This window comes from Desulfobulbaceae bacterium DB1, assembly GCA_001914235.1.
Lineage (GTDB): Bacteria > Desulfobacterota > Desulfobulbia > Desulfobulbales > SURF-16 > DB1.
In genome coordinates this window covers 115,343-166,646 of sequence record MQUF01000026.1, presented here as the reverse complement: position 1 = coordinate 166,646, position 51,304 = coordinate 115,343, and the positions used below count along the sequence as shown (strand labels likewise).

The window sequence follows — 51,304 nt, the reverse complement described above, 5'->3', positions numbered from 1 at the left end:
AGAATCCCTGACATCCTGTCCGTCGAGCAGACGGGGCAACTATTTGCCGCAACCAAAACCTTGAGCTACAAGGTCTTCTTTTTTACCTGCTACAGCATGGGCCTGCGCCTTGGCGAAGGCATTCGACTCACAGTCGGCGACATCGACGCAGGCAACATGCGGGTCCATATTCGTGATGCCAAGGGTAACAAGGACCGGCTGGTGCCGCTGCCAGACAAGACCTTGCGGGTGCTGCGGGAGTTCTGGGCCATGCACAAGCATCCCCGGTTCCTCTTCCCCAGCAGGAAAAGAGGTCTGAAAAATGCCCACCTGGTTGATTTGCCCCTGGACAGGGGCGGCATTCAAACCACCATGCAGACCGTTGTCCGGCAACTCGGCATAAAAAAAAATCTCATGCCACTCCCTGCGTCACAGCTATGCCACCCACATGCTGGAGGCCGGGGTTGATCTGCTTGAGCTGCAGCAGATCCTTGGCCATGTCAGCATCCTGACCACCGCCAGATACACCCACCTGACCTCCACCACGGCCAACAATGCGAGACTGGCCGTCAATTCCCTGGTCAACTCCCTGGACATCAGATGGGGAGGGCGTAAATAATGCTGCTCTCCACGATCATCAACAAGTTCAGGGACAGCTTCTTCCGCACCTACAACAAAAATCTCCTGTCAGGCCACATCAAGGCTCTGGAGTCCATGGCCCGATGCAGATACGAGCATGGACCGCACATGCTGGCCCGTTGTTCGGACCACCGGTGCGGCGAACGGATCTATATTCCCCATTCCTGCGGCCACAGAAACTGCCCCCATTGCCAGAACCATGAGAGCCGGCAGTGGCTGGAAAGCCAGCTTGACAAACGACTGCCGTGTCAATACTACCTGATCACCTTCACGCTGCCCGGGCAGATGCGGGATCTGGCGTGGAAACACCAGAAAACCGTTTACGCCCTGATGTTCAGGGCAGTACAGGACCTCCTGAAATCCTTCACCAATAACGACAAAAAACTCGGCGGATCAGCGGGATTCACCGCCATCCTCCACACCCATTCCAGAACCCTGGACTATCATCCGCACATCCACGTTGTCATGCCCGGAGCAAGCATCAACCCGCAAACCGGGCTGTGGAAGGAAAAATCCGGGAAATATCTCTTCAGCCACAAGGCCATGGCCAAGGTCTTTCGGGCGAAGCTGCTCCAGACCCTGGTCGAAAACAAGCTGCCGGTTCCCCATGATTGCCCCGATCAGTGGGTGGTTGACTGCAAGGACGCGGGCAACGGCGAGAAGGCCCTTATCTATCTTGGCCGTTATCTGTACCGGGGTGTTATCCGGGAAAAAGACATCCTGCACTGCCGGGACGGCATGGTCACCTTCCGGTATCGCCATGCCAAAAGCGGAGAAGACCGGACCCGAACCGTCAAGGGCGAGTACTTCCTCTACCTGCTTATGCTCCATGTGCTGCCCCGAGGGTTTCGACGGGCAAGGTCGTATGGTTTTCTCCATGCATGCAGCAAAAAGCTGCTCCGCTTCCTGCAGCTGGTGCTGCGGGTCGCGCCATGGCGCGCCCTTGTCCGCAACCTGAAGCAACGGCCGGCTATCATCTGCCCGGCCTGCGGGGCCGCCATGGTGATCGCCGCGACAATGATCGCCCGGCCACCGGCCATGGCCGCTCCGTTACGGCAATAGACGAGCCGGAGGCATCGGGTATGTAAACGAAAGCCGTGAACTTGCCGAGGACACAAGCCGGATTGCACCGGGACGGGACTCCTGCGCCCGAAAAACGCCGGAAATCAGCGTAAAGCAGCATGATACAGCACCAAAATCCTTTTCAAAGAACATTGCGGGGGCCACTCCCGTCTTCCTTCGCCTGATCCGATCCCTCCGGAACCCAAAAGCTCTTTTCTATATACGTCCACCGGGCTTGTCCAACCACCGGTTCAGATTGTGGCGCGCTACGCTTGCACAATCTAACCTTGTTCGTTATCCAACGCACGGAGCAACTCAAGGAGGCGCGGTCAACCATCAAGACCCTCACGGGCTTTCTTCCCATTTGCGCCAACTGCAAAAATATCCGCAATGACAACGGCTACTGGCAGCAGATTGAAAGTTACATCAAGGAACATTCCGAAGCGGATTTCAGCCATGGCATATGTCCGTCGTGCGCCAAAAAACTCTATCCGGGTCTGGACTTCTCTTCCGTGAAAGAACCAGGCGCTAAAACATGACCTGATGCGTCTCCGGCACCTCGTCAATGCAGGTGATACAGACATCAAGATCGCGTAATATGCCGTTTTCAATGCTGTAAATCCAGCCATGCACCACCAGTTCGCGGCCCGACCTCCAGGCATTCTGGACAATGGTCGTATGGCAGACGTTGGTCACCTGCTCGAGAACATTGAGCTCGCATAAAAGATCACATTTGGCCTTCTCGTCCGCCAAGGCATCGATCTTATCCTGATGATAGCGATAGACGTCGCGGATATGGCCGAGCCAGTTATCGATCAGCCCATGGTCCCTGTTTTTCTGCAGTGCCGCTTTGACCCCGCCGCAGCCATAATGTCCGCAGACAATAATATGTTTCACCCGTAGAACATCAACGGCATACTGCATGACCGACAGACAGTTGAGGTCGGTGTGAATGACGAGATTGGCGATATTGCGATGAACGAAAATTTCCCCGGGCAGCATGTCGACGATCTGATTGGCCGGCACCCGGCTGTCGGAGCAGCCAATCCATAACAGTTCGGGATTCTGCTGCCGGGACAGCTTGGTAAAGAAATCAGGATCCGCTTCCTTCACCTTGGCCGCCCATTTTTGATTGCTGTCAAAAAAATGCTTTAAAACGCGCATCTCACCATCTCCTGTTTTTCTCTTTTTCCCCTCGTGGTCAACACCTCACGAACATGAAAAAACAAAAAGGCCGTCCCGCATTTTTTAATCGGGGACAGCCTTTTGTATACGTGAACCACATTTTTTATCACGTCATCAACCAAAACCGCAAAACCGGCCCTCGTCATCTGCCGCGGTTCGCATTACGCAACAAAAAGGGGCGCTCGCAGACGGGGAATTAATCCTCATCCATCAACGTTGGATCGAAATCAGGATCTTCGTCATCCTCTTCAAGCTCATCCTCGTCGTCGACAACTTCGTCATCATCCTCCAGCAGCTCCTCCTCCTCTTCTTCATCAGAGGAAGCAACGGAAACATCTTCATCCTCATACTCCTCCTCATCGTCTTCCTTGAGGGGCTTGATCATTTTGGAGGGAGGGAGAACAATTTCCGTGATTTTTTTTACCTCGGAGCGAACATCGGGATCAGCAAGACATGTCGAGCATCCCAACAGGTGTTTTTCCATGAACTCAACCATTCTGGCTGGAGCCAAGGCTTCTTCCTGTACTTGCACATACCATGATCGCACAAGCCTGTTTAAGCGCTCGCATTCCATTTTGTATCTCCAGAAATCCTTTAAATAAATAAAATGTGCCCGGCAGATTCACCGAAACACCGATAACCTAATTTTCCGATTTACACGGTCCAACCGCACTTAAACTCCGCTTTATAAAAAAAGTTGCCGTATTGAGCAAGAACAATTAGTATTGATTGACATTATTTTTCGTGTCATCTACTGTAGCAGTTCTTCACGATTCGCGGATGGAAGTGGAAAGGGCGCTGGTGGCTCTCCCGGACTTCAAATCCGGTGCACCGGGTTAACAGCCTGGTGGGTGGGTTCGATTCCCATGCACTTCCGCCAATTCCTCATCAGCCACGCCCCCCTTGCCGGGCCGACAGCAGTTGTTCCGTTCTATTTTCCTACTATGCCGAATGTTTGCTATGCAAGATTTTTTTTTCGCCTCCCACCCAAAAGCCCCCCTTACCGCCCGAAACCATGCCAAATAATCATCCGCCCCAATTAGCCCGGAAAGGGTCTATTGTACCGCGTTCACAAAAAACAACCCGGAAGTGCCGGGGAAACTTCCCGCCGCAACGCCCCTCCACCATGCGCCCCTAACGCAGACGATAGCCCCTCTGCGTTGCAGATTGCAACCCGCGGTTGCGTGTTTCCTCTTTCCGTCGATATTTTCTCTTGACACTTCCCCCTTGGGAGAATTAAGGATAACCAGTATTTTTTTCTGTGCCGGTGGGAAAAACACCTGCAAACAAAGGGGTTATAACCGCCTCGTGGGAGAGGGGGGCACAAGAAATTTTGTTTTCAACGGGACCAGCGACTATCGTAACTATGGTCTCAAAAACCGTTTTACTCTTAGGGAGATAGAGGAGGATTTACTATGTTGAAGAGTTGGGGTGTGAAGTGTGGGGCGCATTTTGCGTCCCTGATGTGCATGTTACTGATGAGTCCGGCCTGGGCCCTGGCCAGTGAAGTTATGGCAACCGCCGAAACGGCGATGCCGACCATGCAGGATCCGAACTGGTGGAAATGGCCGGTGATTCTGCTGGTCGTTACTTTTTTCATGGGCATTGTTGCCGTGCTTGGCGGGGTTGGCGGCGGTGTTCTTTTCGTGCCGATCATCGGCGGGTTTTTCCCGTTTCACCTTGACTTTGTCCGCGGCACCGGTCTGCTGGTCGCGCTGTGCGGCGCCCTGGCCGCCGGTCCCGGTTTGCTCAAAGCCAACCTGGCCAGTCTGCGTCTGGCCCTGCCGGTGGCGCTGATTGCCGCCACCATGGCCATCGTCGGCGCCATGGTCGGCCTGGCACTGCCCACCCACATCGTGCAGCTCGCCCTGGGCGGCACCATTCTCGGTATCGTGGCCATCATGCTCTCCGCCAAGAAGTCAACCATTCCGGATGTCCCCAAGGCCGATGCCCTTTCGTCCGCCCTGCGCATCTGCGGCATCTACCATGAGCCGAGCATGAAGCAGGACATCAACTGGAAGATCCACCGCACCCCGGCCGGTCTTGCCACCTTTGTCATCATCGGCTTCATGGCGGGCATGTTCGGCCTCGGCGCCGGCTGGGCCAATGTTCCGGTTCTTAATCTGATGATGGGCGCGCCGCTGAAGATTTCCGTCGCCACCTCGAAATTCCTGCTGTCCATCACCGATACCTCCGCCGCCTGGATCTACGTCAACAATGGCTGCGTCATCCCCATGATCGTTGTGCCGTCGCTGATCGGTATCATGTTCGGCTCCTTTGTCGGCGTCCGTCTGCTGAAGGTGGCCAAACCGACCTTCATCCGCTGGATGGTTATCGCTATTCTTCTTTTCGCCGGACTGAAGGCCTTGCACAAAGGCCTGAGCTCCATGGGCGTCCTTTAATTCAAGCAGACCATGAGGAGGAATAATCATGAGTGAAATAGTAACAAAAAATGCAAGCGCGGAACAGATTTTCTACGCAGCCATCCTGGAAAAAGGCATGTATTTCGGCCTGGGGCTGATGTTCATCACCTTTGCCCTCTATGTGTTCGGCATCCTGGAGCCGGTGGTGCCGGTTGACCAGGTTGCCAACTACTGGTCCATGCCGGTGCACGATTACCTGGTCGCCATCAACCAGAACTTTCTTCACTGGGAGCATGCCCCCACCGGCTGGGCCTGGATGAAGCTGATCGGCAAGGGTGATTTTCTCAACTTCCTGCCGATTGTCATCCTGTCCGGCGTGACGATTGTCTGCTATTTCGTCATCGTGCCCGGCATGTTTGCCCGTAATGACAAAGCCATGGCATTCATCGCCCTGGCCACCGCCGTTATCCTGACTCTTGCCGCAAGCGGTGTCTTAAAAACAGGCGGGCATTAATAGGGAGTCAGGAGTCAGGAGTCAGAATACGGCTTCTGCTGATCTTTCGACACGAAAAAAGCCATTCCGCTTGCATGCGGGATGGCTTTTTTTATTGTTTCCTGAAAAAATGGATGAAAAGGATTTCCGTCCTCCCCAAGCAATTGAAATCCGCGGGCCGGCATTGCATGCCGACAACAACGCCTTATTTCCCCTCAACCGCCGCGCATTTCAATTCCGCCACCTTCCTGGCAATGTTTCTGATGCGGCCGATATAACGGGTGCGCTCGGCAACGCTGATCGCCTTGCGGGCATCAAGCAGGTTAAAGGTGTGGGAACATTTGAGGCAGTAGTCATAGGCCGGCAGCATCAGGTTCTTGTCAAGCAGCCGCAGCGCCTCAGCCTCGCAGGAACTGAAGTACTCAACCAGAAAGGGAACATTGGCATGTTCGAAATTAAATGCTGAAAATTCCACCTCCGCCTGATGGAAAATCCGGCCGTATTTCACCTCGTTGTTCCAGGCGATATCATAGACACTGTTAACCCCCTGCAGGTACATGGCAATGCGCTCCAGTCCATAGGTGATCTCCACCGTGACGGGATGCAGCTCCTGGCTGCCGGCCTGCTGAAAATAGGTGAACTGGGTGATCTCCATGCCGTCGAGCCACACCTCCCAGCCCAGCCCGCTGGCGCCCAGGGTGGGGGATTCCCAGTCATCCTCGACAAAGCGGATATCGTGCTGCAGCAGATCCAGGTTGAACCGTTTCAGGCTGTCGAGATACAGCTCCTGGGAGTTGGAAGGCGAAGGTTTCAGCACAACCTGGAACTGGTAGTAATGTTGCAGGCGGTTGGGATTTTCCCCATAGCGTCCGTCAGTGGGCCGCCTGGAAGGCTGGACATAGGCCGCCTTCCAGGGGTCCGGTCCAAGGGCGCGCAACAGCGTCGCCGGATGAAAGGTCCCGGCCCCCACTTCCATGTCATAGGGCTGCTGAATGACGCAGCCCTGCTCCGCCCAGTAACGGCTTAATTCAAAAATGATATCCTGAAAATACATGAAGCTTTCCTTCCGCAAAAGATGACGAAATCATAAAAAGTCTTTTTTTACCACTGAGAGCGCAGAGGGCACAGAGAAAATATTTTGAATTACAGTCAGTTATCTCCGTGTGCTCCGTGGTTGATTTTTAGTTTTTACGAGACCAGCAAAGATGAATGAGTGGGCCAAACAAGTAAAGTAAAACAATGATACAGAGCAGGCAAGTTAAATATTTGCCATTCCCCATCCGGCCGGCCTATCCGGAGAAATCGCGGCCTTCCTTGTTTCTCATTTTATCGGCAGGGGAATGCCGACCTGCTTGCCTATATGGGCATATCGACCCATCCCCCATTGTCCCGGCATGGGTACCCCGACCCACGGGTTTTGGGCAGGCGCCTCCATGCCGGGCGCCAAAGTGCCCTCTTGCCCCGCAGTCCGCATATTTCTAGTTGACATTCGCCATTCATCGCGATAGAGATTAAATATTATCGAGTGGCCTTTTTGCCAGGAACTACTGATGTTGACTGGAAATTTCGGCAATACAGACCACTTTTGGGGGGCGGACATCACGTCCGCGAAAAATTTATTTCTTATGGAGGGAGATATGTTTAAAAAAATCTCAACACTTGCTCTTGCGAGCCTCATTGCCCTGCCCGCGATTGCCGGCGCAGGCAGCACCAACGCCGCCGACGATCTGGCCGCTCAGGTTGACCGGCTCACCAGGGAACTGAACAACCTGAAGGCCCAGATGGCGGCCATGAAAGAAGGCCAGGGCCAGGGCCAGGGCGCTGATCCTCGTGAACTCGCTGATCTGAAAGAGCAGATGAAGGCCCTGCAGGACAACCAGGAAGCCGCCTTTGACGATCTGGACGAAAGAAGCGCCGCCTGGGATCTGGCGTCCCGCTTCCAGCTTTTCGGCGATTTCCGGGCGCGGTATGACTGGTATAAAGGAGACCTGGTGACGACTCCAGCCGACATGCAGTCATGGCAACATGATGCCGTTTTTGTTCGAGGTCGCAATCCTTATGATCGTAATGAAATGATGACTGATTTGCTGACCCAGTTTGGCGGTGGGACTTTGCCCATGATGTCTAATGATGAGGTGGAAAACACCAGCCTGTTCACCAACCGCTTCCGCCTCAACATGCGGGTCAAGGCCACCGAGAACGTCGAGTTCAAGGGCCGCCTGGCCATGTACAAGGCCTGGGGCACCAACAACATTCCTGATAATTTGACCACCTTTGGCTACCCGTCTTTTGACGGCACCTCCAGCCGCGAACCGCGCGACTCCACCCTGCGGGTCGACCGGGCATTCGTCAACTGGAACAATATCGGCGGCCAGCCCTTCTGGTTCTCCGTCGGCCGCCGCCCCACCACCGACGGCCCTGCCGCGGAGATGCGCATGGGCCTGGATGAAAGGGTGGCAACGCCCACTGCCTACATGGACTGGCCCTTTGACGGTGTTTCCGTGGGCTATGCCTATGCCAACCTGTTCGGCATGCAGGATACTCCCGGCCGGATTCGCGTCTGCTACGGCCGCGGCTTTGAAAACAGCCTGATGTATGATGACGGCTCCAACATCGACGACACCGATTTCGCCGGAGTAAGCTGGGATATCTACAACAAGGACAAACGTTTCCTTTATCTCCAGTCCTTCATGGTTTTCAACGCTTTCAACTATCCTGAGTTTGAAGACGATAACACCAATGATTTTTACGATTTCTTTTTGGGCGATCGCCAAAACGTCGGCAACCTGCTGCATACCTCGGCGGTGTACGAGGACAAATGGCAGAACCTGAACTACTTTGTGTCCGCCGGCTGGAGCCGCACCATGCCGGATGACGATACCGGCATGTTCAATGATATGCTTACTCAGATGATGAATCCCGGCGCATATAGCCCCAATGACGACTCTGAAAACGGCTACAACATCTGGGTCGGCGCCCGCTATGACATGGACGACCTGGGCCTGAAACTGGGACTTGAGTACAACCACGGCTCCGAGTACTGGATCGGCATGGCTCCCGGCCATGACGACATTTACAGCGGCAAACTGGCCACCCGCGGTGATGTGTACGAGGCCTATATGATCTGGGATCTGCCCACCGGCGAGGCGATCTCCAAGTTCGCCAAGACCTTCATGCGCATCGGCTACCAGCACTACGACTATGACTACACCGGCGGTTCCGACTGGAACATCCAGCCCTACGACATGGATGATATCCAAGCTACACAGTGGGGAACCTTGATGCCCACCCTGGAAGATGCCGATCAGGTGTATGTAACCTTTGAAGCTTACTTCTAAGCCGTTGTTTGATTTGTAGTTTCGTCTTCTCAAGGGGAACAGCTTGACAAAGCTGTTCCCCTTTTTTTCTGTCTTGGCGGCAAATGATTGCCGCCCTACCGGGTATTCTATCAAGAGACACTGGAGGTCGGCATTCCCATGCCGACTTTGTCGGCGGCAAACCTTTGCCGCCCTACGAAAGCTCACGCCCCTTAATAAATTATGATTTCCCCCTTTCTTTTCCATGAGCTCTTTGCCGGGCAAACCATTTTTCATGGGGTCTTTCCCCGCCATGGCGGGACAAGTCACTCGCCCTTCGCCTCGCTCAATATCAGCTTCGGGGTCGGTGACGATCCTGAAAAGGTGACCACGAACCGAAATCTGATCAAAAACAGCCTCAACGCCGATATCCTTGTCTCCGGCCGCCAGGTGCATGGCAGCGCTTTCCATATCATCGACCGGAAACCGGATCAAGACCATGAAGTTGCCGGGTGCGACGCCTTTATCTCCAATGTGCCGGGGGTTGGCCTCATGGTCCAGCAGGCCGACTGCCAGGCAATCATGCTGCATGATCCACGACAAAAGATAGTGGCCAACATCCATAACGGCTGGCGCGGCAGTGTGGCCAACACCATTGCCGCGACCATCAGTGCCATGGAAAAGCATTTCGACTGCAATCCGGCTGATCTGCTGGCCGCGGTCAGCCCGTCGCTTGGCCCCTGCTGCGCCGAATTTGTCAATTTCAAGGAAGAACTGCCGGAAATGTTTCATGCTTTCCAGCCAAAACCCCTGTATTTTGACTTCTGGGCAATCAGCCGCATGCAGCTTCTGGAAACAGGCGTGCGGCAGGAAAATATCCGCTGCGCTGCCCTGTGCACCGTCTGCGACCCGAACTGGTTCTCTTATCGCCGGGAAAAACAAACCGGCCGTTTTTGCTCAGTCATAGGATTGAAGGGATAGTCCGACTGGTCGGACTGGTCGGACCATTAAGACTAGTCAGACCAATAAGACCAATAAGACCGAGACAATGAAAACAAACCCACGCGCTTTATCCATCAAAATCCTCTGCCGCAGGCAGGAAACCGGCCACCCCGTTGATCAGGTGATGGAACAGCTGCTGACTGCCGAACCGTGCTCACCCCAAGACCGGCAGCTTGTCATGGCCATTGTTTTTGGTGTACTGCGCCGACAGCGCTATCTTGATTTCATCCTGGCCGGGGTTTCCCGCCATCCTTTGGCAAAAATGAAAAACCTGACCCTGCAGGCCCTGCGCGTGGGGCTCTATCAACTTGCCTTCATGGACCGCATTCCGCCGTCCGCCGCGGTCAATGAAACGGTTGCGGCCCTGCGTGCCGCCCGTCAGCCGAAATGGCTTACCGGCTTTGTCAACGGCCTGTTACGCACGCTTGCCCGCAAGGATGGCCTCCTCGCTCAACCAGGGGAAATTGCGGGAATTCCCCCGGCCGTGGCCCACAGCCATCCGGACTGGCTTTTTGACCGCTGGCAACAAAGATTCGGGCGTGAGAAAGCGGTGGCGATATGTGCCCATAACAACAGCCGGCCCGGGCTTTGTCTTTGCGTGAACAGCCGACGCATTTCCCGATCGGATTACCTTGATATGGCTGCCCGGGCAGGTATTGCCGCCCAGGCCGGAGAGTATTCCCCTGACGCAGTTCTCCTGGAGGATTTCAAGGGTCCGGTCAGCGGACTGCCCGGTTATGAACAGGGTTTTTTCATTATTCAGGATGAAGGCGCGCAACTTATAACCGGCATGCTTTTTCCACTCCGCCTTGGAAAATATCTTGACGCCTGCGCAGGCCTTGGCGGCAAAACCATTCAGCTTGCCCATATGGCGCCCGAGGGCTCACATGTTACGGCGATTGAACCGAACATTCACCGTTTTGACCTGCTCAGAGAAAATATCGCCCGCCTTGGCCTTGATTCCATTGTCACCTGTTGCAATTGTTCCCTGGCTGATTTTGCATCTTCAACCGAGGAACGGTTTGACGCCGTGCTGGTGGATGCTCCCTGCTCAGGTCTCGGCGTCATCCGCCGCCAACCTGACATTCGCTGGAATCGATGCCCTGACGACCTCCGACGCTATCACGAAGAACAGCTACATCTGCTTGACACGGCAGTGGGACTCATCGCCCCTGATGGCTCATTTGTCTATGCCACCTGCAGCACAGAGCCTGAGGAAAATGACGGTGTAGCTGGAAAATTTTTGCAAAAACATGCTGATTTTTCCCCGGCAAAAACGGAAGAGCTTGCAGAATATCTCAGAATTTTTATAAATGAACAAGGCTTTCTACAATTTCTGCCCGAAGAAGGACATGACGGCTTTTTCGCGGCACGGTTTACAAAAAAAGGAGACAGGAGACAGAAGTCAGGAGACAGAATAACTGCTCAGAATCAAAACATTCTGACTTCTGACTCCTGACTTCTGGCTTCTCAAAAAATATGGAACCGACTCACATCCGCATCCGGGGCGCCCGGATGCACAACCTGAAAAACATTGATGTCGATCTGCCCCGCAACCGGCTTATCGTTTTCACCGGCCTTTCCGGTTCCGGCAAATCAAGCCTGGCGTTTGATACGCTTTATGCGGAAGGACAGCGGCGCTATGTCGAATCTCTTTCCACCTATGCCCGGCAATTCCTCGGCCAGATGGATAAACCGGATGTGGATTCCCTGGAAGGCTTGTCGCCGGCGGTCTCCATCGAGCAGCGGACCACGAGCCGCAATCCCCGTTCCACCGTGGGCACCATCACCGAAATTTATGATCATCTCAGGCTGCTTTATGCTCGGACCGGCCGCCAGTACTGCCCGGACTGCGGCGAGGAAATCCGTCCCCAGTCCCTGGAAAATATGGTGACAAGCCTGCTGTCCCTGCCCCAGGGCACGAAATGCATCCTGCTTGCCCCGCTGGTTGACCGGCGCAAAGGCGAACATGCCGAAATTTTCAACAAACTGCGCAAGGAAGGCTTTGTCCGGGTGCAGATCGACGGAGAGCAGCACAGCCTTGACGAAAAAATCGAGCTTGCCAGAACAAAACACCATACCATCGAGGCGGTTATCGACCGGATCGTCATCAAGCCGGATGCCCGCCAACGTCTCTCCCAGTCAATTGCCACTGCCCTTCGCCTGACTGATGGGTTTCTCCTTGTTTCCTTTCCCGAGACCAAGACGACGAAACTTTTCAGTGAACGTTCCGCCTGTATCCAGTGCGGCACCAGCCTGCTTGATCTTTCTCCCCAGCTTTTTTCCTTCAACAATCCCAAGGGTGCCTGCGAGGAGTGCGGCGGCCTGGGAATCAAGCAATTTTTCGACCCCCAGCTGGTGGTGCCGGAACCGAATATGACCCTGCGTCAAGGCGCCATTGCCCCCTGGCGGACGCGATCATCCTCCGCCTATTCCACCCAGCTGCTGGAAGCCCTGGCAAAGCATTACTCCTTCAATCTGGAGACGCCCTTTGCCAAGCTTCCGGAAAAGGCAAAAAAAGTCATCCTGTATGGAACGGGCCGGGAAGCTGTTTCCTTTCTTTATGTCCGCGGCAGCCGGACCCTGACCGCCGAGGAACCTTTTGAGGGAATTCTGCCGCAGCTGGCCCGGCGCTACCTGGAAACCAGCTCCAGTGCGGCTCGGGAGGAACTGGCCCTGTTCATGAACGAACAGACCTGCCCGGCCTGCAGGGGAGCCCGGCTGAAACCGGCGGCCCTTGCCGTTCGTGTCGGCCCCTGGGCGATTCACGAACTGACCGGCATGAGCATCGTCCAGCTTGCCGGGGAACTGCCGAAAATCGCTTTCACCCCTCAGGAACGGATCATTGCCGCCCCTGTTATCAAGGAAATCGGCAATCGGCTCACCTTTCTGCTGGATGTGGGCCTGGGCTATCTTTCCCTGAGCCGCACCGCCGGTACCCTTTCCGGGGGCGAAGCCCAGCGCATCCGGCTGGCCTCCCAGATAGGCTCACGCCTGGCCGGGGTCCTCTATATCCTTGATGAACCAAGCATCGGCCTGCATCAACGCGACAATGAACGGCTTATCCGCACTTTGACCAGCCTGCGTGATATCGGCAATACCGTTATCGTTGTCGAGCATGACAGCGAAACCATCGCCGCGGCTGATCACGTGCTTGACATCGGCCCCGGGGCGGGCATCCATGGTGGAGAGGTGATTTACAACGGCCCGCTGGCAGGCCTCATGGCAGAAGAAAAATCGTTGACCGGCGGTTATCTGTCCGGTCGACTGGAAATACCCATGCCCGCCGGTCGACGCAACCCGGCCTCGAAGGATGCCTGGATCAAAGTGCTCGACGCCTCTGTCAACAACCTGAAAAAAGTTGCCGCCTCCTTTCCCCTCGGCACTCTGACCTGCGTAACCGGGGTTTCCGGATCAGGAAAAAGTTCTCTTGTCATGCAATGTCTTTTCAAGGGGGCAAAAGAGGGCTTGGGCAAAACGCGGCACAGCGGCAAGGATCTTTTCGCCTCGATAAAGGGGCTTGACCGGATCGATTCCGTCATCGATATCGACCAGAGTCCCATTGGTCGAACTCCCCGCTCCAACCCGGCGACCTATACCGGCGTGCTCACGCCGATCAGGGAACTGCTGGCCCGACTGCCGGAGTCACGTGCGCGAGGCTATCAGGCGGGCCGCTTCAGTTTCAACCTCAAGGGCGGCCGTTGCGAGGCCTGTGAAGGTGACGGCGTGATCAAGATCGCCATGCATTTTCTGCCGGATATCTACGTCACCTGCGAGAACTGCAACGGCAAACGATATAACCGGGAAACCCTGGAAATTACCTATCGCGGCAAAAATATTCATGACATCCTGGCCATGAACGTGGAAGAGGCGCTGCAATTTTTCACCAATGTGCCGGCAATCAAAAACCGGTTGCAGACCATGGCCGATGTGGGGCTTTCCTATCTTTCGCTGGGACAGTCCTCCGTAACCCTTTCCGGCGGCGAGGCCCAGCGGATCAAACTGGCTCGGGAGCTGCGCAAACGCAGCACCGGCAAAACCCTGTACATCCTCGATGAACCAACCACCGGACTGCATCCGGCCGACATCAGAAATCTTCTTGGCGTCCTTTCCCGCCTGGTTGACAGCGGCAATACCGCCGTCATCATCGAGCACAATCTTGACGTGATTAAAACAGCGGACCATATCATTGATCTGGGGCCGGAGGGTGGAGATCAGGGCGGCGAAATCATTGCCGCCGGCACGCCGGAGCAAATCGCCCGAACTCCCGGTTCCTATACGGGCATGTTTCTGAAGCAGATACTCAGTTGAAGGTGGACGGGTTGACGGGTAGACTGGTAAATGATATGGTACTTTCTAATCAGAGAGCACCTTTCACTTGAAGCACTTTAATGTGCAGGTAGACAGGCTAAAGGCTGCAGGCTGAAGGAAAGGCGCAACATATACTTAATGCTGTACAATCAGCCCGATAGTCTTCAGTCGAGAGCCTTACACCTGCGTCGTTACGTTAAACTTTTACCAACAAAGGAACAAACCATGGCTGAACAGAATGAGCAAAATGCTTCCCCCCAGGGCGAAGCTCCTGTTTTCAGATTGCAGAAACTTTACCTGAAGGATCTTTCCTTTGAAAACCCGAATGCGCCGGAAATCTACCTGGAACAGCAGCAAAGCCCCAAGGTTGAAGTAAACCTCGGCCTGAAAAACAAAAAAATGGAAAACGACCACTGGGAAGTGTGCCTGAGTGTCACGGCAACGGTGACCAACGGCAAAGACGGCAAAACCCTCTTTATTGTCGAGGTGGAACATGCCGGCGTTTTTGTCTTGAAAAACATCCCGGAAGAGCATTTGCCCATGGTGCTTGCCGTTGACTGTCCGACGCTGCTTTTCCCCTTCACCCGGCAGATCATGAGCCAGGTCTCGATTGACGGCGGCTTTGCGCCTTTCCTGATGGAGCCGGTTAATTTCATGGCTCTTTTTCAAAGCGCCAAAAAGAAACAACAGCAACAGGCGCAGCAACAACAGTAAAAAAAATGCGCCGGCAAACAAAAAAAAGGGGGGGTCATGCGGACAACATCCGCTTTCCCCCTTTTTTTATTCGCAACAGCTCTTGTTTTTCAGGGAATTACAAAACAACGGGCCGTAACAGAATAACAAGCTCCTTCCGCGTTTTCGCCGCGCCGCTGGTGCCGAACAGCTTGCCTGCCGGACCCGGCATATCCCCCAGATTGGGAATCTGCGACTCAGTGTAATCACTGACACCATCAATCAGACCGCCGACGATCAGCATCTCGCCGTTACGAATCCGCACCAGGGTCGTCATCTCACGGATAGCCACTTTCGGCAATCCGACCTCGCTGCCCACATTGCCGAATTGCCGGTATTCGATCGGCTCTTCGACTTTCGAGGTGACAGGGGTCAGGGTGAGAATCACCTCGTCGTCATCGATAATGGTGGCAATCACCGCCATGCCGAGTCCGGACATGACATTTGATGTTTCGACACTGTAGGTGATGATTCCCTCATCAATTGTGGCTTCGACCGTGTCGATATAGGTCATGCTCTCGCCGACGGAAATCATGGCCGGCTGGCCGTTCATGACACTGATTTTCGGGTTGGAAATGACCTCGACATGCCCCTGCTGTTCCATGGCGTCGAGAACAAGACCAAAGTTCTGCGTATTGAGGGTGAGAAATTTATTCTGGGTGCCGGAACTATGGTAGGCGGGATTGAGTTTCTGGAAATCCATTGAAAAATTAAAAGGACTCCCTTCATTCTGCAGCAGGTCTTCCCAGTCGATCCCGGTACGGTTGTCGGCGGACAGGGTGACCTCGACGATTTTCGCTTCAATGGAAACCTGCCGGTAAAGTTCCTTTTTCAGGTTGTCCATATAGGAACTGACCTTGTCGAGCAACGAACGCGGCGCGGTCACGGTGATCAGACCGACGGGTTTATCAATGGTATAATAGCCTTTCCCCGGTTTTCGGTTGGTTACAACGGCCGGTTTCGCGGCTTCTCCCGTCTGCTCAACCTGACCCGGTTGTGCCGGGGGCGGAGTGACCACCTCTTCGGTTGTCCAGATATCGAGGATCTGATCGAGATTCTGCCGGATATTGGCCCAGATATCAAAGCTGTTGGCGTTTTCCGGCTTGCTGGTAATCTGGATATTTCCCTTCAACTCATGGGCGACATCCTCGCCGCCGCCAAGCACATCGCCGCCGACTCCGAGGTTAAACTCCGGGGACATGAAGGGCATGGCAACATGAAACTTTTTCGTTTCCTTATGCTTGACTATGATCGTATTTCCCTTCACTTCATGAAAGTAGTCAAGCTGGCGGAGGATATTGTCAATTGAACCGAAGAAGTCATCTTCCGCGCGGATATCGACATCAACCAGGGCGCCCTGATCCACATCACTTGCCCAGCTGACATTCATTCCTTTGAGAACGGCAAGTTTCTTCATGATCTCCCGCAGTGATACCGGCGCGGCGTGCGAAGAAATGTCGGCGCCGACAGGGATGGCGAATTCAGCATCCGTCAGCCCATCATTTTCCTCCAAAAGAAAGGTGGGCTGCTGGAATCTTTCCGGCAGTACGGCCGGGGTTTTCGCTTTTTCCGCCGGATCCTTAAAGGCATCGGCATTGGAGGCACCGGCGGTATGCTTATCGAGGAATGCCTGCGCCTCCGGTTCTCCCCTGAATTCCGGAGGAGTCTTGGCGCAGCCGCTCAGCAGAACAATCAGAAAAATTGCGCCGGCAATCAAGGCGCCATTGCGCATCCTACCCTGACAAGCGGTTTCACTTTTTTGCTTTTTCCGTGAAAAAAAGTGGCCCTTGGATCCATGATAAGAAAAGCGGGGTGTCATTTTCATCTTTATTTCCATACCTGTTCGTGACAGTCATTATAAGGTGGAGTTACCCGGTGCTGTCGTTAAGAATATCCTTGCTTCTATTGCTGAAGCCGTTCCTTAATATAATTTTCCAAATCCGCCGGAACCTCATATCCGGACAGAAGAATCATCCTGTATTCATTGGTTGCCTTGGCGGCATCACCGATTTTGTCATAAATTCTGGCCTTGCTGATCATGGTTTCAAGCGAGGTGCCGTACAATGACTCATAGCGCGCCAGCAGCGACAATGCCATATCAAAACTATCGTTGTTTTCGCTGAATCCCGCATAACCGGCCAATGCCTGACGGGAGGGCCGGGCATCGCTCACCGCCACGTCAAAATAATTCCTGGCCTCCTGCACCCGCTCCATGTTGGCCAGACTGAGTGCGGTCTGCAGGGCAACGCCCTTATCATTGGGCAGCAAACGGCCGGCAATCTGCCCATAATGGGCGGCTTTGGCGCTCATTCCCAATCTCCCCAAAGCAATATTGGTGATTCGCTTGGCCAGTTCGCCATTATCCGGCCAGGATTGGAATGCCTTTTCATACAGTGTCATCGCCCCGGCATAATTCCCTGCATCTTCAAGGTCCTTGGCCTGGCGCACAATCTTTCTCGCATCAAGTCTTTCCTTGGGGACATCCATCCGTTTGGTAACGGAAAGAGCCTCCTGCGTGACGGCAAGCTTCTCCTCGGCCGTTTCCGGCCAGGCGAATTCATCGCTCTTCTGCGAAATAACAATGGTGTTGAATCGTTCTTCCTTGGCCAGTCCTTTCAAGTTCAGGATAACATCAAGGACGAAATCCCACGGCACATCATTGAGGGCCAGGGTCAAGGAACCACCGACTCCTTCGGCCACAACGATATTTCTGCCGCTGATTTCACCTATCAAACGAAATACATTGTGCAGATCAATTTTATAAAAATCGACTGAAATTTTCTGCTGGGTGTACCCGGCAAAGGCAAAATCCTGGTCGCCGCCTTTTTTTGTTGATTTGCTGACCGAAGCGGCAGGATTTTTCTGCGCAACCTGGGGCAATGATTGTGTTTCAGATGCAGGACGTCCCGTCGTGACCGTTGCCGCGGGCATACCGGTAATTCCCGCGATAACGGCGGATGGGTCAACGGTTACCGCCTCAACATTGATCAACAAACCATCATCCTGCCCGACAATGGAATAGCGGAATAATTCATCCGTCGCCGAATCAACAATGACCCGCGTGCCGTTCCGGTAATTTTCCGTGCGCACCAAGGCGACGGGTGAGTTTTCATCGGCGGGAACGGCATGCCCATTGGTTTTCACGTCCGCGATGTCAACTATTAAGCGCGCCGGAGCACCGGCGGCTTTTGCCTGTTCCGTTGACTGGTACGACTGGATCGGGCCGTTTGATTTCAGATAAACCGTCGTTTTATCGCCGGCGGAGCTGATCGACACGTCGGAAATGATGGTTTCCGGGGCACCTCGCTCCTCTTTCACTTCCTGCATGGTCCTGTCAAAACGGACGAGAATATCATCGCCGCTGCTCGTGACCGTGTAAGGGTCATCACCGGCAAGAAAAAGTTCAAGCCGGGCTATCGCCGGATCCTGATCGGTCAGCACCGTGCCTTTCATTCGGGAAACCGGCCCCTCGGTGAACGTCATGGGAAACGTCACCCCATCTCCCAAGACCCCCTGGGCAATGTCGATAATGACGCGATGCGGGCTGAACAACTCATACATGGTATACGCAGGCTGCACATTGCCTTTGATCGTGCATGCCCATCCCCCCCCATTCTGCCGGCATTCAACCCGGCTGATCAGATAGGAGCCGGGATTGACGGCATCACTCGCCTGCAGCGAGTTACAAAGAATGCCGCTCAAGAAAAGAACTGCTGTCAGGATTATTTTTGTCATACGGGACACCAGGGTCATTGTTACTTTTCCCCCTCTTTCTTTAGAAGCATTTCCACGAAACTATAGCGCTCCTCGCCTGCCGTGGTTGTATAGCGCTGCTTGACAACCACGACATTGTCTGAAATTTTATCAACTGTTCCGGCCCTGCCGATCTCCGTGCCGTTTCTGATGACATAGCCTTTTCCCACCGAATCCTGCACCATGGCCAACGGCCCCTCCTCGGTAAGGACGATGGCGACAAGCGAAAGCTGTCCCGGCTCGAATTTCCTCATGCCGTACAATTCTTCCACGGGGATTTCCTCATCCGTCGCCACCTCTGTTTCCGAAACAAAAGGCATGAAGGGATCAGTGCGCCCCTCTCTTTTGTATGCAAAGCTGTCGGTATCTCCGGAAAGAAACCGCATCAGATCTTGTACCTTTTCAGAAAATGCGTTTTCAGTTATTTGCGTGTTCACAACCTCGTTTTCCACGGTTTCTTTGCCATGCAGCACCGCCGTCCCCATTACGAGCACCGATGTTGCAACGCATCCCAGGAAGATTTTCTTCCCCGCGGAAAATGTCTGTTTTTTTTCTCTGCACATGAGTGAAATTACATCTCCTGCATTCTGTTTACTTTTGCCCCGGCTTTTTCTGAACGGCCGGTTGCGGTTCCGTTTCGACAAAGCGATAGGTCACGAGATTGAAGGACGTTTCCAGGATCATTTCACCCGCAACCTTCTTCGGTCCACCCATATTGATGTTGGAAACGGTGACGATTCGGGACAGATCGCTGACTTTATCCAAAAAAACGCCGACATTGTGATACGGCCCGCGCACCTTGATATCAACGGGAATTTCCGCGTAAAATTCTTTCGCGATTTCAGCTTTTGGAATAAAGGAAAGAAAATCGAGCCCGGAATTCTGTCCGAGATCGGAAATACTGGTCAGCAGGGAAGGAATCTCCTGTTCCTGGGGCAGAAGCCTTGAAGCCTCGGCAAACATCAGCTTGGTTTCCGCCATCTCCGCCCGATGTTTATCGATTTCGCTTGCGGCCTTTTCAACCTTGGCAACTTCCGCCGTCAGTGTTGCCTTCTGTGCCTCAAGGGCGGTTATCTCTTTTGTCTTGGGAGAGTAACTGAGAAAATAAAAGGCGGCGCAGGGCACCAAAAGGGCGACCAGCGCAATACCCAGCTTGTGCGGCAATTTCAAAGCAGCGACTTTGTCATCAAGAAAAGCGTTCAGTGCCGCTTGAATCTTCACTTTGTTCAGACTCATTTCACATCGCCCTGTTTTGATTCTGTATTCCCGCCGGCAGGCGCCTGAACCGCCAATGAGAGCGAGAACGATTTCAACTGCTGTCCGGCAACCGTCTCCAAGGAAGATTTTCCAAGGGTTGCACCGGCGAAATAAGGAGAGGCGGTGAGCGTCTCCATATAACCGGCAAGACGGGTGTTATCCAAAGCTATACCCTCTATGTCTACCGTGTTGCCTATCTGTTTCAAAGTTTTCAGCCAGATGCTGTCCGCCGGAGTGGCAGTTGCGATTGCATCAAGGAGACGAACTGAAATCTGCGACTGCGACTTCAGCATTTTGATGGCATCGATCTTGGTCGTCAACTTCGCCTTTTCCGTCTCCAATTGTTTAATTTCTTGAATAATTTTGTCATACTTGGCCTTTTTTGCGTTTAAAGCGCCGATATCGGCCTGAAGTGTTGTCACCGTCCGAGTCATGCTCAACGACGCCATCACCAACAAGGCAAGCACAACCACCAATGAGGCGACAAAGGCTATGACCTCGTTTCTGGTTTGCAACCGCTTTTTCATTTGCCGGATAGGCAAGAGATTTATTCGTATCATGATTCTCTATACGTTTGTATCCGTAAGTTTTTCATCACCGAAGATCACTGAAAAACCATAAACTCCAAGTGATTCCGCGATCAAAGCCATCAAAAAGGGCATGGCCGGGTTGCAAGCCCAATTGAAATCGCCATTTCAGGGGCAACATTTTTAATATATTCGGGATCGATTCGACTCTCATCGATATCCGTTAGCGCAAAGGGGTTAAAGACCTCGACCGGCAGCCCTGTTTCCTCGGAGAAAAACCGATCAAGACCTTTTACCTTGGCCCCACCGCCGCTCATGACGATTTTGGTCAAAGGATTTTCCGGAAAATTGGAGTTGTAAAAATCGATCGCTTTTTTGATTTCGAGAATCCACTGGGTGATGGTGCCGACAAAAATTTCCTCGAGATCTTCCTTTTTTGCATCCGGCGAGTGAAGCCCGATTTTGTAACCTTCGGCCTCCTCAAAATCCAGATCGAAACGTTCCTGAATCTGTTCGGAGAGCTGCCTGCTGCCAAGCACCACATCACGAGCAAAAAGAGAGGCGCCCCGGGAGATGATATTGATATTCATCTTTGAGGAACCGATATCGACCAGCACCACGTTGCCCTCTTCCCCGTAATTTATTTCATAAGAGTTTTCCAGGGCAAAGGCATCAACATCAACCAGGACCGGAATCAAGCCGATACTGCGCAGCATTTCCAGATAGGCATCAACGACTTCTCTTTTTGCCGCCACCAGCATGACATCCGTGCGGGATTCATTGTCGATGTTTGTTTTTAAATCCTGATAATCAAGATAAACGTCGGCCAGGTCAAAGGGAATATACTGTTCAGCCTCTGATTGAATATGGGCATCAAGCTGCTTTTCGTTCATTACCGCCAGATTGATCTTTTTCAGAATAACGGAATAGCCGGAAATTGAAATACCGACTTTTTTCCCCTTTATCTTTAAGTTATCGATCAATTTTTTTATAATGCCGGCAACAGCGGCAGGGTCTTTCAACTCCCCGTCCTGAACCGCGTCCACAGGCAGCCTGGCACTGCCGAGACTCTGCAGCTTCATCCTTTTGCCGTTTGCCGCGAGCTCGCACACCTTGACTGCGTGGGACCCGATATCCAGGCCGATGGTCAAATGCTGCTGCCGCATAAAAGGCAGGGCAAAACTTCCGAATCGAGATTTAGTGGGTTTGAGCGAAGCCATATGCCTTTCGTCTGAAAAAATTCATTCTTGGCGCCCTTCTTTTCCGCATACTCAGCGCATGTTACGTGATACACAAAAATATTAAACACATTTCCACAAACGAATGTCAACCGCAAACTATTTAAAAATACACGCTAATTTGGCTGGTTATCTCATTTTTTTCAGTTGATTTTCTTCTTTTCCACAAAACTCAAACGCCCGTGATCCAACATTTTGTAGGAACATTTATTTCCATCCACCATATGTGGGGGAACAACGATTGCACACGGCCCCGAACTATTTTTTATTTTAATTTTAGCAAGTTAGTCTTTTTTTGTGAAAATTTATTTTTTTTTTGCCGCGCAATGAGGAACCTTTCAGGCCACTTCCGTACTCCCTGAACAAACACCCTTGTATTTTCATCGGTTATGGAGTAAATTTTTAATGTTTATCCTCTCGCATTTGCCGGAAAATTCCGTCAGTTTGCCTGAATCAATGCCGCTCATTTGTTTTCTCCGCGCAAGCACGGAAAGCGAGAAAGCAAGATTTATTCCCAACAGACTTTTTCTTTCCCAATTAAGAGACATACAAATCACAGATGGAGCACATCTTGTCACTTCCCAAGAAAAAATCCGTAATTCGCGAGTATGCAGAAGCAATTATCATTGCCCTGGTTTTAGCCCTTTTTATTCGCACATTTGTCGTGCAGGCATTTAAAATCCCTTCCGGCTCCATGATTCCCACCCTGCTGATCGGCGACCATATCCTGGTCAACAAATTTAGCTACGGCATCAAGAACCCCTTCACCGGCGAGGCATGGGTTCCATTCAACACTCCGGAAAGACTTGACGTGGTCGTCTTCAAATATCCGGAAAACCCTGCGCAGGATTTCATCAAACGGGTAATCGGCGTTTCCGGTGACCGGGTCGAGATAAAAAACAAAAAGGTGTTTGTCAACGGCTCGGAAATTCAGGTAAAAAACGCCGTCAACCTGGATCCGAATATCTATTCAGGCTCCATCCCGCCCCGGGATAATTATGGTCCGGTTACTGTTCCACCAAACTCTCTTTTTGTCATGGGAGACAACCGGGACAACAGTCATGACAGTCGCTTCTGGGGATTCGTCGACCTGAAAGCAGTCAAGGGAAAGGCTTTCATGTTGTATTGGTCCTGGAACAAGGAAAATTTTTCTGTACGATGGCGCCGAATAGGTGATATTATTCATTGATTAAAAAGTATTCACTATGTAACCCCAAACCTGAAACAAGTTTTACACCGAGATAGTGACAAACCAGCTTATAACCTGAATGCAGGAGGAGCGGTTTTACCCCACTTACAGCGTCCATGGAATCCGAATACCGCTTTCAGCATAAACACATACTGGGAATAGAAGAACTTTCCGCCGGAGATATCAATTTTATCCTGACCGCGGCGGAATCGTTCAAGGAAATCTCTCAGCGATCCATCAAAAAAGTCCCCACCCTGCGCGGCAAAACGGTTATCCACCTTTTTTTCGAGCCAAGCACGCGCACCAGGCTTTCCTTTGAAATCGCGGCAAAACGAATGAGTGCCGATACCTTTAACATCTCGGCCTCAACCAGCAGTGCCAAAAAAGGGGAGACCCTGATCGATACCGCGAAAAATCTTTCCTCAATGAAACCCGATATCATCGTCATCCGCCATTCAAGTTCCGGCTCCGCCCACATGCTGGCACAACATATCGGGGCCTCGGTCATCAATGCCGGCGACGGAACCCACGAGCATCCCAGCCAGGCCCTGCTTGACATGATGACCGTCCGGCACCACAAAAAGAAAATAGAAGGATTGAAAATTGCGATTATCGGCGATATCAGCCACAGCCGGGTTGCCCATTCCAATATTATCGGCTTCACCAAAATGGGGGCTGACGTGTATGTCAGCGGTCCCGCGACCCTGATTCCGCCCGGAGTCGAGCAGATGGGCGCGACCGTATGCCCGGCAATCGAAGATGCCGTTCGTGATGCCGATGTGGTCATGGCCCTGCGTATTCAGCAGGAACGTCAACTTGACCCACTCATTCCCTCACTGCGGGAATATGCCTCTTTTTTCGGCATCAACAAAACCCTTTTACAACTGGCTAAAAAAGATGCCGTCATCATGCACCCCGGTCCCATCAACCGCGGGGTGGAAATGACCTTTGACGTGGCTGACGGCGAGCAGTCGGTCATCATGGACCAGGTCACCAACGGGGTTGCGGTGCGCATGGCATTACTCTATCTGATCATGGGAGGCGATGAGAGATGAATACTCCGCAGCTGCTCCTGCAGAATGGACGCATCATTGACCCGCAAAACAACATTGATGAAACGGGCGATCTGCTTATCCAGGACGGGAAAATCAGCCAAATCGGCAAGACAGGCTCGTTTCCCTGCCCGCAAGGGACGAAAACCGTTGATCTCGCGGGAAAATGGCTTCTCCCCGGGCTGATCGACATCCATGTTCATCTGCGTGAGCCGGGAGAAGAATACAAGGAGACTGTCGCCAGCGGCACGAAAGCCGCGGCAGCCGGCGGATTCACAGCTGTTGCCTGCATGCCGAACACCAAACCGGTTAATGACGGACAAGCCGTTACTTCCCTCATTCTCACCAAAGCCGCGCAGGAGGGATCCGCCCGGGTTTATCCGGTGGGCGCCATCAGCAAAAACAGCCAGGGGACTGAACTTGCGGAATTCGGGGAACTGAAAAGAGCGGGCGCCGTTGCGGTTTCCGACGATGGTCGGCCGGTGGCCAACAGTCAGCTGATGCGACGCGCCCTGGAGTACAGCGGCAACCACAACCTGCTCGTCATTTCCCACGCCGAAGAAATGAGCTTAAGCACAAGCGGCGTGATGAACGAAGGCGCGCTGTCCACCAGGCTCGGCCTGCGCGGCATTCCCCGGGTGGCTGAAGAGATCATGATTTACCGCGATTTGGCCCTTGCCGAATATGTCAACCGGCCCATTCACATTGCGCACATCAGCACCCGGGAGTCCGTTGAGCTGATCCGTCGCGCCAAGGCAAAAGGTTGCAAAGTTACAGCCGAAACCGCGCCCCATTACTTTACCCTCACCGAAGAGGCCATCGGCAAATACGACACCCGTGCAAAGATGAATCCGCCCCTGCGGACAGCGGACGACATGGCGGCAATTATCGATGGCCTGGCAGACGGCACCATTGACGCCATTGCCACCGACCACGCGCCGCACAGCGATATGGAAAAAGATGTGGAATTTGACCAGGCAGCCAACGGAATCATCGGCCTGGAAACCGCCGTTCCCCTGACCCTGGCCCTGGTGAGAAAAAATCTGCTGACTCCGGCCCGCATGGTGGAACTTCTATCTACCGGGCCGGCGCGCATTCTCGGCGTCGCCGGCGGAGCACTTTCGCTGGGAAGCGCGGCCGATATTACCGTTGTCGATCCGGACAGGAAGTTTGTTTACACAAAGGAACAGATTGTTTCGAAAAGCAGCAATTCACCTTTCCTGAACTGGGAATTGACCGGCAAGGCGGTCCTGACGCTGGTGGAGGGACGGATCACTTACAACGATCTGGTGTGATTGGTTTCGCTGGTTGGATTGACTGATTGATTGGATCGGTTGGCAATAAAATTTTTCCTGCCTCTTGCCTCCTGACTCCTGACTCCTGACTCCTGACTCTTGACTCCTGACTCTTGACTCCTGACTCTTGACTCTTGACTCTTGACTCTTGACTCTTGACTCTTGACTCTTGACTCTTGACTCTTGACTCTTGACTCTTGAAAAGATTATAACCCCGCCGCTCACTCGCTCAGGATTCATTTTGTGCTTCCCCGTCTTCCCGCTCACCCCTTGATATCAAGCAGGCTTCCCAGCATCTCATCGGCGATTTGAACGGATTTTATGTTCGCCTGATAAAACCGTCGGTTCAACATGGCCTGCGGAATCTCCTCGCTGATCTCCACGTTTGATTTTTCCACCAATCCATAACCATCCTGCCCCTGTTCATATACCATCGGCCCCGGAGTGGTTATTCTTGCGACCTCGGGCGTCACCGCGCCATTTGCCTGGCTGTCGATGGTCACCCGCGTCTTTTTAAAGCCGTCCGTATTGACGTTGGCTGTATTATCGGCAATTGATTCCTGTTTTTTTGCAAATGCGTGCAGAGCGGAAAGGGATGAGTGGATTCCGGAAATCATGTCAGCCTCCTGAATATAGACTTTGCCCCAAAAAGCGGTGAATCATAAAAATATTTTAAGCATCAAACCGAAAAAAGTCCATTTTTTTTACAATCTCATTCTTCCTCATCGTTTATTTTTTCCCTGAAACCACACTTCGCATCCGGACATTTCAAATACCGTCCGCTTTTCTTGCTTTCCTTCTCCAGCAGATAGGGAGAGTCGCAATCGGGGCACCTCCGGCTCACCGGCTTATCCCACAAGGCAAAAGAACATTTGGGATAGCGGTTGCAACTGTAGAAGACCTTGCCCCGCTTGGAAATCTTTTTTATCAATTCGCCGTCACAACCTGGCTCTGGGCAGCGCACCCCGGTTGTTTCGGCCTGAATGTGCTTGCACTCCGGATATCCAGAACATGCAAGGAATTTGCCATAACGGCCAACTTTATACACCAGGGGTTTGCCGCATTTCTCGCAGACCTGGCCCGACTCCTCCGGTACATCCCTCTCCACCGGGATTATGCCGCCGCTGCCGTCCCGGCTGAAATCCTGGGTGTTTTTACACTCAGGATATTTTTCACAGGCAAGAAACTCCCCTTTCTTCCCCCACTTGATCACCATGATTCCATTGCAGAGGGAGCAGCGGATATCCGTCGGCTCGGCTGAACGCTTGACCGACTTCATTTCCTTTTTCGCCTGCTCCAGCGCCTGGCTGAAGGGACCGTAAAAATCGCGCAGAATCCGCAGCCAGTCAACGGTGCCTTCCTCCACCTGATCAAGATTCTGTTCCATCATGGCGGTGAACTCCGTGTCCATGATAGCGGGGAAATGCTGCACAAGCAGTTCGTTCACCAGTGTGCCGAGATCGGTGGGGAAAAATTTGCGCTGATCCAGCAGAACATATTCCTTTTCCTGGATGGTGGACAAAATCGAGGCATAGGTGCTCGGCCGGCCCACGCCGTTTTCCTCCAAAGCCTTGACCAGAGTGGCCTCGGTATATCGAGGAGGAGGCTGGGTAAAATGCTGCTTTGCCTCCAGGTCGAGCAAATCGAGCCGGGCGCCTTCCAGCAGATCAGGCAGCACAACATCTTTTTCCTGTCCCTGGGCGGCCTGTCCTTCATCGACCGCTTCCACATAGAGGGTCATGAAGCCGAGAAAGCGAACAATGGAGCCCGCCGCCTTCAAACCATAATCGCCGGCCACGATAGTAACCGTGGTCTGGTCGTAAAGAGCGGGAGACATCTGGCTTGCCACAAACCGTTTCCAGATCAGGGTGTAAAGGGACAACATGTCCTTTTCCAGATAAGGGACAAGTTGTTCCGGCGTTTTCGTGACATCGGTCGGCCGAATCGCCTCATGGGCGTCCTGGGCCGACTTTTTCGCCCGGTAAATATTGGCCTTTTCCGGGAGGAAATCAGGGCCGTAGGCGGTGCGGATAAAGTCCCTGGCCTGGCCCAGGGCATCATCGTTAATGCGGGTAGAATCGGTACGCATATAGGTTATCAGTCCGGTGGGACCGTCATCGCCGATGGCGATTCCCTCATAGAGGCGCTGGGCCAGGGTCATGGTTTTTTTTGCCGAGAAACGCAGCTTGCGGTTCGCCTCGATCTGCATGGTGCTGGTGATAAAGGGCGGACTGGGATTGCGTTTGGTCTTTTTCTTGCTGACTTTTTTAATGATGAAATCAGCCTTTTTCAGATCAGCGACAATAATCCGGGCCTGATCTTCATCCTTGATGCGGCTGTTTTTTCTGTTTGTCAGCTTCTGGCCGTTCACCTCCTCAACCTGAGCCGAAAAAGAAGGGGGGCCATCCTGCTGCAGGGCGGCGGTCACCGACCAATACTCAACCGCGGTAAAGGCGGCTATTTCCTTTTCCCGCTCGCAAACCATGCGCACGGCAACGGACTGAACCCGTCCGGCGCTGAGTCCGCGCCGCACTTTATCCCACAGCAAAGGGGAAATCTGATAACCGACCAGCCTGTCAAGTATGCGGCGGGCCTGCTGCGCCTCGAATTTATTGTGGTCGATCTCGGTGGCATTGGCAATGGCGGCAAGAATGGCTTTTTTGGTCAACTCATGAAAAAGAACCCGATGAACCGGCTTATCGGTAACCTCGATTGACGAGGCAATATGCCAGGCAATGGCCTCGCCTTCACGATCCGGGTCAGGGGCGAGATAAATTTCATCAGCGCTCTTTGCCGCGGCCTTCAGCTCATTAATGATTTTTCCCTTGCCGCGGATGGTGACATACTTCGGCTGGAAGTCATGCTCCACATCCACGCCGAGAGTTTTAACCGGCAAATCGCGGATATGCCCGACAGAGGCCTTTACGGTAAAAGAATTGCCGAGATATCTCTGCAGGGTCCGGGCCTTGGCCGGAGATTCAACAATGATCAATGATTTAGACATAATTTGTTTACTTTATAGCTGGCCAATCAAGATGAATAAAAAAAATAATTTTATGAAAGATCATATATCATAAAGAAGTCAGGAGACAGGAGTCAGAATACAGAGGGGAACAGCAAAGAATCAAGAGAACATCGAAAATTTATTGCGAATTTCTAGACGGTTAGTATTTTTCCTGACTCCTGACTCCTGACTCCTGACTCCTGACTCCTGACTCCTGACTCCCCCAAACTACCCCATCCCCTCACCTTTCTTCTGATATTGCCCACCCGGCAGCACCTCAATCGCTCCTTTTAATTCAAGAAGCAACAGCACCTCATTGACCTTCTGGGCGGTCATGCCGCTCTGCTGGATCAATTCATCAATATTGCGCGGATAGACATCAAGCAGGGCAAAAAGTATTGCCTCCTCGGTCGACAGGGCAATCCGTGCCGCAGACTTCTTCTGCGGCGGACAAAGGTCGGAAACACCATGGGCAATTTCTTCCAGGATATCATCAACGCTATGCACCAGCTTGGCCCCTTCCTGCAGCAGGCGATGAGCCCCCTCGCTTTTGCTGGAATCGATGCGGCCGGGGATGGCAAAGACCTCACGGCCCTGCTCAAGGGCCATTCGCGCCGTAATCAGGGAGCCGGACTTTTTCGCCGCCTCGACGACAACCACCCCGAGGGAAAGGCCGCTGATGATGCGATTACGCGCCGGGAAACGGAACGGTTCCGGCAGGGTGCCGAGGCGGTATTCACTGACCAGGGCGCCCCGTTCACCTATTTCCGCATGGAGATTTTCATTCTGCCGGGGATATACCACGTCCAGCCCGCACCCGAGAACGGCAATGGTGGCACCGTTTGCCCGCAAGGCGCCGGAATGGGCCGCGGCATCGATGCCGAGCGCAAGGCCGCTGACCACGGTCAATCCCCTCCGGCAAAGGCGGCCCGCCAAATCAGCCGCGATTCGCTGCCCATAGACAGTGGAGGCCCTGGCCCCGACAATTCCGAGACAGGGGCTTCTCAGCAGCGCCGCATCACCCTTGACATAGAGAAGAACAGGCGGGTCGCTGATATTGCTGAGCAGTTCCGGATAATCGTCATCACAGGAGGCGATTATCCGGATCCCGGCACGGGAAGCGCGCTCAAGCTCCGACTCCGCTTCGGCCCGCAGCCGCACCCTGTCGATAGCGGCGATGACTTTTGCGCCGACACCGGGAACTTTCCGGCGAATCAGCTCGTGATCCGCCGCTAAAACGGTCCCCGCGTCACCAAAGACATCCAGCAGCTTGTTCCAGCTCCGCGGCCCAAGGCCCGGAGCGAGCGAAAGGGCAATCCGGTCTAATAATTCATTCACAAGTTCGGCAATCAGTCTCGCATGAAACTTTCCAGATGTTTTTTCCGATTCGGATGTTTCAATTTTTTCAAGGCCTTGGCCTCTATCTGGCGAATTCTTTCCCGGGTAACGGAAAAGGTCTTGCCGACCTCCTCCAGGGTGAGGTCTTTTTCCGTGTCGATGCCGAAACGCATGCGCAACACGCTTTCCTCTCTCTCGGTCAGGGAGCCCAGCACCTTGCGCAGCTGCTGGCGCAGATTGTCCTGGATGGTTGCCTCATGGGGGGAGACGGCATCGGCATCTTCGATAAAATCGGTCAGGTTGCTTTCCTCGTCACTGCCGACAGGGGTGTCAAGGGAAACGGGCTCCTTACAGATCTTGAGAATATTGCGCACCTTTTCAAGGTCCACATCAAGCCGGGCGGAAATCTCTTCCGGAGTGGGCTCCCGACCCTCATCGCGGACAAACTCCTTGGCCCCTTTCAGCAGACGGTTGATGGTGTCGATCATGTGCACCGGAATACGAATGGTCCGTCCCTGATCGGCAATGGCGCGGTTGATGGCCTGCCGTATCCACCAGGTTGCATAGGTACTGAACTTGAATCCCCGACGGTACTCAAACTTATCCACCGCCTTCATCAAACCGATATTGCCCTCCTGGATGAGATCAAGCAGCTGCAAGCCCCTGTTCATATACTTCTTGGCAACGCTGACCACCAGCCGCAGATTGGCATGGGTAAGCTCTTTTTTGGCCTCGCGGCTTATTTCCTCACCAAGGCCTATCTGGGCCAGCGCCTGGGCAAGAGATTCATAATCAAGACCGCACTCCTCCTCCAGACCGGAGAGTTGTCTGTCTATTTTTTCGCTGCCGGTGCCTTCATTTTTTTTGCGGGTTGCCAGTGCCTCAAACTGCTTGACCAGGGCTTTCACCTCATCCAGGGCTTCGCCCAGATACTTGGCCTGCAGCAGATCATCCTGGAAAAGAGCGGCGATGGAATGATTGGAGCGGTCAATACGCACCATGATCTTCACACTGGAAGGCTGATCCAGCGCTGCATCATGCAGGTCGGCGCGCAGGGCTTTTCGCTCCCTGTCGATGCGCAGGGCCTCGGTAACCTGCCGAACAAATTTTTCCTTTATCTTGGCGCCGTCATTTTCATTGATCCCGCGCAACACATCACCGATCTGGCAATTCCCTGCAACCAGGTCGTCACGGTTCCTGCGCAGCACCTCCAGGGTAAGAGGGATGGCCAGCAGTCCGTTCTGCATGTAACGCTGCCCCTTTTCGATTTTTTTGGCTATTTCAATTTCTTCAGGCGAGGAAAGGAGGGGAACGGCTCCCATTTCCCGCAAATAGGCCTTAACCGGATCAATTTCCCGCATCAGGGCGGCCGACGCGGGCCCGACACTGATCAGCTCTTCATTTGTACCGTAATAAAAGTCATTATCATCAACTTCCGATTCCTCCGGTTCTTCCGCCTCATTATCTCCGAACAGGAAGGTAAGGTCATCCGCGGATTCGTCCAGCTGGTTTTCCGGCGGCAGATCATCGCCCGCCGCCAGAAAATCCGTCTGATCAGCCTCTTCCAGCAATTCATGCTCTTTGTTCAGCTTTTTTCTTTTTGCCACAAGATATACTCCTGAAGGGGAATGTCCATCGCGCCGGGGTCAACAAAACCAGTACAACATATTATGGATATGAAGCTTCGTCCATTTCTTTTTTCTTTTCGAGAAGTTCCATCAACAAATCATCATTACCGTGAAGCTGTGCCTCATGAATACTCTTCACCAGAATCGCCTTACGCAACTGCCATACCTGCCTGCGCAACCAGGCCGTCATTTCCGCAAGCATGGCTTCCTTTATTCCATCGTCAAAGGCGGGCGCGTCAATCAGGATCTGCGCCACAAAACTCCTTTCCCGTTGCGGCAGGTTTTCCAGCAACTCCTCGGTGCCGGGTTTCTTTTCATGTTGCAACGCCGGACTCTTTAATGCGGCGAGGATAATTTCCCCTGCCTCATTTTCATTTTCGGCAAATTCTTCCAGCCCGGCCTGGAGAAAATCGGGCAGGGTATCGGGGTAGACCAGCAGAAACTCCAGCACCCGGCGATAGTTCCGGGACAATTGCAAAGGCTTCGCCGCCGGGGGAGCAGGGGCTGATCGCTGCCCGGCCGGAGGAAAAGCCGCTGAATCCAGCATGGCCTCCGGAGGCAGCCCGAGCTTGTCGCTGAAATGGGCGACAAAAAGATTTTTCTGCAACGGGCGATTGCCGATGGAGGCAATGACAGGCAGCAGTTCCCGCAGGATCCTGCCTTTGCCCGCCAGACTCAAACCATGCTCTTCCACCAGCCGGCCAAAAAGGAATTCCGGTAACTCCTTGGCCTGCTTTATTTTTTGTTCCAACTGCTCCTTGCCGAACTTGTTGACAAAGGAATCCGGATCCTGATCCGCGGGAAGCACGACCACCCTGGCATCGAGCTGCTCGGCAAGGAAAAGAGGCACCGAGCGCATGGCCGCCTTGACCCCGGCCTGATCCCCATCAAAAAGGACAATCGCTTCGGAGGTATATCGCTTCAAAATCTTGACATGCTGGGCAGTGAGCGCCGTGCCGAGAGGGGCGACAACATACTCCAACCCCCGTGCCACCAAAGAAAGCAGATCAAAATTCCCCTCGACGACGAGGCATTTGCGCGCCTGGCGAATGGCGGCCTTGGTCTGATAGAGGCCGAACAGGGTGCTGCTTTTATTAAAAACCGCTGTTTCCGGGCTGTTCAGATATTTCGGTTGCCCGTCTCCGAGAATTCTCCCGCCAAAGCCGGCAATCTGACCATTTGCGGAAAAAATCGGAAAAATAACCCGATCCCGGAAGCGATCATAAACCCCGCCGTCATCTTTTTTCACCAGCAGGCCGGCGGCCACCGCCTCTTTTTCCGCAACGCGCGCATCAGACAGGCCGTGCACCAGAAAATCCCATCGTTCCGGTGCATAACCAAGCTGGAAACGATTGATGATCTCCTCGCCTATCCCCCGTTTTTCCAGATACCGGCGTGCCTTGAACGCTCCGGGATCTTCGGCTAAAAACCGGTGAAAAATCCCGGCCGCGATCCCGTTGGCCTGATAAAGGAGATCCCGCTCCTCTTTTTTCCGGCGCTCATCCGGCGACAGTTCGCTTTCCTCCAGGGTGACGCCGTAGCGGCGGGCCAGCGCAGCCACGGCATCGGGAAAGGTCATGTTATGATATTTCATCATGAACGCCAAGACATCACCGCTTTCATTGCAGCCGAAGCAGTGATAAAGCTGCCGTTCGCGACTCACGGTAAAGGAGGGAGTTTTTTCCGAATGGAACGGACAGAGCCCTTTATACCGCACGCCGGCGCGCTGCAGCTGGACATGCTCGCCGATGACTTCGATGATATCGGCGGCATCTTTAACCAGGCGGGCTGAATTATCTTGAAATACTGCCATGCGGACTCTTCCTCGCCGGTGTTTGGGGAAAACCGCTTTTCTTGTTCCCGCGGCAACAGCAATTTTTTGCAACAAGCCGGCAGCAGAAGCAGGTTTTGCGCCTTGAGCCGGAGAGTTACATTTTTTTTACAAAAGGACGCTTTTTGCTTTGCCCTTTATCCTTTTTCCTTTATCTTCATTTGTGTCAAGAAAAAAATGTGCATCTGCCGCGGCAGCTTCCGCCGCATTTTTCCCTTCCGCCTTCCCGGGGGACGCAACCCATGACTTCCGACATCAGTCAGTTTCTCAGTTTTGAAATAAAGAAGGAACTGGCGGACCGCTATTTCGGCTTTCGCAAGCTCATTGAGGAGGACAAGGCCGACCTTGAAAAAGACATTTTGTCCCACCACAAAACAGTGGGGCAGAAAATCGTCTGGGACTTGAATCGCATCTACATCATGTTAAACGATGAAAAGCTGATCAGTGATTTTCTTTCCCTCACCGGGCTGGAAGAACAATTGTATTACGACCCCTACATCCTCACCTCACCCACATTGCGGGACCGTATTTTTGACGGCGTGAAAACAAAGGGGCTTACCGCCTCCGGTCGCTTCACGCATCTTTTCATGCAGACCTATGAGCAGCTCACTCAGGATGTTGCCCGCTACCGGGAGAAATACGCCGAACTCCTTGATGATCAGGAAACCATCGAAGAAGAAATCAAAATTTTTTACCGGCAAAACGACATCGGCACAATCATGGGCTTTCTGCGCCTGATGGATACCGACAGCTCCCATGGCGCCATGGAAGGAGCACCGGAAAACGGTTTTCTAGACTCCATGGAAAAAAAAATGCGGCTGACTCCACCGGTGCAGGTGCAAACGGAAATTCCCCGGATTCCCCCGCTGATCCCCCTGCCGCAAATAAAAAAAGAACTCAAAAAACTGGCGAAAGAGGCCTTCGACAAACACCGGGACGGATTCCGTCTGCCCGGCAAGGGCTAGGAGCGGACGGCAAAATCCGGAAATTCGTCGCCGCAGGCGCAAGGCTCCACCAGAACCTCCCTCACTTCCGCCATGGGGGACCCTTTGTGCAGCCAGGCAATCATCCGGTCGACCTGCTCCGCCTCGCCGCGGATCACCGCCTCAACCGATCTGTCCGGCAGATTACGCACCCAGCCCGTAAGACCCAGACGTTCCGCCTCCTCCTGGGTGAAGGCACGGAAATAAACCCCCTGTACCCGGCCTGAAACCTTGGCCCGTATTGTTTTTATTGCCATGATGATTCCTCGGCTTGTGAATTATTGATAATTTCGCAAAAACTGTAACTATCCAGGTAGATAGGCTGAAGGCTGTAGACTGAAGGAAAAGCGCCTAAAATATGTAATACGACAGCACCGGCAGCCCTATAGCCTTCAGTCTACAGTCTAAACAGCTGGATAGTTACCAAAAACCTAGAATCAACCACAGAGACCACGGAGCACACGGAGATAACCGGCTGTAATTCAAAACGTTTTCTCTGCGCCCTCTGTGCTCTCTGTGGTAAAAAAAGACCTTTTCGATTTCATCAATTATTGATTGCCCCCGGTTAATCGTTGAAATTCCTGCTCATCGACAATGGCGATTCCCAACTCCTCCGCCTTTTTCAGTTTGCTCCCCGGCTTGTCGCCGCAGACAAGGTGCGTTACCGTCTTGTTCAGTGACGACGCCACCCGGCCGCCCAGTTTTTTCACCATTTCCTTGGCCTCATCCCGCGAGCAGGAGGCAAGGGTGCCGGTGAAAAGAAAAACAGCATCGCCAAGGGAACGGTTTTCCCCGGCATGGCCCCGTTCCCTTTGCTGGGAAAGCCCGAGCTCCTGCAACCGCCGCAGCATGGCGAGCACGGCCGGGTCATCAAAATAATCCCGGATGGACTCCGCCACCTGCAGCCCGACACCCTCGATTTCCAGCAGCTCGTCTTTTCCGGCCCTGATCAGATTTTCCAGGGTTTCGAAACGCTCCTCAAGGAGTTGCGCCGTCACTTCGCCCACATGGCGTATCCCCAGGGCGGAGAGGAAACGGGCCAGGGAGCTGGTTTTCCCGGCCCTTATCGCCGCCACCGCGTTTTCCGCCGATTTTGCCGCCCAGCCATCGAGCTTTTCCAGGACCTCGGCTCGGAGGGTATAGATATCCGGGATATCGGTCACCAGCTTCTCGTTAAAAAGCTGTTCCATGGCCTTTTTGCCCAGCCCCTCGATGTCCACGCCCGATTTTCCGCTGAAATGAATGAGACTGCGCAACCGCTGCGCCGGGCAATGGGGATTGACACAGCGGATGGCGACCTCGCCGGGCTCCCGTACCAGCTTATGGCCGCAGGCCGGACATTCGGCGGGCATGACAACGGGCCGCTCGTCCCCGGTGCGTCGGTCGACAAGGGGCTGGACTATTTCCGGGATAACGTCCCCGGCCCGCTGCACCAGCACCATGTCGCCGAGGCGCAGATCCTTGCGCTTGATTTCCTCTTCATTGTGCAGGGTGGCTCGGCTGACCGTCACCCCGCCGATGGCAACGGGCTCAAGGATAGCCACCGGGGTGACCGCCCCGGTGCGGCCCACCTGAAATTCAATGGTTTGCAGGCGGGTTGTCGCCTGGGAGGCGGGGAATTTACAGGCAAGCGCCCAACGGGGGCTTCTGGCCTTGCTCCCCAGCCGCTCCTGCAGGGCAAAGGAGTCAACCTTGACCACCATGCCGTCGATTTCATAGTCAAGACCTGATCGAACCTCCAGCAGATAGCGGTAATGTTCGATAACCGCGGCCATGGTCGGGCAAAACCTGGCCAGCGGGCTCACCTTGAAGCCAAACAGACGAAGCTGCCGCAACAGTTCCATCTGCCCCCCGCAGTTTACCAGGGACGGGTCGCTGATGCCGTATGCGTAAAAATCAAGGGGACGCCGGGCAGTGAGCCGGGGGTCGAGCTGACGGAGCGAGCCGGCCGCCGCATTGCGGGGATTGGCAAACAACGGTTCGGCGGCGGTTTCCCGCTCTTTGTTTAATTCGCGGAAACCTGCCGGCGCCATGAAGACTTCACCGCGCACCTCAAGCAGACCCGGCGCCTCGCCCCGCAGGCGCAGAGGAATGGCAGGGATGGTCTTCAGGTTTGCCGTGATATTTTCTCCGGTACGACCGTCTCCCCGGGTCGAGCCCTGCACCAGCAGGCCATTCTCATAAACAAGCTCAACGGCCAGTCCGTCCAGTTTTGGTTCAGCGGCATAGGCCAATCCGGTCCCTTCTTTCAGGTAACGGAGCAGGCGCTCCTCAAAGGCCCGCAGTTCCGCCTCGGAAAAGGCGTTTTCCAGGCTGAGCATGGGGAAACGGTGGATCACCTGGGAAAATTTATCCAGCGGCGCTCCGCCAACCCGTTGACTGGGGGAATCAGGGGTGACCAGATCGGGAAATCGCTCCTCCAGCTCCAGCAGTTCGCGGAACAGGCGATCATATTCGACATCGGCGATCAGCGGGGCGTCCAGCACATAATACCGGTAATCATGGCGGGCGATCTCTTCCCGCAACCATTGCAGCCGCTGCCGGGATTCCTGTTGATCCGCCATCTTACTTGGTTGCAGCAGGTTTTTTCAGCATATTGCCGCCGCTGGCGATATTTTCATGGGCAACCTCGTCGATAAAAATCAGGATGGATTCCTTGGGCTTGCCGGCCACTCGGGAAATGACATCGGTTACCCCGGCGCAGATATCCTCTTTCTGTTCGCGGCTCAGTATTCCGGCAACCCGGATGTTGACGTACGGCATGGGATGTCTCCTTGTTGAGTAGGTTCTTTTGCTTGAATTGATGGTCTCGTAAAAAATCTTTCTTCACCACAGAGAACACAGAAAAAATCTTTTAAATTACAAGAAGTTATCTCTGTGTGCTCCGCGGCCTCCGTGGTTGTTTTTTTTAGTTTTTACGGAACCATCTTAAATTGGCTTGGTTGATCATTCCAGCAAGGAACCACTATAATCCAAAATCCGCGATCCGCAATCCGCATTCCGCATTCCGCAATCCCCATTCCCATCCTTCCGTCTTTCGGGTACCATGGGACCATGAACGATACAACCTCCACCATCGAGGATTCATTCCGGCAAGAAATTTCCCGGCAAGGGGCAATCGCCGGCCATCCGCTTGTACAACTCCGGGAAACCGCCTCCACCAACAGCGACGCCCTGCAATTGGGCCGGGAGGGCATCCCCTCCGGCACCGTGGTCATCGCCCACCACCAGACCGGGGGCCGGGGCAGGCTTGGCAAACAATGGCTTTCCCACGGAGAAAGCGGACTCTATTTTTCCCTTCTTCTGCGGCCGACCCTGGAACCCGCTGATCTGCCGAAAATCACCCTTGGCGCCGGTGTTGCTCTCTGCCGAGCCGTTTCCCGCATCTGCCGGATTGAACCGGCCATCAAGTGGCCCAATGACCTGCTGATTTCCGGCCGTAAGTGCGGCGGCATCCTGACGGAAACGGAATTCATTGCCGGCCGACCGCTTGTGGTGCTGGGGATCGGCTTAAATATCAGCACCCCTCTTTCCGCCTTTCCCCAGGAAATCCGGGACAAAACCACCTCGCTTGCCCGGCACGACGCCACCATCATGCAAAAACGCCTCCCCCTGTTGGCGGCAATTCTCGGCGAACTGGACATCATGATAAAAAAAATGGAGAAAGGCGCTTTCGGAGAAATCCTGACGGAGTGGAAAAAAAGGGATTACACCGTGGGCAAACGAATCAGCTGGCTCACCACCCAGGGCAAGGCGGTACGCGGTCTTTCCCTGGGTCCGGACAGTGAAGGCCGCCTGCACATCAGAGACGATCAGGGCATGGTCCATGAGGTGCTGTCCGGAGATATCCGGCTTCAAGCTCCCGCACCCGCCGAACCAGCTCCCGGTTGACCGGAGCTGCAATCCCCAGCTCTTCCGCCCTGGCGGACACGGCCCCGTTGATGGCGTCTATCTCGGTGGGCCTTTTCTGCCGCACATCCTGCAGCATGGAAGAGATGTTGCCCGCCGTGGCCCGGCAGACGGCAAGAGTCCGGGCCACCGGATCATCCTCCAGCCGGATGCCCAGAGCCCTGGCAACCGCCTCCCCTTCCCGCACCGCGGCAATCATTTTCCCCCTGGCCTCGTCAATGGCAAGAAGGTCGCCGTTCGGACAGCCATACAGCGCGGAAAGGGCATTTATCCCCAGATTGACCAGCAGTTTGGCCCAGACATATTCGCCGATGTTTTCCACCTTTTCCGCCATCATGCCGGTTGCCCGGAACAAAGAGGCCGCCCCTTCCAGGCGCAGATGACTTTCCCGGTCCGCCGGGCAGGCGAAACCGATGCGGGTCATCCCTGCACCGCCATGGCGCACATGGCCGGGAGCGAGGAGCGTCGCCCCCATGGCGGTTACCCCCAAGGCAGGCGGCATGGGCAGCTTCATCCGGGCCAGGGTGTCGAGATGCCCGATACCGTTCTGGAAGGATATCAAGATGGTCCGTGGCGTGAAGAGAGGAAAAGCGGCACGTAACCCGGCTGCCACATCCCTTGATTTGACGCAGTGCAGAACCAGATCCGCCGGCCCGATGCGGGCGGCGTCGGCCGTGGCGGAGACAAAACGACAAAACTCCTGCTCACCCATGGTCAGCAGGAGTTTCCCGTCAATGCGCGCTGCCCGTTCAGGATCATGATCGAGCAGCCAGACGTCATTGTCCGGCGTTGCCGCAAGCTGGGAGGCGAAAAGAGATCCCAGGGCGCCGGGGCCGATAACAACGATTTTCATGTTTTCAAGTGCCTGAAGTACTTCAAGTGCCTAAAGTACTTCACGTACTTAAAACGCCTTAAATGAACGAGTTTTTCTTAACGGAACGTATCGAAAATTTAGGCATTTCAGAGCACTTGAGACACTTTAGGCACTGTAACAACTACTTGGTTATAAGCGCCTCTTCGATGATGACATTATAAAAGTAACCGGAACCGAAATCCTTGTCCTTGGTCAGAACACCTTCGGCAACAACAATGGAATTCAATTCAGGCACGTCGGCTGTGGTGACCACCAGATCATGACTGTTTTTCATGGCGTCGCCGGAACCGTCCTGCAGATGAACCCAGTTGCGACCCATGATATTGGGCGACACCTTGACCACCTTGCCCCGGATTTTCACCTTCTTGCCGGCCAGATCAGCTGCTTTTTCAAAAATTTCTTCCACCTTGTAACCGTTCTCTCCCTCAGCCTTGTCAACCTTCACCTCCTGCGCCGGAGTAACGGCCTTGATACTGCCGCCGCCGGCATCTTCCACGCCCATGCCCGGCGGCGGCATCACGGGAGCCGCGCCTTCACCCTGCAGGGCCGCGGAAAACGAAGGGGCAGCCTCCCCGCCGGCGGGCGCGGCAGCTGCCTGTGGTTCCTTGCCGGCAACCTGACAACCGCCGGAAAAGATGATTTCCGGAAAAGTCCGGTCAAGGGTTTTGCTGTAAAAATCGGTCATCACCGGCCCGTTCTGCAGGGTCACCTTTTCTCCCGCGGCAACACTGGTCTCGCCCACCGCGGCCCACAATTTTTTGCTGCCGGTATCAAGATGGATATAGGTGTAGCCGCCGCTGTTAAAGGTCTCGACAACGGTACCCTCCAATGTTGCCGCCTCGGCCACCTGAGCCGGAGGCAGCGCTTTCACGTCCTGGGCGGGAGCCTGAACCGCCGCCTCTTTCTGCTCGGCAGGCGCTTCGGCTTTTTTATCATTTTGATTGGAACAGCCGGTAAATGCCAGCGCCAATGACAGGACAGCGGTCAGATACAATTTTTTTGCATGTTTCATTTGTGGTCCTTTTCGCAAGTATTTGATAATTTGAGGAGAAGTTGGAAACCAGGAGTCACAAGCGGGAACATGGGGTGTGAAAATTTGCCGATTCCGGCTCCTGACTCCTTTCTTCCGGCTCCTGAATTCCGTAACAATTATATATCCGATTAGTTTAAAACATAAAAGTTCCAAAAAGATTTTTCCGGAGCCGCGCGGTTTCATTCCTCTCCGACTCATGGGACGATGGATCACAACACTTCCTGCTTTTAACGCAAAGACGCAGGGTTGCAAAGGGAATACATTGTTTGAAAATGAAATTTCGTAACTATCCAGGGAGATAGGCTAAAGGCCGCAGGCTGAAGGAAAGGCGTCACAAATAGAAACGCATGGAGGACAAACAGCCCTCTCGTCTTCAGTCTCTCGCCTCAACACCTGAGCGGTTACGAAATTTCTTTATTCCTTTGCGACGTTGCATTGAAAGTTCAGTTTTTTACAGGTTCATCATAGGTGAAGACAAACCCCTTCTTGGAGCGATCGACCAGCACGGCGCCGCCCCGGCTCAACCGGCCGAAAAGAATCTCCTCGGTAATCCGGTCGCCGATCTCCGTCATGATGAGACGCCGCAGGGGCCTGGCGCCGTAGTCGGGATCATATCCTTGCGCCGCCAGCCAGGCGCGTGCTTTTTTCGCCAGGCGGATGACGACGTTTCTGTCGGCAAGACGCTCCTGCAGCTCACCGATCATCTTGTCGACAATCAGCTCCATCACCAGCGGCTCCAGTGAGTTGAAGGTGATGATGGCGTCGAGCCGGTTCCTGAACTCCGGTGAAAACATATCCCTGAGCACCTTCTGATCCCGCCCTTTTTTACTGGACATGAAACCGATGGGCTGGCCGGTTATCTCGCGTGCCCCGGCATTGGTGGTCATGATGAGAATCACATTGCGGAAATCCGCCTTGCGCCCCGCGTTGTCGGTAAGCGTTGAGTGGTCCATCACCTGCAGGAGAATGCCGAAAATATCCGGATGGGCCTTTTCGATCTCATCCAGAAGCAGAACACAATAGGGGTGCTTCCTGATGGCGTCGGTCAACAGGCCGCCCTGGTCAAACCCGACATAACCGGGCGGCGCGCCGATCAGCCGTGCCACTGCGTGCTTTTCCATGTACTCGCTCATGTCAAAGCGCTCGAAATGGATGGAAAGCGCCTGGGCAAGCTGGCGGGCCGCCTCGGTTTTCCCCACTCCGGTGGGACCGGCAAACAAAAAGGATCCTGTCGGGCGGTCCGGCTCCTTCAGTCCGGCCCGGCTGCGCTTCACCGCGGTAACCAGCGCATCCAAGGCATGATCCTGCCCGAAAATACGACCCTGCAACGTCTCCGTCAGGCCCTTCAACTGCTCCATGTCGGATCCGGAAATATTCTTGGCAGGTATCCGTGCCATCCGGGCAATCACGGTCTCAATATCACGGACGGTGACGCTTCTGCGTTTCCGTGCCTTGCCGTCGAGCCTGAGCGCCGCCCCCACCTCGTCCAGCACATCGATGGCCTTGTCGGGCAGAAAACGATCATTGATATAGCGCTCGGCAAGCTCGGCCGCGGCCCGCAAGGACGGACTGGAAAACTTCACGCCATGATGCTCCTCATAGCGGGATTTCAGCCCCTTGAGAATTTCAAAGGTTTCATCCACCGACGGCTCTTCAATGTCGATCTTCTGGAACCGGCGGGACAAGGCCCGATCTTTTTCAATGTAGTTCTTGTATTCTTCATAGGTGGTGGAGCCGATGCAGCGCAGGGTGCCGGATTGCAGAGCCGGTTTCAGCAGATTGGAGGCATCCATGCTGCCGCCGCTGGTTGCGCCCGCGCCGACAATGGTGTGGATTTCATCGATGACCAGAATGATGTTCGGCTGCTTTTCCACCTCGGTAATGATCCCCTTCAGCCGTTCTTCAAAATCACCCCGGTATTTAGTGCCGGAAAGCAACGCCCCCATGTCAAGCAGATGAATGGCCGCATCTGAAAGCAGATCAGGAACCTTGTTCTCATGGATGCGCAGGGCCAGTCCCTCGGCGATGGCGGTCTTCCCCACCCCGGGCTCGCCCACCAGCAACGGGTTGTTTTTCCGTCGACGGCAGAGAACCTGCATCACCCTGGTCAATTCCCGGTTGCGACCGATCAACGGATCAATGAGCCCTTCGGCGGCCCGCCGGGAAAAACTGATGGTGAATTTTTCCAGGGCGGATGCCGAGCTCTGCTTTTCCTTTTCTTTTTTCTGCTCTTCCCGAGGCATGGCAAGGGGCGGGGAGGGTAATTTATGGGAAATATACTGCACGACCTCGAAACGGCTCAAGCCCTCTTTTTCCAGGAAATAGACGGCAAATGACTCCGGTTCCGAAAAAATGGCGGTCAGCACGTCGCCCGAATCCACCTCCCCCTTGCCGCAGCTCTGCACATGGGCAATGGCCCGTTGCAGAACGCGGTTGAAGCCGATGGTCTGCACAGGATCCTGTGTGTCGCTTTCGTCATAAACCGGCAGATTGAGCATGAAAAAGGCCTCAAGATCCTTTTTCAGATTGTCCACATCCCCATCGCACCCCTTGACAATCCGCACCGCCAGTTCATCATGGAGCAGGCCGAAAAGGATATGCTCCACCGTCACATGCTCATGCCGGCGTTTTTTCGCTTCACGAATGGCCATGACAAGGGCCATTTCAACTTTTTGATTAATCATGTTTTTTCCTTGCGAAGTCAGGAGACAGGAGTCAGGAGACAGAAGTCAGGAGAACGGCATTTCCCATGCCGACAACTTTTCCCGATCCATGGTAACAGTTATGGCGGAAAATGATTTCCGCACTTCGGAAATCCATCAACCGTTAACAGCAAACCGTGAACTGCCCTTTCACTGTAAAGTTCCGCTCTGCCTTAATTCTGCCCATTCCGCCTCCTGACTTCTGTCTCCTGTCTTCTTAACTCACACCTGCTCCATGGAGCACTTGAGGGGGAATTCATTCCTCCGCGCCAGGTCGTGGACAATATGCACTTTGGTATCGGCAATCTCCCTGGTGTATACCCCGGCCACGCCGATGCCCTGCTGATGAACATTGAGCATGATCCGGGTGGCCTCGCCCGCATTCTTGTGGAAAACCGTCTCCAGAATCATAATGACGAAGTCCATGGTCGTATAATCGTCATTGTGGAGCAGCACCTTGTAAAGAGGCGGTTCCTCCACCTTCTGTTTTTCCTCGGTGAGCACACCGCTGTCACGCTTCTTATCCGGCACAGCCATTTACTTTCGTACCTCTCTTCTTCTTCAGATCCACCGGGCGGTTGCCGTGCGGTTGCCTAAAGTGCCTAAAGTGCCTAAAGTGCCTAAAAGTTTACCATTTATCTTTTATGACGCCATCTGTAACTCAAGGCATTTGAAGAAATATTTTTCTCCACGCACCGCATGTTCACCCAATACACCCTTATTGTAACCATTCGCGTTGAAGTCGGCAAGAGAAGGGTTACTTTCCTCCGGAACGGTGACCATCGAGAAAGCGGAACAGAAAGTGTTCAAGAATAATGCCCGGCGGCAGGCCGCTCCCTTTCAGTTGAAACTCGGCATCAAGCAGCAGGCTCAGCCCCTTCTGCAAGGTCGGCAGATCAAAATTTTCCGTCTGCTGGAATGTCTTGTAGAGCACAAAAGGGTGCCCTGCCAAAAATGGTGATTTGCCGAAAGAAGTTTGCTTCAGTTCCGCCAGATATCCTTTCTGAAAGACGCCAAAGGAGAGTCCGGCCAGGTAGCGGGGCGAATCCTTTTCCCGCAGGGCCCGGACAAAAATCAGCTTCCGCAGCAGATTGCGCAGCCCGGCAACCAGGGCCAGCGGATGCAGGCCGCTTTCCTGCAAGCGGACGACCAGCTCGATGGCCCGGGCCGGATCAGCCGATGCCACCGCATCATTTAACTCATAGATCGCCTCTTCCCTGGTCTGGCCGATAATGGCCGACACGTCGTCCCGGCTGACGGTTTCCCGATCCCCGACATACAAGGCGAGCTTTTCGGTTTCCCGCACCGCCGCCACCGGGTGAAAGCCGACCCGATCAAGCAAGGCGTCGATCACTCCGGGTCCGGCCTTTTTCCCCATTTCCGCAAGGGTCGAGACCAAAAGATCGCGGATCACCGCATCCCGGTCTTTCTGCGCGGCGGAAGTCGCCCCCGCATCAACCGAGAGATCGACAACGGCACCGATTTCCTCTATTTTTTTGAACAGCTTTTTCCGTTTATCGACCGCTTCCGCCGACAGCACCAGGACGTTTCCGCTGGGCCAGGCTTTTTCCAGCGCGCCGAGCATCAATTCCTCGCTTGAGGCGCCCTCGCCGCCGGCGGTCCCGGCGGGGAAAACAACATCCCCGCACCAGCCGACAGCATCCGGTTTATCAAAACCGAAGAGTTTTTTCCACTGCGCGGCGGAAAGTTCCCGCAGCGACTCATCCGCATCAAGCCCTCCGGCATGGATCATTTTCAGCAGATAGCGCCCCGCCTTGTCGGGCTTTGCCTCATCATGGGCCTTTTTCGCCTTGTCCCAGAAATTTTTCGCCACTGCCTTGGAAAAAAATATCTTCGAATCAGTCACCCGCACCACCTGCCGCCCGGCAAAGAGGCTGTATGTCTGGAGATGGCTCACGGTGCGGGCCACATCCTCCTGCTCTCCGTCAATTTTCTTCAGGTTGAGGTTGCGTTCTCTTTCGTCCGGCAATAAACGGGCGACAATCTCCTCGACCGCCTCCCGACACAGGTAGCGTTCGCCGAACAGGAGATAGACCGGGCGAATCTCTCCCTTGGTTATTTCAGCAAGCAATTTCGCTCTCTCGTGTCGTTGATAGCTGGGCATGGTATGAATTTACCATCTTCTCGAAGGTGTTGGAAGAAATTAAAGGGCAGGAGTCAGGAGTCAGGAGTCAGGAGTCAGGAGTCAGGAGTCAGGAGTCAGGAGTCAGGAAATAATATTGAAAGGGATGAAAATGTGCAAGAAACTTATCAAAAGAAGGACGGAAATCATTTGCCGCCATTGCTGGTGTCGGCATGGAAAAAGTGAACTGCCTCTAAAGAGGGACGATCAATCCAGGGATTTTTCCTTTTTATTCTGTCTCCTGTCTCCTGACTCACTCTTCTCTCAGGGGTAGGGCGGGAATCCTTTCCCGCCGAAATGGCTGCCGGCAAGGGATTGCCGACCTACTCTCCTGACTCCCGACTCCTGTCTCCTGACTCCTGACTCCTGACTCCTGTCTCCTGTCTCACTCTTCTCTCAGGGGTAGGGCGGGAATCCTTTCCCGCCGAAATGGCTGCCGGCAAGGGATTGCCGACCTACTCTCCTGTCGGCAAGGGATTGCCGACCTACTCTCCTGACTCCCGACTCCTGCCTCCTGCCTCCTGTCTCCTGCCTCCTACCCAAAATCAATCCCCACCGGGCAATGGTCCGAGCCCATGACATCCTTCAGAATTGACGCCTCCCGCACTCGCCCCCTGCTTTTTTCATCCACGCAGAAATAATCGATGCGCCAGCCGATGTCCTTGGCCCGGGCGTTGAACCGGTAGCTCCACCAGGTGTAATGGCCGCCGGCCGGGGTGAACATGCGGAAGGTGTCGACAAAGCCGCTCGACAGAAAATCATCCATCCAGCGCCGTTCCTCCGCGGTGAATCCGGCATTATTCTCATTGCTTTTCGGGTTGGCGAGATCAATTTCCCGGTGCGCCACATTATAATCGCCGCACACCACCAGCGACTTGCCGCGGCCAAGCCCGGCAAGAAAATCCTGCAGGGCGCGGTTGAAGGAAAGTTTATAGTCAAGTCGCTTCAGGCCCTCGCCGGCATTGGGGAAATAGATGTTGACCAGGAAAAAATCGGCAAATTCCAGGGTGAGCACCCGTCCCTCCCCGTCAAATTCCGGGATTCCCATGCCGTGCATGACCTTGAGCGGAGCAATCCTCGTGTACACCGCCACCCCGGAATAGCCCTTGCGCTCGGCGGAATGCCAGTACGAGGTATAGCCGTCGATATTTTTCAGGGCGGCGCCAAGCTGGTCCTCCTGGGCCTTGGTTTCCTGCAGCGCCAGGATATCCGCGTCGAACTCCCGGACCTGCTCGACAAAGCCCTTTTTTTCCAACGCCCGGATGCCGTTGACATTCCAGCATACCATTTTTTTCAGCAGATTCTTGCCCGGCATTTTCTTGTCCCTGACCTTGCGCGGCGTGACGCCGATACGCGGGCATTCCGCGCGGATCACGCAGGAATCGCAGTGGGGCGCCACCGGCCGGCAGGTCCCCTGGCCGAATGCAACGAGGATGGAATTGACCGTGAGCCAGTGGTGCTTCGGCAGTTTCGCCCGCAACGCCATTTCCGTTTCAAAGGGCGTTTTCGTTTGCACATACCCCCAGATGTTCATGATGCGGTGCACATGGGTGTCAACGCAGATGGCCGGTTTCTTGAAAGCCACGGCCACCACCAGATTGGCGGTTTTTCGTCCCACCCCGGGCAGCAGAAGAAGCTCCTCCACCGTATCGGGAATTTTTCCGCCGAACCGGCTGAGCGCTTCGGGCAGCCGGGCCAGATAGGTCGCCTTGTTGCGGAAAAAACCCACCGGGGAGATGAGACCGGCGATTTCTTCCTCGGAAAGCGCGGCAAGCGCCTTGATATCCGGGGCTCTTTTAAAAAGGCGGGCCGCGGCAGCGGCGGTGGTTTCGTCCTTGGTGCGGGCGGAGAGGATGGTGGCCGTCAGCACCTGAAAAGGGTCCTCGGTCTGCACGGCGATGAGGTCCACCACCGGCACCTTGTAAGAGGCCACCTCATGGGCAAGAATGGTGAGAATGTGGTCGATGTTGAATGGCATGGGAGTCGGGGTCAATCATCGTCATGGGGTGACGGCGCCGCAAAAATCGTCAGCTTGAGCTCGGCATCATCGATGAGCAGGTACTCCGGTTTCCTGCCCGACAGTTTCTCGCTTTCGATGATGATGATCGGCACCCCCTCACCTCGCCTGTCCATAATAAAGTTCCGCTGACTGCCGATGGCATTTACGTTCATCGGGCAACGAGCCAGCAAGGAACTGATTAATTCGTTCCGTGCCGATTGCCGTTCCGAAATGCTCTCAATGGTCATGGTGTTGGGGATCGCGCCAGGAGAGAATATTTCCAGCCGATCGCCAAACAGGTGCAGGCGGATCTTGGAACCGTAAATGGAGTAATCGCGATGGGCAACTGCGTTGACCACCGCCTCGAAGACCGCATTCATGGAAAACTGCGGGGTCTCGATCCGGTTGGGTGCTTTGATGGCAAAGACCCGCATGTTTCTCTCGACAAACTTGCAGGCGTCCCGAATCTGCACATCAAGCGGGCCAGTGATATCCCGGGCGTCCAGTTGATAGGCAGCGTTGCGCGCGGTTCCCCGGTAACAAACGACCTGAATAAACGCGCTGGGCAGAAAAGACTCTGGCGCGTCCGATGTCATCAGAATACCGCTGACCGTTGCCCGCATGGCGCCGTCTTCGTCCTTGGCAAGGAGTTTCATCTTTTCAAGAAATTCCATATCCGCTTTCGGCGAGATAACCGTCCTGAATTGCTTCCACAGCTTGGGATTCAGATCATTGACCGATGTCCCCGGAACCGTCTGTTCGTCGAAGCGGATGAGTCGCGCCTGACTGCGTTGCTGGAAGAGCCGGGCCAGCACATCTGGTTTCATCTCCCGCTTGGAACTGCCGAGGCGGCGAAAATAGCCATTGGGGCTTTTATGGACGAACAGACTACGGGGCACGTCTATTCGCAGGATAGTTTTCTCACCATCTCGTTGATCGGGCACAATTAGTTTGCGAATGACGCAATCCAAGGGAGGATCAATCGAGTCGTTGCAAATGGAACGAAGCCAGCCTTCAACCATGTCAAGTTTCTCCGGCGGTATCCCTCGAATCTCTTTGCTCTTGTCATCAACCCCCAGCACAATGATGCCGGATGTCGTATTCGCCATGGCCGCCAGTTCGTCTGCCATGCCATCCCTGTGTGGGCCGACAACTTTGTTTCCGCTGAATTCCACCGCCTTGAGTTCAAGAACAGAGTCTTCGCCCAAGGCAATTTGTTTAAGCAGTTCGGAAATGTTTTCGTACATCATTGTCCATGCCTCAATAGCCGGTGAATAAAAAATCCAGCGCGCCGATAATTTCGTTTCTGCTGTCGATCAATGACGTTACTTTTTCTCCCAGGATTTTTACCGGCACACCGGCAAGTTCCGCGGTGGACATCACGACATGTGTCTTTTTGATGTCAAATACCGGGTTGAGATGCCTTGCCGCCTTCCCCATGACGGAAACGGGCACGAGGGGTACGACGACATGAGTCGCCAGGCCGGCAAGCAAATCGGCTTGCACATCGAGCAAATATGGTACGGTTTTTTTCGTGTCCGGGTTTGAATTTTCATAAACGTCAAATTGTGCCATCAGAAGCACCTCAATCCGTCACTGAAAGCCCCGGCAGTTGCAATACGGGAGTTATACGCCTCGATTGCATCATGATTTTCTTCAAGCCATTTTCGCGATTGTTCCTCACGCAGCATTTCGGCAAGACGCTGTTCAAGGGTTTGCGAAAGATTAATATGGTTTTCCTTGGCCAACCGGAGGAGTTCGCTGTTAATGCTGAGATTCGTTGATTTTTTGGGAGCATCCGGCCTGGCGAGTATTGCTTGCATTGCTACCTCCATATGCGCATGTTTTATGCGCATATAATACCAGCATATTAATCCGCGGCAAAGAGAAATTTCGGCATGCCGGCAACTGACTTGAAATCAGGTAAACTACCCAGCACCCCGCAGCTGCCGGGTTACGGGCGCAGCAGGAGCCTGTCTGTTTTACCGGGTAAAAACGTGGTCTGCTCATTACGGTACTTATTGACTCGTACCCCAGGATGACGTATAAAATAATATAAAGTGTACGCCATAAAAAGGAGGCTGTTATGAACACAAAGTTAACATTGCGCATGGATGAAAATCTCATTACGTCGGCCAAAAAATATTCCGCCCGGACCGGAAAGTCCGTATCACGGCTTGTTGCGGATTTATTTGAAATTATTAAAAACGAGAAAATACAAACCGAACAGGAATTAACCCCGACAGTCAAATCCCTCAAGGGCTCGCTGAAAGGCGGGAAAATACGGGAGGTGGACTATAAAAAATATCTGGAAGAAAAATATTTATGAAAATCCTCTTTGACACCAATGTTATTCTGGATGTTTTGTTGGACAGGGAACCATTTTCACGGGATGCATCGATTTTGCTCTGCAAGGTCGAACAGTCTGAAATTATTGGTTTCGTCTGCGCGACAACAATAACAACCATTCATTACCTCGCCGCCAAAGCCCTTGGTAAAAAAGCGGCCTCCCTCCACATCCAGTCGCTTCTTTCATTATTCGTGATAGCGCCGGTTAATAGAATTGTCCTTGAAAAAGCCTGTGATGCCGCGTTCAATGATTTTGAAGATGCGGTTATTCATGAAGCAGCGCGCAATGCCGGCGCACAATATATCGTCACAAGAAATATCACGGACTTCAACAAGAGTCTGCTGCCGGCATATGAACCGGGCGAGCTCCTCAACGCCCTGGCAGCGCTGAGAGAAGAGTGAGTCAGGAGTCAGACGTAGGTCGGCATTCCTATGCCGACATCAATTTCGGCGGGAAAGGATTCCCGCCCTACCATCTACAACCGCCGGGAAGACGGAGAGCAGGTCGGCATTCCTATGCCGACAGCCTTTTCGGCGGGAAAGGATTCCCGCCCGCCCTACCCCACTTTGCGTTATAACCGCAAAAGAAATGTTCGAAGGGACATAGTGGAGAAACTCTTGCAAGCGGCTCCTAAATCTCTCTAAGGCCACTTCATTGCCCCATGCAGCACCCTGATTATTTCCAACCAATTATCCTTTATACGATATGGAATAAAATATGGAGTCCCGGTGACAATCAGTTCCTTGGTTCCGGTTTTTCTACCCGGTCTGCCCATCCCAGGCTGCAAAACCAAATCATTTTCCACAATACTTATAATTCTTAGAACAAATTTTTTAGCGGCCCGGGGTTTATCTCTCTCAATGTGTGCGCGGAGAGACTGGAGGTCGGCTATGGCTTGCTCTGTCCACCTTACTTGCATCCGGGCAGTTCTTTCTCAAGAGAGGTGTTCCAGCTTATCACCCAATTTTTAACATCTTCATGGGTGATCATTCTGCCGGCATCAGCACTTTTGAGGCCTTCCTCGATTGCTTCAACCTGCCAGGCCTCTTGCCTCACATAATTTTTTATCGCCTCAACAGCACAAAAAGATTTAGTCCTCTTGGTCGATTGAGCAAGTGACGTCAACTGTTCCGCCAACTCCTTCGGCAATCGTACACTAATAGTAGTAGTTGTCATAAAAGCACCTCCTGAGCACATTGTAATACATCGTGTTCACGCTGACAACGACAATACTTTCCCACCAGCACCCTCTGACATAAAAAAAGTAAGTTACAAAGTCAGGAGTCAGGAGGCAGGAGTCAGGAGTCAGGAGTCAGGAGTCAGGAGTCAGGAGTCAGGAGTCAGGAGTCAGGAGTCAGGAGTCAGGAGTGAAGCATGGATGACATGTATGCGTCAAGTAATTTGCTGACCTCTTCAAGTTGTCCCATTAATTGGGAGGAGTTCCCATAGCCGAGATCCTGCGCCAGAATCAGATAATAACGGCATTCTTCCAGAGAGGCCTGGGCAATGTTAAGAAATCTCGACTTGTCGGGTTTTGTTCTTTTTTTGAATCCTTCGGCGATGTTGGCGGGAACGGAGACCGCAGCCCTGCGAAACTGCGACGTGAGTCCGTAAAGTTCCTTTTGTGGAAAGGAGGTGGTATAGGCATAAATCGCTAACACAAAAATATGCGACTTTTGCCAGACAATAAGGTCTTGAAATCGCTTTGCCGGCTCCCGATTCACTGTTCTTTCTCCTGACTCCTGACCCCTGACTCCCGACTTCCTCCGTTTGTCCCCTCCAGCACCAGTTCCAGGGGCTGGTGGTCGGAGCTGAGAATGTCGTAATGACAGGAGGCGGAAACAATTTTCAGTCCCTTGACAAAAACATGATCCAGAGCGCGGCCCAGGCAGCGGGAGCGACGATCAGGCTCGAAAATCGCCAGGTCCATGCAGAGGTTTGCGGTCATGTCCTGGAGGAAGGCGGTGCGGCTGGCCAGCCAGGTGTTGAAGTCGCCGGCCAGCAGAACAGGTCCGTCATGCGCGTCAATTTCTTTTTCAAGCTGGCGCATCTGGTGCTTGAATTTGTTGATCCTGACAAAATTGATGGCATGGACATTGAGCACCAGCAGTTCCCGCTCGCATTGGGCCAGACGGTA

The 51,304-nt window shown here is 53.8% G+C and carries 48 protein-coding genes, 1 tRNA gene and 2 pseudogenes (1 of these 51 only partly in view); 20 read left to right on the top strand and 31 right to left on the bottom strand.

What is annotated here, in order from left to right:
- The 4 genes and pseudogenes from BM485_18110 to BM485_18095 all read left to right on the top strand — a co-directional run bounded on the left by BM485_18110 (position 1) and on the right by BM485_18095 (position 2,219).
- Positions 1–491, top strand: a pseudogene (locus BM485_18110) (hypothetical protein).
- The gene (locus tag BM485_18105) at positions 404–598 is read left to right on the top strand and encodes a hypothetical protein (GenBank protein OKY73722.1); all 195 of its coding nucleotides are present in this window, start codon (positions 404–406) and stop codon (positions 596–598) included. Before BM485_18110 ends, BM485_18105 begins: the two are co-directional and overlap by 88 nt.
- Positions 598–1,680: an IS91 family transposase gene (locus BM485_18100; GenBank protein OKY73721.1), complete on the top strand. Its 1,083-nt coding sequence runs from the start codon at positions 598–600 to the stop codon at positions 1,678–1,680. Before BM485_18105 ends, BM485_18100 begins: the two co-directional genes overlap by 1 nt.
- Before the next feature lie 335 nt (positions 1,681–2,015).
- Positions 2,016–2,219 (top strand): annotated as a pseudogene (locus BM485_18095) (hypothetical protein).
- On the opposite strand, the gene BM485_18090 reads toward BM485_18095, so the two are convergent.
- Genes BM485_18090 through BM485_18080 form a run of 3 tightly spaced genes read right to left on the bottom strand, consistent with a single transcriptional unit; the run spans position 2,209 to position 3,361 of the window.
- Positions 2,209–2,844 carry a carbonic anhydrase gene (locus BM485_18090; protein OKY73720.1) on the bottom strand — a complete coding sequence of 212 codons (636 nt, stop codon included), beginning with the start codon at positions 2,842–2,844 and terminating at the stop codon, positions 2,209–2,211. The pseudogene BM485_18095 and the gene BM485_18090 sit on opposite strands and share 11 nt — an antisense overlap.
- Positions 2,832–3,011, bottom strand: a complete 180-nt coding sequence (locus BM485_18085; GenBank protein ID OKY73719.1) for a hypothetical protein — start codon at positions 3,009–3,011, stop codon at positions 2,832–2,834. Before BM485_18085 ends, BM485_18090 begins: the two co-directional genes overlap by 13 nt.
- 50 nt (positions 3,012–3,061) lie before the next feature.
- Positions 3,062–3,361, bottom strand: coding sequence for a hypothetical protein (locus tag BM485_18080; GenBank protein OKY73718.1), 300 nt, complete (start codon positions 3,359–3,361; stop codon positions 3,062–3,064).
- A 286-nt stretch (positions 3,362–3,647) separates the two neighbouring features.
- Between BM485_18080 and BM485_18075 the strand changes: the two genes are divergently transcribed.
- The 3 genes from BM485_18075 to BM485_18065 all read left to right on the top strand — a co-directional run bounded on the left by BM485_18075 (position 3,648) and on the right by BM485_18065 (position 5,742).
- Positions 3,648–3,745: transfer RNA gene (locus BM485_18075), tRNA-Sec, on the top strand.
- 535 nt (positions 3,746–4,280) lie between these two features.
- A complete protein-coding gene (locus BM485_18070) occupies positions 4,281–5,267 on the top strand; it encodes a hypothetical protein (protein OKY73717.1) in 987 nt (328 codons plus the stop codon).
- A gap of 28 nt (positions 5,268–5,295) precedes the next feature.
- A complete protein-coding gene (locus BM485_18065; protein OKY73716.1) occupies positions 5,296–5,742 on the top strand; it encodes a hypothetical protein in 447 nt (148 codons plus the stop codon).
- A 184-nt stretch (positions 5,743–5,926) separates the two neighbouring features.
- Here the strand turns inward: BM485_18065 and BM485_18060 are convergent, their stop codons facing one another.
- Positions 5,927–6,775: a glycine--tRNA ligase subunit alpha gene (locus BM485_18060; GenBank protein OKY73715.1), complete on the bottom strand. Its 849-nt coding sequence runs from the start codon at positions 6,773–6,775 to the stop codon at positions 5,927–5,929.
- Between the two features lie 496 nt (positions 6,776–7,271).
- Between BM485_18060 and BM485_18055 the strand changes: the two genes are divergently transcribed.
- From BM485_18055 to BM485_18035, 5 genes are all read left to right on the top strand, one after another.
- Positions 7,272–9,059 (top strand): hypothetical protein, encoded by a 1,788-nt coding sequence (locus BM485_18055; protein OKY73714.1) that lies wholly within the window; start codon positions 7,272–7,274, stop codon positions 9,057–9,059.
- Positions 9,060–9,260: 201 nt separating this feature from the next.
- Entirely contained in the window at positions 9,261–9,998 is a 738-nt protein-coding gene (locus BM485_18050; protein ID OKY73713.1) for a copper oxidase, read from the top strand.
- Between the two features lie 67 nt (positions 9,999–10,065).
- A complete protein-coding gene (locus BM485_18045; GenBank protein OKY73712.1) occupies positions 10,066–11,478 on the top strand; it encodes a 16S rRNA (cytosine(967)-C(5))-methyltransferase in 1,413 nt (470 codons plus the stop codon).
- A 20-nt stretch (positions 11,479–11,498) separates the two neighbouring features.
- Positions 11,499–14,330: an excinuclease ABC subunit A gene (locus BM485_18040; protein ID OKY73711.1), complete on the top strand. Its 2,832-nt coding sequence runs from the start codon at positions 11,499–11,501 to the stop codon at positions 14,328–14,330.
- 225 nt (positions 14,331–14,555) lie between these two features.
- Positions 14,556–15,044, top strand: coding sequence for a protein-export chaperone SecB (locus BM485_18035; protein OKY73710.1), 489 nt, complete (start codon positions 14,556–14,558; stop codon positions 15,042–15,044).
- 97 nt (positions 15,045–15,141) lie between these two features.
- Here BM485_18035 and BM485_18030 read toward each other — a convergent pair whose 3' ends face one another.
- From BM485_18030 to BM485_18005, 6 genes are all read right to left on the bottom strand, one after another.
- Positions 15,142–16,794, bottom strand: coding sequence for a hypothetical protein (locus tag BM485_18030; protein ID OKY73735.1), 1,653 nt, complete (start codon positions 16,792–16,794; stop codon positions 15,142–15,144).
- Between the two features lie 170 nt (positions 16,795–16,964).
- Complete coding sequence (locus tag BM485_18025) at positions 16,965–18,815, bottom strand: hypothetical protein (protein ID OKY73709.1); 1,851 nt, start codon at positions 18,813–18,815, stop codon at positions 16,965–16,967.
- A gap of 2 nt (positions 18,816–18,817) precedes the next feature.
- Positions 18,818–19,378 carry a hypothetical protein gene (locus BM485_18020; GenBank protein OKY73708.1) on the bottom strand — a complete coding sequence of 187 codons (561 nt, stop codon included), beginning with the start codon at positions 19,376–19,378 and terminating at the stop codon, positions 18,818–18,820.
- Between the two features lie 28 nt (positions 19,379–19,406).
- The gene (locus BM485_18015; protein ID OKY73707.1) at positions 19,407–20,051 is read right to left on the bottom strand and encodes a hypothetical protein; all 645 of its coding nucleotides are present in this window, start codon (positions 20,049–20,051) and stop codon (positions 19,407–19,409) included.
- The gene (locus BM485_18010; GenBank protein ID OKY73706.1) at positions 20,048–20,632 is read right to left on the bottom strand and encodes a hypothetical protein; all 585 of its coding nucleotides are present in this window, start codon (positions 20,630–20,632) and stop codon (positions 20,048–20,050) included. Before BM485_18010 ends, BM485_18015 begins: the two co-directional genes overlap by 4 nt.
- A gap of 89 nt (positions 20,633–20,721) precedes the next feature.
- Positions 20,722–21,819, bottom strand: coding sequence for a pilus assembly protein PilM (locus BM485_18005; GenBank protein OKY73705.1), 1,098 nt, complete (start codon positions 21,817–21,819; stop codon positions 20,722–20,724).
- Between the two features lie 577 nt (positions 21,820–22,396).
- Here BM485_18005 and BM485_18000 point away from each other — a divergent pair.
- From BM485_18000 to BM485_17990, 3 genes are all read left to right on the top strand, one after another.
- Positions 22,397–23,026: a signal peptidase I gene (locus BM485_18000; GenBank protein OKY73704.1), complete on the top strand. Its 630-nt coding sequence runs from the start codon at positions 22,397–22,399 to the stop codon at positions 23,024–23,026.
- 116 nt (positions 23,027–23,142) lie between these two features.
- Complete coding sequence (locus BM485_17995) at positions 23,143–24,081, top strand: aspartate carbamoyltransferase (GenBank protein ID OKY73703.1); 939 nt, start codon at positions 23,143–23,145, stop codon at positions 24,079–24,081.
- Positions 24,078–25,373, top strand: a complete 1,296-nt coding sequence (locus tag BM485_17990) for a dihydroorotase (protein OKY73702.1) — start codon at positions 24,078–24,080, stop codon at positions 25,371–25,373. Before BM485_17995 ends, BM485_17990 begins: the two co-directional genes overlap by 4 nt.
- 263 nt (positions 25,374–25,636) lie before the next feature.
- Here the strand turns inward: BM485_17990 and BM485_17985 are convergent, their stop codons facing one another.
- The 5 genes from BM485_17985 to BM485_17965 all read right to left on the bottom strand — a co-directional run bounded on the left by BM485_17985 (position 25,637) and on the right by BM485_17965 (position 33,156).
- On the bottom strand, positions 25,637–25,990 hold the full coding sequence (locus BM485_17985) for a flagellar biosynthesis protein FlgC (protein OKY73701.1): 354 nt from the start codon (positions 25,988–25,990) through the stop codon (positions 25,637–25,639).
- A 95-nt stretch (positions 25,991–26,085) separates the two neighbouring features.
- A complete protein-coding gene (locus BM485_17980; protein ID OKY73700.1) occupies positions 26,086–28,377 on the bottom strand; it encodes a DNA topoisomerase I in 2,292 nt (763 codons plus the stop codon).
- Between the two features lie 228 nt (positions 28,378–28,605).
- Positions 28,606–29,715, bottom strand: a complete 1,110-nt coding sequence (locus BM485_17975) for a DNA protecting protein DprA (protein ID OKY73699.1) — start codon at positions 29,713–29,715, stop codon at positions 28,606–28,608.
- A gap of 11 nt (positions 29,716–29,726) precedes the next feature.
- A complete protein-coding gene (locus BM485_17970) occupies positions 29,727–31,322 on the bottom strand; it encodes an RNA polymerase sigma factor RpoD (protein ID OKY73698.1) in 1,596 nt (531 codons plus the stop codon).
- Between the two features lie 61 nt (positions 31,323–31,383).
- Positions 31,384–33,156, bottom strand: a complete 1,773-nt coding sequence (locus tag BM485_17965; GenBank protein ID OKY73697.1) for a DNA primase — start codon at positions 33,154–33,156, stop codon at positions 31,384–31,386.
- A gap of 41 nt (positions 33,157–33,197) precedes the next feature.
- Between BM485_17965 and BM485_17960 the strand changes: the two genes are divergently transcribed.
- On the top strand, positions 33,198–34,139 hold the full coding sequence (locus BM485_17960; GenBank protein ID OKY73696.1) for a hypothetical protein: 942 nt from the start codon (positions 33,198–33,200) through the stop codon (positions 34,137–34,139).
- Here the strand turns inward: BM485_17960 and BM485_17955 are convergent.
- The 3 genes from BM485_17955 to BM485_17945 form a co-directional block, all read right to left on the bottom strand.
- On the bottom strand, positions 34,136–34,414 hold the full coding sequence (locus BM485_17955; protein OKY73695.1) for an acylphosphatase: 279 nt from the start codon (positions 34,412–34,414) through the stop codon (positions 34,136–34,138). The two genes, BM485_17960 and BM485_17955, sit on opposite strands and share 4 nt — an antisense overlap.
- 291 nt (positions 34,415–34,705) lie before the next feature.
- Positions 34,706–36,721: a DNA ligase (NAD(+)) LigA gene (locus BM485_17950; GenBank protein OKY73694.1), complete on the bottom strand. Its 2,016-nt coding sequence runs from the start codon at positions 36,719–36,721 to the stop codon at positions 34,706–34,708.
- 1 nt (position 36,722) lies between these two features.
- Entirely contained in the window at positions 36,723–36,920 is a 198-nt protein-coding gene (locus BM485_17945; protein ID OKY73693.1) for a 4-oxalocrotonate tautomerase, read from the bottom strand.
- A gap of 291 nt (positions 36,921–37,211) precedes the next feature.
- Here BM485_17945 and BM485_17940 point away from each other — a divergent pair, with 291 nt between their 5' ends.
- Entirely contained in the window at positions 37,212–38,048 is an 837-nt protein-coding gene (locus BM485_17940) for a biotin--[acetyl-CoA-carboxylase] ligase (protein ID OKY73692.1), read from the top strand.
- On the opposite strand, the gene BM485_17935 is transcribed toward BM485_17940, so the two are convergent.
- From BM485_17935 to BM485_17895, 9 genes are all read right to left on the bottom strand, one after another.
- Positions 37,960–38,919, bottom strand: a complete 960-nt coding sequence (locus BM485_17935) for a hypothetical protein (protein OKY73691.1) — start codon at positions 38,917–38,919, stop codon at positions 37,960–37,962. The two genes, BM485_17940 and BM485_17935, sit on opposite strands and share 89 nt — an antisense overlap.
- A 142-nt stretch (positions 38,920–39,061) precedes the next feature.
- Positions 39,062–39,952 carry a hypothetical protein gene (locus BM485_17930; GenBank protein OKY73690.1) on the bottom strand — a complete coding sequence of 297 codons (891 nt, stop codon included), beginning with the start codon at positions 39,950–39,952 and terminating at the stop codon, positions 39,062–39,064.
- A 464-nt stretch (positions 39,953–40,416) separates the two neighbouring features.
- Positions 40,417–42,657 (bottom strand): ATP-dependent Clp protease ATP-binding subunit ClpA, encoded by a 2,241-nt coding sequence (locus BM485_17925; protein ID OKY73689.1) that lies wholly within the window; start codon positions 42,655–42,657, stop codon positions 40,417–40,419.
- A 240-nt stretch (positions 42,658–42,897) separates the two neighbouring features.
- Complete coding sequence (locus tag BM485_17920; protein OKY73688.1) at positions 42,898–43,212, bottom strand: ATP-dependent Clp protease adaptor ClpS; 315 nt, start codon at positions 43,210–43,212, stop codon at positions 42,898–42,900.
- A gap of 220 nt (positions 43,213–43,432) precedes the next feature.
- Positions 43,433–44,800: a hypothetical protein gene (locus BM485_17915; GenBank protein ID OKY73687.1), complete on the bottom strand. Its 1,368-nt coding sequence runs from the start codon at positions 44,798–44,800 to the stop codon at positions 43,433–43,435.
- A gap of 553 nt (positions 44,801–45,353) precedes the next feature.
- A complete protein-coding gene (locus tag BM485_17910; GenBank protein OKY73686.1) occupies positions 45,354–46,796 on the bottom strand; it encodes an exodeoxyribonuclease III in 1,443 nt (480 codons plus the stop codon).
- Positions 46,797–46,807: 11 nt separating this feature from the next.
- Entirely contained in the window at positions 46,808–48,064 is a 1,257-nt protein-coding gene (locus tag BM485_17905; GenBank protein ID OKY73734.1) for a transcriptional regulator, read from the bottom strand.
- A 13-nt stretch (positions 48,065–48,077) separates the two neighbouring features.
- Positions 48,078–48,392 (bottom strand): plasmid maintenance protein CcdB, encoded by a 315-nt coding sequence (locus BM485_17900; protein OKY73685.1) that lies wholly within the window; start codon positions 48,390–48,392, stop codon positions 48,078–48,080.
- Complete coding sequence (locus BM485_17895) at positions 48,392–48,640, bottom strand: acetoacetyl-CoA synthase (protein ID OKY73684.1); 249 nt, start codon at positions 48,638–48,640, stop codon at positions 48,392–48,394. The genes BM485_17900 and BM485_17895 overlap by 1 nt, the downstream gene beginning before the upstream one ends.
- A gap of 263 nt (positions 48,641–48,903) precedes the next feature.
- Between BM485_17895 and BM485_17890 the strand changes: the two genes are divergently transcribed.
- The 3 genes from BM485_17890 to BM485_17880 are packed head-to-tail and all read left to right on the top strand — an operon-like array spanning position 48,904 to position 49,811.
- Complete coding sequence (locus BM485_17890) at positions 48,904–49,146, top strand: antitoxin (protein OKY73683.1); 243 nt, start codon at positions 48,904–48,906, stop codon at positions 49,144–49,146.
- Positions 49,143–49,568, top strand: a complete 426-nt coding sequence (locus BM485_17885; protein ID OKY73682.1) for a twitching motility protein PilT — start codon at positions 49,143–49,145, stop codon at positions 49,566–49,568. Before BM485_17890 ends, BM485_17885 begins: the two co-directional genes overlap by 4 nt.
- A 30-nt stretch (positions 49,569–49,598) precedes the next feature.
- Entirely contained in the window at positions 49,599–49,811 is a 213-nt protein-coding gene (locus BM485_17880; GenBank protein OKY73681.1) for a hypothetical protein, read from the top strand.
- Here the strand turns inward: BM485_17880 and BM485_17875 are convergent.
- The 4 genes from BM485_17875 to BM485_17860 form a co-directional block, all read right to left on the bottom strand.
- Positions 49,808–50,086 carry a toxin Y4kP gene (locus BM485_17875; GenBank protein ID OKY73680.1) on the bottom strand — a complete coding sequence of 93 codons (279 nt, stop codon included), beginning with the start codon at positions 50,084–50,086 and terminating at the stop codon, positions 49,808–49,810. The genes BM485_17880 and BM485_17875 overlap by 4 nt on opposite strands.
- The gene (locus tag BM485_17870; protein OKY73679.1) at positions 50,077–50,343 is read right to left on the bottom strand and encodes a hypothetical protein; all 267 of its coding nucleotides are present in this window, start codon (positions 50,341–50,343) and stop codon (positions 50,077–50,079) included. The genes BM485_17875 and BM485_17870 overlap by 10 nt, the downstream gene beginning before the upstream one ends.
- 185 nt (positions 50,344–50,528) lie before the next feature.
- Positions 50,529–50,891 carry a four helix bundle protein gene (locus BM485_17865; protein OKY73678.1) on the bottom strand — a complete coding sequence of 121 codons (363 nt, stop codon included), beginning with the start codon at positions 50,889–50,891 and terminating at the stop codon, positions 50,529–50,531.
- Positions 50,888–51,304, bottom strand: partial view of a hypothetical protein gene (locus BM485_17860; GenBank protein ID OKY73677.1) — the 3' portion only. 396 nt of this gene lie beyond the right edge of the window; 417 of the gene's 813 nt are visible here — the last part of the coding sequence; the start codon falls outside the window, past its right edge; its stop codon occupies positions 50,888–50,890. The genes BM485_17865 and BM485_17860 overlap by 4 nt, the downstream gene beginning before the upstream one ends.

What these genes read in the sequence shown, in the direction of transcription:
- BM485_18100 (OKY73721.1), top strand. Translation starts at nt 598, where the DNA reads ATGCTGCTCTCCACGATCATCAACAAGTTCAGGGACAGCTTCTTCCGC.
- BM485_18090 (OKY73720.1), bottom strand. Translation starts at nt 2,844, where the DNA reads ATGCGCGTTTTAAAGCATTTTTTTGACAGCAATCAAAAATGGGCGGCC.
- BM485_18085 (OKY73719.1), bottom strand. Translation starts at nt 3,011, where the DNA reads ATGACGAGGGCCGGTTTTGCGGTTTTGGTTGATGACGTGATAAAAAAT.
- BM485_18080 (OKY73718.1), bottom strand. Translation starts at nt 3,361, where the DNA reads ATGGTTGAGTTCATGGAAAAACACCTGTTGGGATGCTCGACATGTCTT.
- BM485_18070 (OKY73717.1), top strand. Translation starts at nt 4,281, where the DNA reads ATGTTGAAGAGTTGGGGTGTGAAGTGTGGGGCGCATTTTGCGTCCCTG.
- BM485_18065 (OKY73716.1), top strand. Translation starts at nt 5,296, where the DNA reads ATGAGTGAAATAGTAACAAAAAATGCAAGCGCGGAACAGATTTTCTAC.
- BM485_18060 (OKY73715.1), bottom strand. Translation starts at nt 6,775, where the DNA reads ATGTATTTTCAGGATATCATTTTTGAATTAAGCCGTTACTGGGCGGAG.
- BM485_18055 (OKY73714.1), top strand. Translation starts at nt 7,272, where the DNA reads ATGTTGACTGGAAATTTCGGCAATACAGACCACTTTTGGGGGGCGGAC.
- BM485_18050 (OKY73713.1), top strand. Translation starts at nt 9,261, where the DNA reads ATGATTTCCCCCTTTCTTTTCCATGAGCTCTTTGCCGGGCAAACCATT.
- BM485_18045 (OKY73712.1), top strand. Translation starts at nt 10,066, where the DNA reads ATGAAAACAAACCCACGCGCTTTATCCATCAAAATCCTCTGCCGCAGG.
- BM485_18040 (OKY73711.1), top strand. Translation starts at nt 11,499, where the DNA reads ATGGAACCGACTCACATCCGCATCCGGGGCGCCCGGATGCACAACCTG.
- BM485_18035 (OKY73710.1), top strand. Translation starts at nt 14,556, where the DNA reads ATGGCTGAACAGAATGAGCAAAATGCTTCCCCCCAGGGCGAAGCTCCT.
- BM485_18030 (OKY73735.1), bottom strand. Translation starts at nt 16,794, where the DNA reads ATGCGCAATGGCGCCTTGATTGCCGGCGCAATTTTTCTGATTGTTCTG.
- BM485_18025 (OKY73709.1), bottom strand. Translation starts at nt 18,815, where the DNA reads ATGACCCTGGTGTCCCGTATGACAAAAATAATCCTGACAGCAGTTCTT.
- BM485_18020 (OKY73708.1), bottom strand. Translation starts at nt 19,378, where the DNA reads ATGTGCAGAGAAAAAAAACAGACATTTTCCGCGGGGAAGAAAATCTTC.
- BM485_18015 (OKY73707.1), bottom strand. Translation starts at nt 20,051, where the DNA reads ATGAGTCTGAACAAAGTGAAGATTCAAGCGGCACTGAACGCTTTTCTT.
- BM485_18010 (OKY73706.1), bottom strand. Translation starts at nt 20,632, where the DNA reads ATGATACGAATAAATCTCTTGCCTATCCGGCAAATGAAAAAGCGGTTG.
- BM485_18005 (OKY73705.1), bottom strand. Translation starts at nt 21,819, where the DNA reads ATGGCTTCGCTCAAACCCACTAAATCTCGATTCGGAAGTTTTGCCCTG.
- BM485_18000 (OKY73704.1), top strand. Translation starts at nt 22,397, where the DNA reads ATGGAGCACATCTTGTCACTTCCCAAGAAAAAATCCGTAATTCGCGAG.
- BM485_17995 (OKY73703.1), top strand. Translation starts at nt 23,143, where the DNA reads ATGGAATCCGAATACCGCTTTCAGCATAAACACATACTGGGAATAGAA.
- BM485_17990 (OKY73702.1), top strand. Translation starts at nt 24,078, where the DNA reads ATGAATACTCCGCAGCTGCTCCTGCAGAATGGACGCATCATTGACCCG.
- BM485_17985 (OKY73701.1), bottom strand. Translation starts at nt 25,990, where the DNA reads ATGATTTCCGGAATCCACTCATCCCTTTCCGCTCTGCACGCATTTGCA.
- BM485_17980 (OKY73700.1), bottom strand. Translation starts at nt 28,377, where the DNA reads ATGTCTAAATCATTGATCATTGTTGAATCTCCGGCCAAGGCCCGGACC.
- BM485_17965 (OKY73697.1), bottom strand. Translation starts at nt 33,156, where the DNA reads ATGGCAGTATTTCAAGATAATTCAGCCCGCCTGGTTAAAGATGCCGCC.
- BM485_17955 (OKY73695.1), bottom strand. Translation starts at nt 34,414, where the DNA reads ATGGCAATAAAAACAATACGGGCCAAGGTTTCAGGCCGGGTACAGGGG.
- BM485_17950 (OKY73694.1), bottom strand. Translation starts at nt 36,721, where the DNA reads ATGGCGGATCAACAGGAATCCCGGCAGCGGCTGCAATGGTTGCGGGAA.
- BM485_17945 (OKY73693.1), bottom strand. Translation starts at nt 36,920, where the DNA reads ATGCCGTACGTCAACATCCGGGTTGCCGGAATACTGAGCCGCGAACAG.
- BM485_17940 (OKY73692.1), top strand. Translation starts at nt 37,212, where the DNA reads ATGAACGATACAACCTCCACCATCGAGGATTCATTCCGGCAAGAAATT.
- BM485_17935 (OKY73691.1), bottom strand. Translation starts at nt 38,919, where the DNA reads ATGAAAATCGTTGTTATCGGCCCCGGCGCCCTGGGATCTCTTTTCGCC.
- BM485_17930 (OKY73690.1), bottom strand. Translation starts at nt 39,952, where the DNA reads ATGAAACATGCAAAAAAATTGTATCTGACCGCTGTCCTGTCATTGGCG.
- BM485_17925 (OKY73689.1), bottom strand. Translation starts at nt 42,657, where the DNA reads ATGATTAATCAAAAAGTTGAAATGGCCCTTGTCATGGCCATTCGTGAA.
- BM485_17920 (OKY73688.1), bottom strand. Translation starts at nt 43,212, where the DNA reads ATGGCTGTGCCGGATAAGAAGCGTGACAGCGGTGTGCTCACCGAGGAA.
- BM485_17915 (OKY73687.1), bottom strand. Translation starts at nt 44,800, where the DNA reads ATGCCCAGCTATCAACGACACGAGAGAGCGAAATTGCTTGCTGAAATA.
- BM485_17910 (OKY73686.1), bottom strand. Translation starts at nt 46,796, where the DNA reads ATGCCATTCAACATCGACCACATTCTCACCATTCTTGCCCATGAGGTG.
- BM485_17905 (OKY73734.1), bottom strand. Translation starts at nt 48,064, where the DNA reads ATGTACGAAAACATTTCCGAACTGCTTAAACAAATTGCCTTGGGCGAA.
- BM485_17900 (OKY73685.1), bottom strand. Translation starts at nt 48,392, where the DNA reads ATGGCACAATTTGACGTTTATGAAAATTCAAACCCGGACACGAAAAAA.
- BM485_17895 (OKY73684.1), bottom strand. Translation starts at nt 48,640, where the DNA reads ATGCAAGCAATACTCGCCAGGCCGGATGCTCCCAAAAAATCAACGAAT.
- BM485_17890 (OKY73683.1), top strand. Translation starts at nt 48,904, where the DNA reads ATGAACACAAAGTTAACATTGCGCATGGATGAAAATCTCATTACGTCG.
- BM485_17885 (OKY73682.1), top strand. Translation starts at nt 49,143, where the DNA reads ATGAAAATCCTCTTTGACACCAATGTTATTCTGGATGTTTTGTTGGAC.
- BM485_17880 (OKY73681.1), top strand. Translation starts at nt 49,599, where the DNA reads ATGCCGACATCAATTTCGGCGGGAAAGGATTCCCGCCCTACCATCTAC.
- BM485_17875 (OKY73680.1), bottom strand. Translation starts at nt 50,086, where the DNA reads ATGCAAGTAAGGTGGACAGAGCAAGCCATAGCCGACCTCCAGTCTCTC.
- BM485_17870 (OKY73679.1), bottom strand. Translation starts at nt 50,343, where the DNA reads ATGACAACTACTACTATTAGTGTACGATTGCCGAAGGAGTTGGCGGAA.